This is a genomic window from Paraburkholderia sp. HP33-1 (assembly GCF_021390595.1).
Taxonomy (GTDB): Bacteria; Pseudomonadota; Gammaproteobacteria; order Burkholderiales; family Burkholderiaceae; genus Paraburkholderia.
Genome location: NZ_JAJEJR010000001.1, coordinates 857,276 through 914,946, shown reverse-complemented (window position 1 = coordinate 914,946; position 57,671 = coordinate 857,276). Strand labels below are relative to the sequence as shown.

The 57,671-nt window shown below is 63.7% G+C and carries 47 protein-coding genes and 1 tRNA gene (2 of these 48 running past the window's edge); 22 read left to right on the top strand and 26 right to left on the bottom strand.

Going from position 1 to position 57,671, the window contains the following annotated elements; genetic code table 11:
• Nucleotides 1-777: the 3' portion of a porin gene (locus L0U81_RS04150; RefSeq protein WP_233800312.1), read on the top strand. It extends 387 nt beyond the left edge of the window; only the last 777 of its 1,164 coding nucleotides appear in the window; its start codon lies off the left edge, out of view; the stop codon is at nt 775-777.
• Between the two features lie 186 nt (nt 778-963).
• Here L0U81_RS04150 and glnK read toward each other — a convergent pair whose 3' ends face one another.
• The gene (gene glnK / locus L0U81_RS04145) at nt 964-1,302 is read right to left on the bottom strand and encodes a P-II family nitrogen regulator (protein ID WP_013088783.1); all 339 of its coding nucleotides are present in this window, start codon (nt 1,300-1,302) and stop codon (nt 964-966) included.
• A gap of 102 nt (nt 1,303-1,404) precedes the next feature.
• Nucleotides 1,405-3,105, bottom strand: a complete 1,701-nt coding sequence (locus L0U81_RS04140) for an NAD+ synthase (protein WP_233800311.1) — start codon at nt 3,103-3,105, stop codon at nt 1,405-1,407.
• 151 nt (nt 3,106-3,256) lie between these two features.
• Between L0U81_RS04140 and L0U81_RS04135 the strand changes: the two genes are divergently transcribed.
• Together L0U81_RS04135 and L0U81_RS04130 are read left to right on the top strand one after the other, a co-directional pair.
• Entirely contained in the window at nt 3,257-4,426 is a 1,170-nt protein-coding gene (locus L0U81_RS04135) for a GNAT family N-acetyltransferase (protein WP_233800310.1), read from the top strand.
• A gap of 10 nt (nt 4,427-4,436) precedes the next feature.
• Complete coding sequence (locus L0U81_RS04130) at nt 4,437-4,751, top strand: GIY-YIG nuclease family protein (RefSeq protein WP_233800309.1); 315 nt, start codon at nt 4,437-4,439, stop codon at nt 4,749-4,751.
• Between the two features lie 6 nt (nt 4,752-4,757).
• On the opposite strand, the gene L0U81_RS04125 is transcribed toward L0U81_RS04130, so the two are convergent.
• The 3 genes from L0U81_RS04125 to ppa form a co-directional block, all read right to left on the bottom strand.
• The gene (locus L0U81_RS04125; RefSeq protein WP_233800308.1) at nt 4,758-6,854 is read right to left on the bottom strand and encodes an FUSC family protein; all 2,097 of its coding nucleotides are present in this window, start codon (nt 6,852-6,854) and stop codon (nt 4,758-4,760) included.
• A gap of 161 nt (nt 6,855-7,015) precedes the next feature.
• Complete coding sequence (locus L0U81_RS04120) at nt 7,016-7,384, bottom strand: hypothetical protein (RefSeq protein WP_442793384.1); 369 nt, start codon at nt 7,382-7,384, stop codon at nt 7,016-7,018.
• Nucleotides 7,385-7,613: 229 nt separating this feature from the next.
• Complete coding sequence (gene ppa, locus L0U81_RS04115) at nt 7,614-8,141, bottom strand: inorganic diphosphatase (RefSeq protein ID WP_233800307.1); 528 nt, start codon at nt 8,139-8,141, stop codon at nt 7,614-7,616.
• A 300-nt stretch (nt 8,142-8,441) separates the two neighbouring features.
• Between ppa and L0U81_RS04110 the strand changes: the two genes are divergently transcribed.
• The 5 genes from L0U81_RS04110 (at nt 8,442) to L0U81_RS04090 (ending at nt 13,719) form a co-directional block, all read left to right on the top strand.
• Entirely contained in the window at nt 8,442-9,881 is a 1,440-nt protein-coding gene (locus tag L0U81_RS04110; RefSeq protein ID WP_233800306.1) for an aldehyde dehydrogenase family protein, read from the top strand.
• Between the two features lie 58 nt (nt 9,882-9,939).
• Nucleotides 9,940-10,698, top strand: coding sequence for an SDR family oxidoreductase (locus L0U81_RS04105; protein ID WP_233800305.1), 759 nt, complete (start codon nt 9,940-9,942; stop codon nt 10,696-10,698).
• Nucleotides 10,699-10,775: 77 nt separating this feature from the next.
• Nucleotides 10,776-12,095, top strand: coding sequence for an MFS transporter (locus tag L0U81_RS04100; RefSeq protein ID WP_233800304.1), 1,320 nt, complete (start codon nt 10,776-10,778; stop codon nt 12,093-12,095).
• Between the two features lie 227 nt (nt 12,096-12,322).
• Entirely contained in the window at nt 12,323-12,925 is a 603-nt protein-coding gene (locus tag L0U81_RS04095; protein ID WP_233800303.1) for a DUF1326 domain-containing protein, read from the top strand.
• A gap of 2 nt (nt 12,926-12,927) precedes the next feature.
• Complete coding sequence (locus tag L0U81_RS04090; RefSeq protein ID WP_233804205.1) at nt 12,928-13,719, top strand: DUF2182 domain-containing protein; 792 nt, start codon at nt 12,928-12,930, stop codon at nt 13,717-13,719.
• Between the two features lie 68 nt (nt 13,720-13,787).
• On the opposite strand, the gene L0U81_RS04085 is transcribed toward L0U81_RS04090, so the two are convergent.
• The gene (locus tag L0U81_RS04085) at nt 13,788-15,758 is read right to left on the bottom strand and encodes a sigma-54-dependent Fis family transcriptional regulator (RefSeq protein ID WP_233800302.1); all 1,971 of its coding nucleotides are present in this window, start codon (nt 15,756-15,758) and stop codon (nt 13,788-13,790) included.
• 309 nt (nt 15,759-16,067) lie between these two features.
• Between L0U81_RS04085 and L0U81_RS04080 the strand changes: the two genes are divergently transcribed.
• The 3 genes from L0U81_RS04080 (at nt 16,068) to L0U81_RS04070 (ending at nt 22,389) form a co-directional block, all read left to right on the top strand.
• The gene (locus L0U81_RS04080) at nt 16,068-17,594 is read left to right on the top strand and encodes an aldehyde dehydrogenase family protein (protein WP_233800301.1); all 1,527 of its coding nucleotides are present in this window, start codon (nt 16,068-16,070) and stop codon (nt 17,592-17,594) included.
• Between the two features lie 345 nt (nt 17,595-17,939).
• Nucleotides 17,940-21,788 (top strand): type VI secretion system Vgr family protein, encoded by a 3,849-nt coding sequence (locus L0U81_RS04075; protein WP_233800300.1) that lies wholly within the window; start codon nt 17,940-17,942, stop codon nt 21,786-21,788.
• Nucleotide 21,789: 1 nt separating this feature from the next.
• The gene (locus tag L0U81_RS04070; RefSeq protein WP_233800299.1) at nt 21,790-22,389 is read left to right on the top strand and encodes a hypothetical protein; all 600 of its coding nucleotides are present in this window, start codon (nt 21,790-21,792) and stop codon (nt 22,387-22,389) included.
• Between the two features lie 22 nt (nt 22,390-22,411).
• Here L0U81_RS04070 and L0U81_RS04065 read toward each other — a convergent pair whose 3' ends face one another.
• The 4 genes from L0U81_RS04065 to hemC all read right to left on the bottom strand — a co-directional run bounded on the left by L0U81_RS04065 (nt 22,412) and on the right by hemC (nt 28,550).
• Entirely contained in the window at nt 22,412-24,148 is a 1,737-nt protein-coding gene (locus tag L0U81_RS04065) for a SulP family inorganic anion transporter (protein WP_233800298.1), read from the bottom strand.
• A 219-nt stretch (nt 24,149-24,367) separates the two neighbouring features.
• Nucleotides 24,368-25,558, bottom strand: coding sequence for a heme biosynthesis protein HemY (locus L0U81_RS04060; RefSeq protein ID WP_233800297.1), 1,191 nt, complete (start codon nt 25,556-25,558; stop codon nt 24,368-24,370).
• 2 nt (nt 25,559-25,560) lie between these two features.
• Nucleotides 25,561-27,552, bottom strand: coding sequence for a fused uroporphyrinogen-III synthase HemD/membrane protein HemX (gene hemDX / locus L0U81_RS04055; RefSeq protein ID WP_233800296.1), 1,992 nt, complete (start codon nt 27,550-27,552; stop codon nt 25,561-25,563).
• Nucleotides 27,552-28,550 carry a hydroxymethylbilane synthase gene (hemC, locus tag L0U81_RS04050; RefSeq protein WP_233800295.1) on the bottom strand — a complete coding sequence of 333 codons (999 nt, stop codon included), beginning with the start codon at nt 28,548-28,550 and terminating at the stop codon, nt 27,552-27,554. Before hemC ends, hemDX begins: the two co-directional genes overlap by 1 nt.
• A 245-nt stretch (nt 28,551-28,795) precedes the next feature.
• Here hemC and ppc point away from each other — a divergent pair, with 245 nt between their 5' ends.
• From ppc to L0U81_RS04020, 6 genes are all read left to right on the top strand, one after another.
• On the top strand, nt 28,796-31,843 hold the full coding sequence (gene ppc, locus L0U81_RS04045; RefSeq protein WP_233800294.1) for a phosphoenolpyruvate carboxylase: 3,048 nt from the start codon (nt 28,796-28,798) through the stop codon (nt 31,841-31,843).
• A 169-nt stretch (nt 31,844-32,012) separates the two neighbouring features.
• A complete protein-coding gene (locus L0U81_RS04040) occupies nt 32,013-32,825 on the top strand; it encodes a helix-turn-helix transcriptional regulator (protein WP_233800293.1) in 813 nt (270 codons plus the stop codon).
• A gap of 141 nt (nt 32,826-32,966) precedes the next feature.
• Complete coding sequence (gene argH, locus L0U81_RS04035) at nt 32,967-34,373, top strand: argininosuccinate lyase (RefSeq protein ID WP_233800292.1); 1,407 nt, start codon at nt 32,967-32,969, stop codon at nt 34,371-34,373.
• Nucleotides 34,374-34,816: 443 nt separating this feature from the next.
• Nucleotides 34,817-35,281: a TonB family protein gene (locus L0U81_RS04030; RefSeq protein ID WP_233800291.1), complete on the top strand. Its 465-nt coding sequence runs from the start codon at nt 34,817-34,819 to the stop codon at nt 35,279-35,281.
• A gap of 309 nt (nt 35,282-35,590) precedes the next feature.
• Nucleotides 35,591-36,898, top strand: coding sequence for an MFS transporter (locus L0U81_RS04025; RefSeq protein WP_233800290.1), 1,308 nt, complete (start codon nt 35,591-35,593; stop codon nt 36,896-36,898).
• A 159-nt stretch (nt 36,899-37,057) separates the two neighbouring features.
• A complete protein-coding gene (locus tag L0U81_RS04020) occupies nt 37,058-37,237 on the top strand; it encodes a hypothetical protein (RefSeq protein ID WP_233800289.1) in 180 nt (59 codons plus the stop codon).
• Nucleotides 37,238-37,271: 34 nt separating this feature from the next.
• Here L0U81_RS04020 and L0U81_RS33500 read toward each other — a convergent pair whose 3' ends face one another.
• Entirely contained in the window at nt 37,272-37,400 is a 129-nt protein-coding gene (locus L0U81_RS33500) for a hypothetical protein (protein ID WP_267956412.1), read from the bottom strand.
• Nucleotides 37,401-37,913: 513 nt separating this feature from the next.
• Nucleotides 37,914-38,918: a lipopolysaccharide heptosyltransferase I gene (gene waaC / locus L0U81_RS04015; RefSeq protein WP_233800288.1), complete on the bottom strand. Its 1,005-nt coding sequence runs from the start codon at nt 38,916-38,918 to the stop codon at nt 37,914-37,916.
• A gap of 217 nt (nt 38,919-39,135) precedes the next feature.
• Here waaC and L0U81_RS04010 point away from each other — a divergent pair, with 217 nt between their 5' ends.
• Nucleotides 39,136-40,578 (top strand): chloride channel protein, encoded by a 1,443-nt coding sequence (locus tag L0U81_RS04010; RefSeq protein ID WP_233800287.1) that lies wholly within the window; start codon nt 39,136-39,138, stop codon nt 40,576-40,578.
• A gap of 79 nt (nt 40,579-40,657) precedes the next feature.
• On the opposite strand, the gene L0U81_RS04005 is transcribed toward L0U81_RS04010, so the two are convergent.
• The 10 genes from L0U81_RS04005 to L0U81_RS03960 form a co-directional block, all read right to left on the bottom strand.
• The gene (locus tag L0U81_RS04005; RefSeq protein ID WP_176121181.1) at nt 40,658-40,969 is read right to left on the bottom strand and encodes a YXWGXW repeat-containing protein; all 312 of its coding nucleotides are present in this window, start codon (nt 40,967-40,969) and stop codon (nt 40,658-40,660) included.
• Nucleotides 40,970-41,252: 283 nt separating this feature from the next.
• The gene (gene minE / locus L0U81_RS04000; protein ID WP_008922443.1) at nt 41,253-41,507 is read right to left on the bottom strand and encodes a cell division topological specificity factor MinE; all 255 of its coding nucleotides are present in this window, start codon (nt 41,505-41,507) and stop codon (nt 41,253-41,255) included.
• A gap of 15 nt (nt 41,508-41,522) precedes the next feature.
• On the bottom strand, nt 41,523-42,338 hold the full coding sequence (gene minD, locus L0U81_RS03995; RefSeq protein ID WP_184065409.1) for a septum site-determining protein MinD: 816 nt from the start codon (nt 42,336-42,338) through the stop codon (nt 41,523-41,525).
• A 54-nt stretch (nt 42,339-42,392) separates the two neighbouring features.
• Nucleotides 42,393-43,238, bottom strand: a complete 846-nt coding sequence (gene minC / locus L0U81_RS03990; RefSeq protein ID WP_233800286.1) for a septum site-determining protein MinC — start codon at nt 43,236-43,238, stop codon at nt 42,393-42,395.
• Nucleotides 43,239-43,448: 210 nt separating this feature from the next.
• Nucleotides 43,449-43,982 (bottom strand): GNAT family N-acetyltransferase, encoded by a 534-nt coding sequence (locus tag L0U81_RS03985; RefSeq protein WP_233800285.1) that lies wholly within the window; start codon nt 43,980-43,982, stop codon nt 43,449-43,451.
• 91 nt (nt 43,983-44,073) lie between these two features.
• The gene (gene map, locus L0U81_RS03980; protein ID WP_233800284.1) at nt 44,074-44,859 is read right to left on the bottom strand and encodes a type I methionyl aminopeptidase; all 786 of its coding nucleotides are present in this window, start codon (nt 44,857-44,859) and stop codon (nt 44,074-44,076) included.
• Nucleotides 44,860-45,271: 412 nt separating this feature from the next.
• The gene (locus L0U81_RS03975) at nt 45,272-46,657 is read right to left on the bottom strand and encodes a hypothetical protein (RefSeq protein WP_233800283.1); all 1,386 of its coding nucleotides are present in this window, start codon (nt 46,655-46,657) and stop codon (nt 45,272-45,274) included.
• Nucleotides 46,658-47,384: 727 nt separating this feature from the next.
• Nucleotides 47,385-47,475 (bottom strand) — tRNA-Ser (locus L0U81_RS03970).
• A 151-nt stretch (nt 47,476-47,626) separates the two neighbouring features.
• Nucleotides 47,627-48,922 carry a serine--tRNA ligase gene (gene serS / locus L0U81_RS03965; protein WP_233800282.1) on the bottom strand — a complete coding sequence of 432 codons (1,296 nt, stop codon included), beginning with the start codon at nt 48,920-48,922 and terminating at the stop codon, nt 47,627-47,629.
• Between the two features lie 64 nt (nt 48,923-48,986).
• Nucleotides 48,987-50,300, bottom strand: coding sequence for a replication-associated recombination protein A (locus tag L0U81_RS03960; RefSeq protein ID WP_233800281.1), 1,314 nt, complete (start codon nt 50,298-50,300; stop codon nt 48,987-48,989).
• Between the two features lie 211 nt (nt 50,301-50,511).
• Between L0U81_RS03960 and cytX the strand changes: the two genes are divergently transcribed.
• Nucleotides 50,512-51,828, top strand: a complete 1,317-nt coding sequence (gene cytX / locus L0U81_RS03955) for a putative hydroxymethylpyrimidine transporter CytX (protein ID WP_233800280.1) — start codon at nt 50,512-50,514, stop codon at nt 51,826-51,828.
• 118 nt (nt 51,829-51,946) lie between these two features.
• Here cytX and L0U81_RS03950 read toward each other — a convergent pair whose 3' ends face one another.
• Nucleotides 51,947-52,135: a hypothetical protein gene (locus tag L0U81_RS03950; protein WP_233800279.1), complete on the bottom strand. Its 189-nt coding sequence runs from the start codon at nt 52,133-52,135 to the stop codon at nt 51,947-51,949.
• 210 nt (nt 52,136-52,345) lie between these two features.
• The gene (locus tag L0U81_RS03945) at nt 52,346-52,576 is read right to left on the bottom strand and encodes a hypothetical protein (RefSeq protein WP_233800278.1); all 231 of its coding nucleotides are present in this window, start codon (nt 52,574-52,576) and stop codon (nt 52,346-52,348) included.
• Between the two features lie 3 nt (nt 52,577-52,579).
• Between L0U81_RS03945 and L0U81_RS03940 the strand changes: the two genes are divergently transcribed.
• Nucleotides 52,580-52,786 carry a hypothetical protein gene (locus tag L0U81_RS03940; RefSeq protein WP_233800277.1) on the top strand — a complete coding sequence of 69 codons (207 nt, stop codon included), beginning with the start codon at nt 52,580-52,582 and terminating at the stop codon, nt 52,784-52,786.
• Nucleotides 52,787-52,797: 11 nt separating this feature from the next.
• Here L0U81_RS03940 and lolA read toward each other — a convergent pair whose 3' ends face one another.
• Together lolA and L0U81_RS03930 are read right to left on the bottom strand one after the other, a co-directional pair.
• Entirely contained in the window at nt 52,798-53,529 is a 732-nt protein-coding gene (lolA, locus tag L0U81_RS03935) for an outer membrane lipoprotein chaperone LolA (protein ID WP_233800276.1), read from the bottom strand.
• Between the two features lie 148 nt (nt 53,530-53,677).
• Nucleotides 53,678-55,987, bottom strand: a complete 2,310-nt coding sequence (locus L0U81_RS03930) for a DNA translocase FtsK (protein WP_233800275.1) — start codon at nt 55,985-55,987, stop codon at nt 53,678-53,680.
• A 392-nt stretch (nt 55,988-56,379) separates the two neighbouring features.
• On the opposite strand from L0U81_RS03930, the gene trxB reads away from it, so the two are divergent.
• Nucleotides 56,380-57,381: a thioredoxin-disulfide reductase gene (gene trxB / locus L0U81_RS03925; protein ID WP_233800274.1), complete on the top strand. Its 1,002-nt coding sequence runs from the start codon at nt 56,380-56,382 to the stop codon at nt 57,379-57,381.
• A 204-nt stretch (nt 57,382-57,585) separates the two neighbouring features.
• Nucleotides 57,586-57,671 carry the beginning of a Smr/MutS family protein gene (locus L0U81_RS03920; protein ID WP_233800273.1) on the top strand. 682 nt of this gene lie beyond the right edge of the window, so the window shows 86 of its 768 coding nt (coding positions 1-86); it begins with the start codon at nt 57,586-57,588; its stop codon lies off the right edge, out of view.

Genomic DNA, 57,671 nt, shown 5'->3' with positions numbered 1-57,671 from the left:
ATCTCGAACGGTGTGTGGGACTTCGACCCGTTCGGTCAATCGAACTGGTCGTCGGCATCGCTGGTGCGTGGCCGCAACTGGCCGCAATCGAGCAACAACTTCGCGTACCAGTCGCCGAAGTTCGCAGGCTTTGACTTCTACGGCCAATACGCGCTGTCGAATTCAACGAGCTGGAACGGCAACGGCACGACTCCGCAAGGCCGCGAGGCCGGTGCACAGGTCACCTACACGAGCTCGTTGTTCCAGGTCCGCGGTATCTATGACGAAATCCGCAACTCGAAGACCGGCGCACTTTGGGGCGGTGCAGTCGCCAACAATGGCATCAATACGGATAACACGAGCAACGGCGTGTTCGCGGCGTCGCGTGAATACTCGGCGCTCGTGAACGTGTTCCTCGGCCAGTTCAAGGTGCAGGCCGCTTACCAGGCAGTCCGTTCCGCAGGTGCTACCAGCGTCGTGTATGGTCAGCCGACCACGCTCGATCATGAGTGGGGCGGCGTGACGTGGCAAGCAACGCCGGCTGCAGCGCTGATTGCAGCGGTCTACCACGTGAACGGCAACAACGGCGCGGGCAATGCAACGATCTACACGGTCGGTGGTTCGTACAACCTGTCCAAGCGCACTCTGTTGGATATCCAGATTGCAGGGGTGTCGAACAGCCGTGCGGCTAACTTCGGTCTGAATGCAAATAACGCGGGCTATGCCCCAGAAACGGACAACCCGCTGCAAGGCCGCGCGCAAACCGGCGTGTACGCAGGTATCCAGCACTCGTTCTAATCGAACGGTGCGCCCCGAGGGCATGACCCTCGGGGTGTAACACAAGTTTCTCCAAGAGAATCTTTTTTCACGCTGCTGCGAGAGGCGCGTATCGGTGCAATATCCGCAAGGGTATTGCACCGTTTTTTATTGGCCGCGCAATTTTGAGTCATTGCACGCACCGGGCCGGTGCGAGAATGCGCCGACTTATACCGCTGCTTCGTTCTCTTCGCCGGTACGAATACGGATCACGCGTTCGACGTCAGCGACGAAGATCTTGCCGTCGCCGATCTTGCCGGTACGCGCCGCGCCGATGATCGCGTCGATCACCTGATCGCACTGGCTGTCCGCGACCACGACTTCGATCTTCACTTTCGGCAGAAAGTCGACCACATACTCTGCACCACGATAGAGCTCGGTATGCCCTTTCTGGCGGCCGAAGCCCTTGACCTCCGTCACGGTCAGGCCGGTGAGGCCGACTTCCGCGAGCGCCTCGCGCACTTCGTCGAGTTTGAACGGTTTGATGACTGCAGTGATGCGCTTCATGGCGAACCTCGTCTCTTGATGGGGAGTGTGGGAAAGAGAAGGATGATTTTTATTCTACGCCGCGCCGGATGCATTGCGGCATCCGCACGCGTATATCGTTTTTCACTCCACCGGCTCGGTGTAGCGCGACGTGATCGGATAACGCCAGTCGCGGCCGAACGCGCGATGCGTGACACGAATGCCGATCGGCGCCTGACGACGCTTGTACTCGTTGATCTTGATCAGCCGCGTGACGCGCTTTACGTCGTCGACCGCGTAGCCCGCCCCGATGATCTCCGCGAGCGAACGATCCTCCTCCATGTACATACGCATGATCGCGTCGAGTACCTCGTATTCGGGCAGGCTGTCCTGGTCGGTCTGGTTCTCGCGCAGCTCCGCCGACGGCGCGCGCGTCAGAATGCGCTCGGGAATCACGTCGCGGGTCGCGAATGTGGTGGCCGCGTTGCGATAGCGGCACAAGCGGTACACGAGCGTCTTCGCGATGTCCTTGATCACCGCGAAGCCGCCGGCCATGTCGCCATACAGCGTGCAGTAGCCGACCGCCATCTCGCTCTTGTTGCCGGTGGTCAGCACGATCGAACCGAACTTGTTCGACAGCGCCATCAGCAGCGTGCCGCGAATACGCGCCTGAATGTTCTCTTCGGTCGCATCTTCGGCGCGACCCGCGAACTCTTCGGCGAGCGAGCCGCGGAACGCGTCGAACATCGGCGCGATCGCGATCTCGTCGTAGCGCACGCCGACGCGGCGCGCCATGTCGGCGGCGTCGGTGGTGGAGATGTCGGCCGTGTAGCGCGACGGCATCATCACCGCGCGCACCTTGTCAGCGCCGAGCGCGTCGCATGCAACGGCCAGCACGAGCGCCGAATCGACGCCGCCCGACAGACCGATCAAAGCACCCGGAAAACCGTTCTTGCCGATGTAGTCGCGCACACCCATCACGAGCGCCGCGTACACCTGCGCTTCGATCGACTGTTCCGGCGCAATCGCGGCCGGCAGCGGCGTGCCGTTGTCGAACTCGACGATCGCGGTGGTTTCCTCGAACTGCGCGAGCTTCGCGACGAGTTCGCCCTGCGCGTCGAGCACGAACGAGCCGCCGTCGAACACGAGTTCGTCCTGGCCGCCGACCATGTTCACGTACACCATCGGGATGCCGGTCTCGCGAATCCGCGCGCGCAGGATATCGAAGCGCACCGCTTCCTTGTTCAGATGATATGGCGAGCCGTTCGGAATCAGCAGCACCTGTGCCCCGGCGGCCTTCGCCATCTGCGCGGCCGACGCATGCCATACGTCCTCGCAGATCACGACGCCATACCTGATGCCATCGAGTTCGAACACGAACGGCTGCGGGTCGGATGCGAAGTAGCGCTTCTCGTCGAACACCTCGGTGTTCGGCAGATCCTGCTTGCGATAGGTGCCCCTCACTTCGCCGTCGACGATCAGCGAGGCCGCGTTGAACGTATCGACCGGCGGCACGCCGCGCTCGATCGGCGCGTTTGCATTACCATGGCCGTTCGCCAGGTTGTCCGTCACGTCGCGCAGCGGATGACCGACGATCACATGCAATCCCGTGAACGGCTTCAGTTGCGCGGCGAGATCGGCCAACGCGGCCGCGCTCGCGGTGTAGAACGCGGGGCGCAGCAGCAGGTCTTCGGGCGGATAACCCGACAGCGCGAGTTCAGGCGCGACCAGCAGCTTCGCACCGTCGCTATGCGCGGCACGCGCCGCGGCGACGATCTTCGCGACGTTGCCGGCGAAATCGCCGACAGTGACATTGATTTGAGCAAGAGCGATTCGGGTCTTCATGGCAGGATCGACAGGCAAGCCTTCACGGCTCGCGGGTACCGTGGCACGATGGCTCGACGGAATTGGATACACCGGATAAACGAACTTAACCAACGACACGGCCGCTTCATCTTCACAGCGCCGCGCCGGTCATTGCAAACAGTCACGCAGATTGAACCATCAACGCATCGATTATCGCACGGGCATTCTGGCATCTCCTTCCGAGGTGGACGCCGCCGAGTGGAACGCCCTTCTCGCCGCGCAGCCGCAGCCCACGCCGTTTTTACGGCACGAGTTTCTGAGCGCGCTCAACGCGACGCAATGCGCGGTCCCCGACACGGGTTGGGCGCCGCAATTCGTCACGCTGGCCGACGCGCGCACGGGCAAGCTCGCGGCGGCGGCGCCCGTGTATCTGAAGGGGCACTCGTACGGCGAGTACGTGTTCGACTGGGCCTGGGCCGACGCGTACAAGCGCAACGGCCTGCCCTACTACCCGAAGCTGCTGTGCGCGGTGCCGTTCACACCGGTGCAGGGCACCCGCCTGCTGTCGGCGAATGACCACGCGCTGCGCCATCTCGCGGCGACGCTGATGGCGTTCGCCGAGCAGGCCGAGGTGTCGTCGCTGCATGTGCTGTTCCCGGCGCAAAGCGAAGCGGACGCGCTCACCGATATCGGCATGATGCAACGCGAAGGCGTGCAGTTTCACTGGCTCAACGACGGCTATCGCGACTTCGAAGATTTCCTGTCGACGCTCGAACAGAAGAAGCGCAAGAACATCCGCGCCGAACGTCGCAAGGTGCGCGAGGCGGGCATCACGATGCGCAGGATCCGCGGCGAGGACATCAAGGATGCCGACTGGCGCTTCTTCAGCAAGTGCTATCGGCAAACCTATCGCGAGCATTTTTCGAGTCCGTATCTGAACCTCGACTTCTTCCGCATGATCGGCGCGTCGATGCCCGAGAATCTGCTGCTCGTGATCGCCGAATACGAGGGCAAGCCGATCGCGAGTTCGCTCGTCGTCTATCAGCGCGACGAGAAAACAGGCGGCACGTTGTACGGCCGCTACTGGGGCGCGCTCGAACACGTGCCTTGTTTGCACTTCGAGACCGCGTACTATCAGCCGCTCGAATTCTGCATCGAAGAAAAGCTCGGTGCATTCGAAGGCGGCGCGCAGGGCGAGCACAAGATGGCGCGCGGCTTTCTGCCGACGGTTACGCGCTCGACGCATTGGCTCGCGCATCCGGCGTTTGCCGATGCGGTCGGCCATTTCCTCGATAACGAAAAGAACAGCATCCACGCGTACGTGGACGAGCTGCGTGATCACAATCCGTTCAAAGGCTAGAAGCGCGGTTATGGCGTGGTTTCTCTATCTGCTCGAATGCTCGGACGGCAGCGTCTATACCGGCATCGCCACCGATGTCGCCGCTCGCTTCGACAAACACGTAAGCGGCACGGGCGCGCGCTATACGCGCGCGCGCAAGCCTGTGCGGGTGCTGGCGTCGTTCGAGCTGGCGGATCGGTCGAGCGCGTCGCGCGCCGAGTATTGGGTCAAGCGGCTCACGCCCGCAGACAAGCGCGCATTGGCGGCGGGGATGTTTTCGCTGCAGTCGGTGTTGCCGGAGGTCGTGGTGAATGCCGAGGCGGAAGACGGGGATAACCCGGGCTGAGCCGCGCTAGCCCCTCGCCTCGCGCATCCTCTCGGTCAACAGCCGATGCACGCGCGCCAGCTCGCCGACCACATCTGCTTCCAGCGACGTCAACTGCTCGCGCGCGGGCAACTCGAGCCGCACCGGCCGTAACGTCCGGTTCAACGCGGCCACGATGGCCGCGCTCATCGCCGCGACCCATTCGTCGAGTTCGCTATGCATGTCGCGGCGGTTCGCTGTGAGGCGCAACTGCGTCGCGGTCCCGGCCATCCGCCGCAGCAGACTCAGCACCGTCAGCGTCACCGTATCGGCCATCGAGTCCTCGAGCTTTTCGAGGCGCACGCGGCCGATCGCTTCCTCCGCGTTGTTGCTGGTGAGGCCGGCCGCGCGGCGCAATTGCTCGATCTCCTTGCCGCTGTGCCGCGGCGCTTCCAGCGACGCACGCAGATACGCGAGATTCGCGCGCACCGCGTCGCCGAGATAGACGCGCACGTCGAGCTTCTCGCGCGTCGGCCATAGAAGGAAGGTCGCGATGAGCGCAAGCACGCAGCCGAGCACATTATTGCCGAGCCGCGTCAGCGCGAACGCCAGCTCGTTGGCGCCGGGCGTCGCAAAGTCGGCGACGAGCACGAAGGCCGGCGTCAGAAACAGCACGAACAGGCTGTAGCTGACCGGGCGCAGCGCCATCGTCGCCATGACGAGCGGGAACACCACGAGCGAGATGGCGAGCGGCGAATGAATTGCATAGCCGATCGCCGCCGCGAGCACGCCGCCGACGATGCTGCCCGCCGCGCGCTCGATGCTGCGCGGCCACGTCGCCGCGATCGACGGCTGCAAGATCAGCAGCGTCGCCATCGTCGCCCAGTAGCCAAACGGCAGACCGAGCGCGCGAATCACGATGAAGCCCGCCGTCGTCGTCACACCGACACGCGCCGCATGACGCAAGCCGACCGACTGCCACGACAGGTTCGCCTTCAGCGTCGACCACGCGCGCGCCGTATAACGCGCGACGCACGCGCTCCACGTCTCGACGTGCACCTCACGCGGCGCGAAATCGACAAGTTCGAAACCGGATTGCAGCTTCACCGGTTCGGGCAACGCGCTTTCGAGCCGATGCGCGAGACGCCGCAGACGCGCCTGCGGATCCGCGAGACGCTCCCAGCATGCATCGCCGGTCGCGCTGCCGATGTCGCTGAGCACTTCGCCAATCGCATTGAGCAGGCGCGCCGCGCGTTGCGTGCGGCGCGCATCGTCGGGCACTTTCTCGGCCGCGCCCGACACCGCAATCAGATACGCGAACAACGCTTCGCCATCGGTCAGGAGGCCAAGCAGCGTATCGTAGACCGCCGCGCCGCCCGCCTTCGATGCGGGGACACTCGCGAGCGCATCGCGCGAACGTTCGAGCGACGCGCGCGCGTCGGCGCGAAACCGCGCGGCATGCGTAGCCCAGTCGCGCGGCGCGGCACGCTCGCCGACGAGACGCGCACTATCGAACGCGACGTCGGCGAGGCGCAGATACACCGCGCGCAACGACGCGCGGCTCGCGCCGAACGGATGAATGCGCCACACCGTCAGACTCAGCACGATCGCGAACAGACAACCGGCCAGATAGACAGCCAGAAACGCAAACCCCGCGCGCGCGTCGTGCATCGGCCGGTCGACCATCACGACGCAGGCGGTCGCCGCGAGGATCGTCACCTGCGACGTGGCCGCGCCCCAGATGCGGCCGAATGCGCCGAGCGTCGTGAACGCGAGCACCGCGAGCGCGGCGAACGCGGTGCCTGCGGCGGACGCGAACTCGGTGATACCGCCGCACAGCGTCGACAGCAGCGCGAAACCCATCATCGACATGAAGCGCGCGCGGTTCGAGCCGGCCGCGTCGGCGAGGCAGGTCCAGAACGCGCCGATCGCGGCCCACGCGAACATGGGATCGTGCAGTACGTTGCCGAGCGCGAGCATCGCCGTCGACGCGCACGCCGCTCGCAAGCCCTCCGACAGATTCGCCTCGCTCGCCGCGAACGACACCATCCAGACCGGCCGCTTGCGGTAGATCGCGGTGACGACCGAATGCAGCCGGGTCGACCAGCGCGGCGATGTCGAGTGGGACTTGCTGCGGTTCATCATCCGGACAGTGCTTTTTGAAGTTATGGAGACGCGCGGGGATGCAGCGGTGAGATCGCGCGCGAGGTCGTGCGGCGAATGATAAGGGTTTACACCTAAATATAAAAATGCGTTCCGTACATCCTGGCGATGCATTCAGGTTATGCGGTGCGGTCGTCGCGATTTCACCCGTCCACGGGCCGATTCTGTTCCGCAAGAAAATCCGGCCGCAGACGCGAGTTCGCCTCAATGAGGCCAGACGCGTGCTTCCAGAACTCGAAGAGCCGCTCCGGATAGTGAACCGCGAGCGCGACCAGCGCATACATGAAGGTCTTCCACACGACGTTCCAGATCAGCGGCTTTTCGGGAAACCGGTTGATGAACGGCAGCAGGTCCGCGATCAGCACCGAAGCCGAAACGGGCAACGAGATCCCCGTGCCGCGCACCATCAACGCGCGGCACAGCGCGACGATATGCAGAATCACGAAGAAAAACAGCGTGGGCGGAATGGCCTTCGAGACTTCATGCCGGATCTTCGCCTTCAACGTGCTCATGAGCGTGTCCTCCGAGGCGTGGCGTGCGCCTCGCGGCCATCGGATCCGGTACGGCGTATCGGCCTGCGCCCATTCACCTTCACGTCATTACTGTAGAGCGGGACTGTCAGAATTCAACCCGCCGTTGCCGCCCGGGCACCGATCCGACGGCATAAAAAAAGCGCCCCACCAGGGGCGCTTCGTCAGCGAGCTTTCGTTTTCTGTCGGTCGCGTTTTGCGCCGACGCGGCTCACTTCTTGTAGTTCGCCACGCCTTCGCTGATTTCCTTGTGCGCGGCGTCGAGCCCCGCCCAACCGTCGACCTTCACCCACTTGCCCTTCTCGAGCGCCTTGTACTGCTCGAAGAAATGCTTGATCTGGTCCTTCAGATAAGCCGGCACATCGTCGACCGACTTCAGGTCCGCCGTCATCGGGCAAACCTTGTCATGCGGGACGGCGATCAGCTTTGCGTCGACGCCCGATTCGTCGGTCATCTGCAGCATGCCGAGCGCGCGGGCGCGCACCACCGAGCCAGCGAGCAGCGGGAACGGCGTGATCACCAGCACGTCGACCGGGTCGCCGTCGCCCGACAGCGTCTGCGGAATGAAGCCGTAGTTGGCCGGATAGCGCATGCCGGTGCCGATGAATCGGTCGACGACGAGCAGGCCCAGATCCTTGTCGGCTTCGTACTTCACCGGGTCGCTTTGCGCCGGGATTTCGATGATGACGTTGAAATCTTGCGGAAGGTCTTTGCCTGCGGGAACGTGATTGAAGCTCATGAGCGCTCTCTGAAGGGGATGGAAGTCGGAATGCGGCGAACGGTGCGCGGGCTGCGGATGCGATGCGAATGCTTTGTGAACCGCGAACGCCGAACCCTGAAACCCTCTGCCCCCGAACGACGGGGCCGCGCACCGGACCGTGCGGAATGCGCCATTATAGCCAATCGGCAGGTGGCATCCGCGGTTGGATCGGCGCGATAATCGTCTGGCGACTTACGCTTCGCGTCTCTACCGTTTTGTGTCTCCCCTTCGAACCGGCGCCGCCGCACAACGGCCGCGCGTCATCTTCAAGGAGCATGCATGGAAGAAGCCCGGCATTTCATCGGCGGCGAGTGGTGCGCCACTTCCGGCGGCGAATCGATCGCCGTACTCGATCCCTCGGACGGCCAGCCGTTCACGCGCATCGCGCGCGGCACCGAGGCCGATATCGACACCGCCGTGCACGCGGCGCGCCGCGCGTTCGAAGGTGCGTGGGGCGCGCTGAGCGCCGCCGAGCGCGGCCGCGTGCTGTACCGGCTATCGCTGCTGGTGGCCGCGCGCCAGGAGGACCTCGCGCAGCTCGAAGCGCGCGACACCGGCAAGCCGCTCAAGCAGGCGCGCGCCGACGCCGCCGCGCTCACCCGCTATTTCGAGTTCTACGCCGGCGCGGCCGACAAGCTGCACGGCGAAACCCTGCCCTACCAGTTCGGCTACACGGTGCTGACGATCCGTGAGCCGCACGGCGTGACCGCGCACATCGTGCCGTGGAACTATCCGATGCAGATTTTCGGGCGCAGCGTCGGCGCGGCGCTCGCGGCCGGCAACGCATGCGTCGTCAAGCCGGCCGAGGACGCGTGTCTCTCGGTGCTGCGCGTCGCCGAACTCGCCGCCGAAGCCGGCCTGCCGCCGGGCGCGCTAAACATCGTCACCGGCTATGGACACGAAGCGGGCGCAGCGCTCGCGCGTCATCCGGGTATCGATCACGTGTCGTTCACGGGGTCACCCGATACCGGCAAGCTCGTCACGCAGATGGCAGCTGAAAACCACGTGCCAGTCACGCTCGAACTCGGCGGCAAGTCGCCGCAAATCGTGTTCGCCGACGCCGATCTCGACGCGGCGCTGCCGGTGCTGATCTCCGCGATCGTGCAGAACGCCGGGCAAACCTGCTCGGCGGGCAGCCGCGTGCTGATCGACAAGGCGATTTACGAGCCGCTGCTCGACAGGCTCAGCAGCGCATTCCAGGCGCTGCGCGTCGGGCCGTCGAAGGCCGATCTCGACTGCGGACCGCTGATCAGCGCGAAACAGCAGCAGCGCGTATGGGACTTCCTGTCCGATGCGCAACACGACGGCATCGCGATGGCCGCGCACGGCGAAGTGATTCCCGAAGCACCCGAAAGCGGCTTCTATCAGGCTCCGACCTTGCTGCGCGACGTACCCGCAAGCCACCGGCTCGCGCGCGACGAAGTGTTCGGCCCGGTGCTCGCCGCGATGTCGTTCCGCGACGAAGACGAAGCGCTCGCGCTCGCGAACGGCACGCAATACGGGCTTGTCACCGGTATCTGGACACGCGACGGCGCGCGCCAGATGCGGCTCGCGCGACGCGTGCGCTCGGGCCAGGTGTTCATCAACAACTATGGCGCGGGCGGCGGCGTCGAGTTGCCGTTCGGCGGCGTCAAGCATTCGGGGCATGGTCGCGAGAAAGGCTTCGAGGCGCTGTATGGCTTTACGGTGCTGAAGACGATTGCGATCCGGCACGGTTAGACCATCTCGTAACGCACAACAACGCATCGCTCTATCCATCACAAACAACGGAGACATCATGCGGTTGACAGGTAAAACGGCCATCGTCACGGGCGGCGGTTCGGGTTTCGGCGAAGGCATCGCGAAGACGTTTGCGCGTGAAGGCGCGAACGTCGTGGTGAACGACCTCAACGGGCCGGCCGCCGAACGCGTCGCCAGTGAGATCGCGATCGCGGGCGGCAAGGCGATCGCGGTGCCCGGCAACGTCGCGCAACGCGACGACTGGCACGCGCTGCGCGAGGCCGCGCTCGGCGATTTCGGCAGCGTGCAGATCGTCGTGAACAACGCCGGCACCACGCATCGCAACAAGCCGGTGCTCGAAGTCACCGAGGCCGAGTTCGACCGCGTCTACGCGGTGAACGTGAAAAGCATCTACTGGAGCGTGCAGGAGTTCGTGCCGTATTTTCGCGAGCAAGGCGGTGGCAGCTTCATCAATATCGCGTCGACGGCGGGCGTGCGGCCGCGGCCGGGACTCGTCTGGTACAACGGCAGCAAGGGCGCGGTGATCATCGCGAGCAAGTCGCTCGCGGTCGAACTCGGGCCGGAGCGCATTCGCGTGAACTGCGTGAATCCGGTGATCGGCGAAACGGCGCTGCTGTCCGAGTTCATGGGTGTCGAGGATACGCCGCAGAATCGGCAGAAGTTTCTGGCGGGGATTCCGCTCGGACGGTTTTCAACGCCGCAGGATGTTGCCAATGCGGCGCTGTATCTGGCTTCCGATGAAGCGGAGTTCATTACCGGCGTGTGCCTCGAAGTAGATGGGGGGCGCTGCGTATAGCAGCGAGTGAAGCGCTGCCACGACTCGAATCGATCGGTGGCAGTACTTCAATTCCATAAAAACAAGGAGACACAGTCATGGCTAGTCCGGCAGATCCGCTCCACCATCCTGGCGCTGGCGCGCCACCTTCCACGTTCGAAGAGGCGACCTACCGCAAGGTCACGTGGCGGCTCGCGCCGCTATTGATGCTCTGCTACATCGTCGCGTATCTGGACCGCGTGAACGTCGGCTTCGCGAAACTGGGGATGAGCACCGACCTCGGCTTGAGCGATGCCGTATACGGCTTTGGCGCAGGAATCTTCTTTATCGGCTATTTCATTTTCGAAGTGCCGAGCAATGTAATCCTGCACAAGGTCGGCGCGCGTGTGTGGATCGCGCGGATCATGATTTCGTGGGGCGTGATCTCGATGCTGACGATGCTGGTCACCACGCCGACGATGTTTTATGTGATGCGCTTTCTGCTCGGGCTTGCCGAGGCAGGGTTCTTTCCTGGGATCATCTTGTATCTCACCTACTGGTATCCGGCGCATCGGCGTGGACGCATGACGACGTGGTTTATGACGGCGATTGCGTTGTCCGGTGTGATTGGTGGGCCGGTGTCGGGTTTTATCCTGAAGAACTTTAACGGCGTGAATGGGTGGCATGGGTGGCAGTGGCTGTTCCTGCTTGAAGGGGTGCCGTCGGTGCTGGTTGGGATCATCGTGTTTGTGACACTCGATGATCGGATTTCGAAGGCGAAATGGCTGACTCGTGAAGAGCAGCAATTGCTCGAGAGTCAGGTGTCGGCGGAAGAAGCGGCCAAGCACGACATGCCGATTCGTGAGGTGTTCACTAGCGCACGGGTGTTGATGTTGAGTCTTACCTACTTCTCGTTTGTGATGGGGCTTTATGGGGTGAGCTTCTGGTTGCCCACGATTATCAAATCGACCGGCGTCACCGATGCGTTTTTGATCGGGTTGCTGTCGGCGGTGCCGTTTGCGGCGGCGGTGGTCGCGATGGTGTTGGTGGCGCGCAGTGCGGATCGCACCAGAGAGCGGCGCTGGCATATTGCGTTGCCTGCGTTTTTGGGGGCGGTGGGGTTGGTGCTTTCCGTCGTTTGGACGCATAACACCTTGCTCGCTATGACCGGCCTGACGCTGGCCACGATGGGCATCCTCACTACTTTGCCGTTGTTCTGGAGTTTACCTACGGCGATTCTCGCGGGCACCGGCGCCGCTGCCGGGATTGCGATGATTAATTCGATTGGCAACCTTGCCGGTTTCCTGAGTCCTTATGCCGTGGGTTGGTTGAAACAGGTTACTGCGGCGAACGACTCCGGCATGTATATGCTCGCGGCCTTCATGGTGCTCGGCGGCCTGCTCGCTATTAGTGTGCCGGCGAGGATGGTCAATAAGTGAGGGGACTGACGTGAGGCCCTGGCGGTGCGCTACCGCCAAGGCTTTGCGTTGGGGCAAAGTGAATTCCGGACAATGCCCACCGCTCCCGGCGCCAAAGCACTAGCTGTATAAGCCGTTTCAATCATTCGCAGCCCCGCACGCTTTGATTCCTGCCTGCTTAACGCCTACAACAAAGGATGTCCGGCATTGTTCTTCCCGGCCGGATAAAAACGGCAGTGGAGGCGCAAATGAGCTATCAACTGATGGGCAGCATCCTCGAAGTGTGCGAGTGCAAAGTGCTATGTCCGTGCTGGATTGGAGAAGATCCCGATAACGGCATTTGCCGCAGCGCGCTTGCTTACCACTACGAGACAGGCACGATCGACGGCGTCGATGTGTCTGGCTTGACGGTCGCGTTCGCGGCATTCATTCCGGGCAATGTGCTCAAAGGCGGCTGGCGCGTCGCGATGTTCGTCGACGAGCGCGCGAGCGATGCGCAATTCGACGCCTTGGTTAGCGCGCACAGTGGCGAGCGCGGCGGACCGCTCGCGGATCTCGTGAAGTTGATTGGCGAAGTCGTGTCCGTAGAACGCGCATCGATTGAATACACGGTCGTCGACGGCAAGGGCAGGATGAAAGTCGGCGAAGTGATCGAGGCCGACGTGGAGCCCTATCGCGGCCCGACCGGCGAGCCGACCAAACTGGTCGAAAGCATCTTTTCGACGATACCGGGATCCCCTGCGTTCGTCGGCAAAGCGAACTCATTTCGCCTGCGCCACGAAAAGCTCAATCTCGATCTCGCATTGACGGGACATAACGCGATTCAGGGATCGTTCAGCTTCGCGTCGTGAAGATGCTCCAGCGCTCGCGGCTTTTCGCGCCGCTCTTCGTCGCATTGACGACCAGCGCGTGGATCGCGTTATGGATGTGGGACGCGGGACCCTATGCACGCTATCTGCGTCACACGAGCTGGGCCGAAATGCCGCTCGTCGGCGCGATATGCCGCGAGGTGCCCGGCGCGAGTCTCACGCTGGCGGCGTTGCTGCACAGCGTCGCATGGCTCCTGATGATCGCGGCGATGATGCTGCCGACCGCCTTCCCGCTCTTCGATACCTTCAGGCGAATGACGAGCGGGCGCGAAATCCAGGGCACGCTGATGGCGTTGCTAATCGCCGGTTACGCGACGGCCTGGGCGCTGTTCGGCCTCGCCGCGCACGGCTTCGACGCGGCGCTCCATCGCGTTGCAGACCAATCGCCGACGTTGCTCGGGGATGGCTGGCTGATCGGCGCTGCGATCATCGCGCTCGCAGGCGCCTGGCAGTTCAGCAGCCTGAAACATCGATGCCTCGACAAATGCCGCTCGCCGCTGATGTTCATCGCAGAGCATTGGCGCGGCAGGAGCGCGCGCCGCGAGAGCTTTCTGCTCGGCATCAGTCACGGCGCGTTCTGCATCGGCTGCTGCTGGGCGCTGATGCTGCTCATGTTCGCGGTTGGCACCGGGAGCGTCGGCTGGATGCTGGCGCTTGGCGCGATCATGGCGGTCGAGAAGAATTTCCGCTGGGGCCGCTCCATCGGCACGCCGCTCGGCGTTGCGTTGCTCGCGTGGTCCGCGTGGATCGTCCTGCGGCACGCCCTCATGGTCTGACAGACGCCCCAACGCGCACCAGCGCCGCGCGGTCACTGAAGAACGGCTTTCCGGCGAAAGCCCCGACGTCAGTCCTCGTCCGCTGCCCCGCCCCGCTCCGCCGCCGGCATCCTGCGATAGATGGTGTTGCGCGACACCCCAAGCGCACGCGCCGCCGCCGACACGTTGCCGCCATATCGCGCCAGCGTCATTGCGACCACCGAGGCGGCGACATCCTGCAGCCGCTCGCCGTCATGCGCCGAAGCCTCACCACTGCCACCGCCACCACCCGCGCCACGGACATCATCCAGAAAATCATCCGGCAAATGCTCCCACCGGATCTCTCCATCCTCCTCCACCATCGCCGCCGCAGTGCGCAGCAGGTTGGCGAGTTGCCGGCAGTTGCCCGGCCACGCATGTCGCCCGAACGCCGCCTTCACATCCGGCGCAACGCTAAGCGCCCGCCCTCTCCCGCTTTCAACTGATTCCCGCTGCAACATCTTCTCAACCACGACCGCGAGATCGCTCCGCTCGCTCAACGACGGCAACCGAACCGCAAGCCCATTGATCCGATAGTAAAGATCCTCACGAAACAGCTTCTGCGCAATCATCTCCCGGAGGTTTCGATGTGTCGCACAAATAACCGACACATCAACAGGAACTGCTCTCGCCGCCCCAAGCGGCGTCACCTCCCGCTCCTGCAAAACGCGCAGCAATCGCACCTGCAGCGAATACGGCATGTCACCGATCTCATCGAGAAACAGCGTGCCCCCATTCGCCTGCATGAGCTTGCCGATCGCCCCTTTGCGCCGCGCGCCGGTGAACGCACCCTCGTCATAACCGAACAGCTCAGATTCGATCAGCGACTCCGGAATCGACGCGCAGTTGACCGCGACGAAGGGACCGTCGCGGCGCGGCGAATCGTTGTGAATCGCCTGCGCGAGCAACTCCTTGCCGGTGCCGGTCTCGCCGGTGATCAGAATCGGAATGTCCTTGCCGAGCACCTTGCGAACCTTGGTGATCAGCGCGGCCACGCGCGCATCGCCGGTGTCGAGATCGCTGAGCCGCGACAGTCCCGCAGCCGGCCGACGCGCATTCGCACGCACCGGATGCGATGCGGCGGCACCCTGTACATCGACCACCCCACGCCCCTGCCCAAATGACGTCCGCCTGAACTGCGCACGCGCGCAAACCACCGCGCCGTTGTGCAGATTCAGCATCACGTGCGGCGCGACGCCGTGCGTCAAACGGTCGATCAGTTGCGCACATGTGATCTGAAACAACGACGAAAGCGTATGCGCGCGCAGCGCGGCAAGGGACAAGCCGAGCTGAAACTGCGCGCTTCGATTCGCAGACAGAAAGCGGCCATCGTCCGTGAACGCAATGATCCCTTCCATCAGCGTGCCGAGGAACTCGGGCCTTCCGTGGAAGGACACTTGCAGCACGTCGCGAAACGCGGTCGAGAACAGATGGTTTTCGATCATCTGCACCGACATCTTCGCCAGCGCCATCGTGTGCTGGTGATAGCTGCGGTGGTCGCCGGTCACGTCGAGCACGCCGATCAGATCGCCATACGGATCGAGAATCGGCACACTCGAACAGGTCAGGAAGCGGTTCGCCGCCAGATAGTGCTGGTCGCCATGAACGACCATCGCGCAGCCCTCGGCGAGCGAGGTGCCGATCGCGTTGGTGCCCTGGCGATCCTCGGCCCAGTTCGCGCCGGGCCGCAGCGCCACTTTTTCGGCGCGATGCAGGAAATCGTCATCGCCGATCGAATGCAGGATCAAGCCTTCGGCGTTGGTCAGCACGATCATGCTTTGCGTGTTGACGATCTGCTCGCGCAGCGTCTCCATGACCGGCATTGCATGCGCGCACAGCGTCTGGTTCTGTTCGCGCTTCAGCGCGAGGCCCGTGTCGGAGAGGATGTCGTAATCCGGCCGGAACGATGCGCGCAGGCCGAATGTCTCGGAGCGTTCGTGGGCTTTCTGGATGGCCGGCGCGGGCCAGCCATTGGAGCGGTTGGCAGCGGCATGGCTGAGCGGATGAACGTCGTCGCGCATTGTCTCCTCCTGAATGCGTCCGGATCGTGCCGGTCGCTTCGATGCGTGACGACAGGATACTCCCATTGACCGCCCGGCCGCCGTCTGCGGCGACCCGCGCAGGCCCGCGCCCTTGATCTGTGTCAGCGTCGGCCCGATTGCGGCGTTTCTGAACACCCGCTGCTCGCGCCACTGTTCCGAAGCGGAACACTTCTGCCTGTACAGCCCACCGCAAACCGTGGAATTTTGCACTTCGATGCATTGGTACGGTTCGTGCCTGAGGTCGTTGCGCGCAGTCACCCGATCACCATCACAAAACGGAGACAAGTGATGAATCCATTTGACCTGAAAGCCCTCGGCATCGACATCGAGTATCCCTATCGCCAGCGTTACGAAAACTACATCGGCGGCAAGTGGGTGCCGCCGGTCGCCGGCGACTATTTCGACAACGTGTCGCCGATCAACGGACAGCCGTTCTGTCGCGTGCCGCGTTCGAGCGCCGCCGACATCGACCTCGCCATTGACGCCGCGCACGCGGCGCGCCGCAAATGGGCGAAGACGTCGGTCACGGAACGCTCGAACCTGCTGCTCGCGGTGGCTGAGCGGATGGAGAAGAACCTGAAGCTGCTCGCTGTCGCCGAGTCGATCGACAACGGCAAGCCGCTGCGCGAAACGATGGCCGCGGACCTGCCGCTCGCCGTCGATCATTTCCGCTATTTCGCGGGCTGCATCCGCGCCCAGGAAGGCAGTATCTCGGAGATCGACGACAACACGGTCGCCTATCACTTTCACGAGCCGGTCGGCGTGGTCGGGCAGATCATTCCGTGGAATTTCCCGCTGCTGATGGCCGCATGGAAGCTCGCGCCCGCACTCGCGGCCGGCTGCTGCGTCGTGATGAAGCCCGCCGAACAGACGCCGGCTTCGATACTCGTGCTGATCGAACTGATCGGCGACCTGTTCCCGGCAGGGGTCGTCAACATCGTCAGCGGCTTCGGCAAGGAAGCGGGCGAAGCGCTTGCCACAAGTAAGCGCATCGCGAAGATCGCGTTCACCGGCTCGACGCCGGTCGGCAAGCGCATCCTGCACGCGGCGGCGGAGAACCTGATTCCGTCGACGGTCGAACTCGGCGGCAAGAGCCCGAACATCTTCTTCGCCGACGTGCTCGATCGCGACGACGCGTTCCTCGACAAGGCGCTCGAAGGTCTCGCGATGTTTGCGCTGAATCAGGGCGAAGTGTGCACGTGCCCGTCGCGCGTGCTGGTTCAGGAGTCGATTTACGAGCGCTTCATCGAGAAAGCGATTGCCCGCGTGGAGCGCATCAAGGCCGGTCACCCGCTGAATCTGGAAACGATGATCGGCGCGCAGGCGTCGCAACAGCAGCTCGACAAGATCCTGTCGTATATCGACATCGGCCGCAATGAAGGAGCGCAGTGCCTCGTCGGCGGCGAGCGCACCACGCCCGGCGCCGGACTCGGCGAGGGCTTCTACGTGAAGCCGACCATGCTGTTCGGCAACAACGATATGCGCGTGTTCCAGGAGGAGATTTTCGGGCCGGTCGCTTCGGTGATGACGTTCAAGAACGAACAGCAAGCGATCGAACTCGCGAACGACACGTACTATGGCCTCGGCGCCGGCGTGTGGACGCGCGACGGCACGCGCGCCTACAGAATGGGCCGCGAGATCGAGGCGGGACGCGTGTGGACCAACTGCTACCACCTGTATCCGGCACATGCGGCCTTCGGCGGCTACAAGCAGTCGGGGATCGGGCGCGAAACGCACAAGATGGCGTTGTCGAACTATCAGCAAACGAAGTGTCTGCTGGTGAGCTACCAGGCGGAGGCGCTGGGGTTCTTCTAAGCGCAGGCACGCGTCGTCTGCGGACGGCGCGTGCCGATGAATGTAGCCGGGCGGCGGCGTGGAGGTTCATCCGGGGCCTCGGCGCATGGGGGATGCTTCACTCTGGAGGCGGCGAGATCCCGTTCGCCCGATAGTTTAAAAAATTGCCTGCATAGGCTAAAAATTCGTCCAATTCCGATAGCTCCTGGTCGTCCCACTCCCGATACTGGCGTTCACACACGACAAGGGGGATGACCGATGAAGAACAGCAACGGCAAGCGGGTCAGCCATGCCGGCGACAGGACAGGCTGCGGCGCGATCCTGATCGCTTCCTGATTGCCACGGCACACCGAGCTCCGTGCACGCATGTTCAAACCCGCACAGGACCGCACGCTAGGTCTTTCCAGTCACGCACTACCCACATGGGGCAATGAGCCTTTGCTGGCTCCGCTACGCATGCGCGGCACCGAATCCCTGGGCAAGCTCTATCGATACACGCTCGACGTGGCGACGATCGAACGTCCGACGCTCGGATTGTGGCAAGCACAGGAACTGGTCGTACCCGATAACCTGATTGGCCAGGTCATCGACATTTCGATCGCTTTCGACGGGAACGGATTGTTCGGTCAGCAGGTGTTGGAACCCGGCGACATGGCACACGTGGGTGCGGGCCGCCGCACGATTTCGGGCCTCATCACGGGCATGAAAGAGACCGGCACCGACGACCGGCGCGCACATTACCGCTTCGTCGTACGCCCCTGGCTGTGGCTGGCCACGAAGAACTGCGAAAGCAGGATCTTTCAGAACGCGAGCGTGGTGGACATCACGGACCGGATACTCAAGGAGCGTTATCACTTTCCGGTCGTGATGGAATTGGGCGCGCCCGGTTTGCGCAAAGGCTACCCAAAGCGGGACTATGTCCGGCAGATGTGGGAATCTGATTTCGAATTCCTCACGCGGATCTGGAGAGAATGGGGAATCTACTATCTGTTCGACGGAATCACGCTGGTACTGTGCGATTCGCCCGGCTCGCACAAACAGCACGACAACGCGTACGACACTATCCGCTATCACGCGCCTGACAGCCGGCACGTCGACGAAGAGCACATTCACAGGCTCGAGGTCTCGCGTCAGATCACGACGGGCAAGGTCAGTCTGATCGACTACGACTACACGCGCCCCGGCGTGCACTTCGAGGGCGAGTACAAGAGCTTCAGCGAGCGGGCCTACGACAACATCGAGCAACACGGCTGGGGCGACTACTCGCAGCCGCTCGCCGGCGCGACGGGATTGTCAGGCGAGCGAAACGACTTCCGCAATGAAGCCGAACACCTCGCGAGCGTGCGCGTCGATGCAATGCGCTGCCACCGGCTGCGTCTGAAGGGCCAGGGGAATCTGCGCGGCCTGAGAACCGGGAAAACATTCTGGCTCGACAATCATCCGCAACACGAAATCAACGCCGAGTACCTGGTGGTATCGACCACGCTCGACATTCGCAACGCGGCGCAGAACACGCAGTCGCCCGGTAACGACACGAACGATGCGCTGCGCCAGTACGTGACCCGCTTCGTGCTTCAGCCTGCCAATACATTCTTCAGAAACCGCCCGAAGAAAAAGCCGCGCTGCGCGGCGGAAACGGCAATCGTGGTTGGGCCCGAGCGCCAGCCGATCTGGGTCGATGGATACGCGCGCGCCAAGGTGCGTTTCGTGTGGGACAGGCTTGGCCCGAAAAACGAAAATGCCAGTTGCTGGGTGCGCGTGTCGTCGCCGTGGCAAGGTGATGGTTTCGGCGCGATCTATCCGCCGCGCGTCGGTCAGGAGGTCATGGTCAGCTACCACGAAGAGGACCCGGACAAGCCGTACGTATCGGGCCGGATGATCAATCGCTGGAACCAGCCGCCCTGGAAGTTACCGGATAACCAGGCCCTTTCAGGCATCCTTAGCAGTGAGCTCAAAGATGGCCGCGACGGCCAGACCAATCACATCGTACTGGACGACACGCCGGGCCAACTCCAGTCACAGCTCGCCAGCGATCACGCGAGCTCGCGCCTCGTGCTGGGCTACAACACGCGTGTCGTGCGCGAGGCCGGCCGACAACAGGCACGCGGTGAAGGCTGGGAACTGGCCACCGACGCATGGGGTGTCGCGCGTGCCAACAGGGGCATGCTGATCACCACCGAGGCGCGTCGCGGCGCGAGCGCGCCGGCAAAGGATATCGGCGAGACCGTGGCGCGTCTCACGCAGGCGCGCGATATCCACGAGAACCTCGCGGGTCTCGCGCGGCAGTATGAGGCACAGGAACAGCAGACCAGTCAAAGCGACGTATCGCGGGCCATCAAGGCGCAGAACGAGGCGATACGCGGCGTCGCGGCGCGTGCGGACCTTCCATTCCCGCAACTGACCGAGCCCGACATGGTGCTGGCCAGCGCGGCGGGGGTCGGTCTCACGGCAGCGCAAAGCACGCACGTGGCGAGTGTCGAACACACCGCGCTCACAGCGGGCGGACACGTCAGCATGGCGGCGGCGAAATCGCTGCTGGCGTCGGCAGTCAACGGCGTGCGGGTGTTCGCGCGCAATCTCGGCATCAGGCTCAAGGCCGCGTCAGGCAAGGTGCGGATCGAAGCGCAAAGCGATGATGTCGAGGTCATCGCGCAGCGGGTCGTCAGCATCATCAGTAGAACCGATTCGATCAATCTGATGGCCAGCAAAGAGATCGTGCTCCATGCGGGAAGCACGCAAGTGGTCATCAATTCAGAAGGGTACAGGGTCTATACGGATGGGGAGCATCGGGTCCATGCGGGTAGTCATCAGAATGACGGGCCAGCGGCGCGGCCTGTCAGTGTGCCGGTAACGCCCGGAAAGCCGGGCAAGCTGGCCGCGCATCATGTTCTGATCGAACACCTTACGGGCTTTGCACTGCCGAACCAGCCGTACCGGATCACGCTCGACGATGGTCAAGTGATTCAGGGCGTGACCAATGCGCTTGGAGAAACGAGTCTCGTCACCAGCAATCTGCTTGCGTTCGCGACGGTCGAACTGTTCGCCGCGAGTGAGCCGGACAAGGTTATTGCCGTGAGCAAAGGCGCGGTGATCAGGGACGCGGACGAGCCGTTTACGGGCGCAGTGCCCAACCCCGAGAAGCGCAGCGCGAGGGTCGCACGCCAGACCGTGGCCTCACCCAATCAAGGCGCGACGACAGAAGACAAGCCGCCCGAATTCGTTTCGTGCGATCCGATGAACTTCGGTCTGCGCTTTCATCACTTCATCAACGGTGCGACCCAGGCTGATGCGCCGGCCGGTATGTCGATGCGCAAGGATGTTGAGTACCCGGTGACCAAGGCTTATACGGCTGCGATAAGAACTGCGTTGAAGGGCATCGACTGGACCGCAGTGACGTGGCCTTTGAATTCCAGTTGGAGAAACATGATTCAAAACGCGGTCAGGCGGCAATTGGAAGACGCGCTTGGCTCCGGCCCTTTTGGATTGCCACAAGGCTATGCCGCAACGCGGGGATATGGGGGTGCCTTGCCAAAGATTGTGATTGTCAATCCGGATCGGCCAACGCAGTACAATCTGCGACAGGATGTCAGCGCCGCGTTCGTCGGTGGGGACTGGGTTATCGCCGTCAACGAGAGCGAGATCGCGCGCATCGTCGAACTCAGAGACCAGCCGGTCTCCCTAGATAACCGCCTCAGGGCATTTGCCGACACTCTGTATCACGAGTCCCGCCATTGCCAGCAGTACTTCTGGATGTTTTCGCTGCTTCAGCACTTTCCTGACGACTACCGGGACCTGCCGAATATCCAGACGGTCTATTCGTCGACGATGCTCGAAAGCGTCTTCACAGCGGCAGGGAACACGCCCTTGCCGGACGATCATCGTGTTCACATCGGTCTGCACAGAATGCTCGTATTTCACTACTACTGGCTGATTTCTTACATGCAGGACAAACCAGGCGGTGAGTATGCCAGGCGAGACATCGCGATTGCCGAAAGGAAGGTACGTGAACTCCTGAATATCTCTGCGGAAGCCGCACAACAAATGGCGCAATTCGAAACCGGATACAGGAGCCAACTTCATGAAGAAGATGCCTACGCCTGCGCGGAAGTGGTTCAGGCCTACTGGCAGAATCCTGGTGATCCTCTCGTTCGCAATCCCGGCACATGCACATCTCAGTATGCCGACGCCGTCAGGACCGTCGGGGCAAGGAGTTGAGATGAGACCGACTGTGACCGACACACAGCGCGACATGGCGCTGAGGATACTGGCGACGGCAATGACGATCCTGCGCGACGACCAGCCCTTCGATCCCGCGCACCTGATATTCGGCCGCAATTTTGCCGCAGACCCTCTTCCCGGTACTGTGGGTACGGAGTACTCCTTCGAGAATCCGGTTTTCCCGCAGACGCAAATCACTCTATTCGTAGAAGCCGATCCGGCCGACCACTCGGCCGACCGTATGAAGGTCAAGCAAGTGGCGACCGTTTTCATAATCCGCTTCAGTCCACTATTAACAGAGATTAGCCGCTCGACGCTAGAAGACCTGTTCCCTCTCGACATCGGCTACTGGATCGACGGGAAAGGCAACCGGCGGCCCGGCAATGACATGGGAACAGTGCCGCCCCAGATCCGTCTGCATCACTATCGCTATCGTGCTTCAAATCAGTCAACGAGCCGGTTCCCGGTGGATGTCGAATTGGTATTCGGCGACCCCGACCCGAAGGCTGCGGCGCAGGACGGCCCCCAAACGCCGGTCCTGATGGACGTTAGACTGACCCGTGACTATTTCGGGCTGACAACGCAACATCGCGAATAGAGCCCCTCTTGACCAGCAGACACTAGCTCTTCCCCACCCCCTCGACATAGCTATCAACCGCACTACCCACAGTCGGATGAAAGCAGGCATCCCCAATCAGATCAGTCAACTCGAAACGCCTGAGCTTGTCGCGAACCGGATCCTTCATCTCCGCAAAATGCAGCGCAATCCCGCGCTCGCCGAGCGTGCGCGTCAGATCTCGCAGCATGTCGGCGGAGGTCACGTCCACGCTCGTCACCGGTTCGGCCGCCACCACCACGCGCCGTATCGGCGCGGGCGATGCGGCGACGGCTTCGAGCAGGCGCTCCTGAAACTGCTCGGCGTTCGCAAAGAAGAGCGGTGCATCCCAGCGAAACAGCACGAGCCCTGGGATTCGCTCGGCATGCGGGTAGCGCTCGATGTCGTGGTAGCCGCGCAAACCCTCGACGCGACCGAGCACCGCATAGTGCGGCCGCCAGCCGTCCCACAGAAATTCGATGACCGCGATCACTACCGCGAAGCCGATCCCGGGAATCGCACCGAACACCGCGACGCCGGCAAAGCAGGCCATCGACAGCCAGAACTCCCATTGCTGGATCCGGAATATCCGCTTGAGGTCCGTGATCTCGAAGAGACCAATCGCGGCCGCAATGACGACCGCGGCGAGCGCGCTGTTGGGCAGGTAGCGCATCAGATTGGGTGCGGCCATCAGCAGCGCCGCGACCGCCACCGCGCCCACGACTCCCGTCAGTTGCGTCTTCGCGCCCGCCGCCTCGGCGACCGGCGTGCGCGACGAACTGCTGCTGATTGGAAAGCCCTGGAACAGGCCGGCCGCCAGGTTGGCCGCCCCGAGCCCGACCATCTCCTGATTGGGGTCGACACGGCTACCAAAACGTGCCGCGAAAGTTCGCGACAGCACGCTGGTATCGGCGAACGAGATTAGCGCGACCGCACAGCCGCCGAGCAGGATCTTGACCAGATCGGCGTCGGCGGCCCAGGGTAGCGCGAATGTCGGCAGGCCTTGAGGAATCTTGCCGAGCACTTTCACGCCGACGCTATCGAGGTGCAAGACGGTCACGCACAGCGTCGCGACGATCACCGCGATCAGGATGCCCGGCAGCTTCTCGAAGCGCTTGAGAAACAGGATCAGTACGAGGCTTCCCGCGCCCACCGCAAAGCTGTACCAGTTGGATTGGCCATCGGCGATTGCCTGTATGAGGCTCCAGATGTCCCGCAATGGCCCGCGCTCTTCGATCGAGATGGCAAACAGTTTGGGTAACTGGCTGATCAGAACGGCGAATGCAATGCCGTTCATGTAGCCGTAGCGAATGGGCTTCGACAGTAGCTCGGTGATGAATCCCAGCCGTAGCAAGCCCATCACAATACAGAACAGCCCGGACACGATCGCCATCATGCTGGCTACCGCGATCGCGCGCGCCGGGTCGCCCGCCGCGACTTGCACGACGACCGCCAGAATCGGAGCCGCGAGCGCGGAGTCGGGGCCTAGCACGAGAATCCGGCTCGGGCCGAACAGTGCATACGCCAACAGCGGAACGATCGTGGCGTAGAGGCCATACACCCCTGGGACGCCGGAAGCCGCCGCGTAGGCGATCCCGACCGGCACCAGCATCGTGGTCAATACCAGGCCCGCAGTCAGATCGCTCGGCAACCAGCTCAGTTGGTAAGCCTTGAGCACCGTCAGTCCCGGCAGCCAGCGCATCCAATGGCGTGCGCTTTTCGCAGTCTGCTCCTGGTGGGGAACTGGCCTGTCCGCTTCCATCTGTGGAATGTTCTCAGTCGAGGACGCCGCAACACGAATTGTGGGCGGTACTGTCATTCCTAGGATAGTCCAGATGATCGCTGCGGGCCGGGGAGCATTTGCCCGTAGTCGACGCGCGCCGGGCGCCGGAAAAACAAATGGCCGCAGCACGAGGCTGCGGCCATCAAGTAGCGGTTTCAAAGGCCTGGTCGGTTCAACGCGTGGCCGATAACGCCAAACTCATGTCACGTTCATCGCCAATGCACTCTCGCGATAATGCTGGCTCGCCTTATCGGTATCTCCAAGCTGCTCGTGCAGACGCGCAAGCGCGCGGTGCGAGCGGATCTTCAGCGTCTCGTTGTCGGCGAGCTTCAGGGCGCGTTCGAGGAACGACTGCGCCTTGCCCCACAACTGCTGACGCAGACACAGGCGCCCCAGCGCGAACATCAGGTCGGCATCTTCCGGGCGATCCTTCTGCCATGCCTCGGCCTTCTGGATCAGCGGCAGCGCATCGTCACCGGCCGTGTCCGGATAGCGGCGCAGCAGACGCGCATCCCAGTTCTGCGCGAGCGCCTCCTCGACGATCTTGCGCGCCTCCTGCGGACGGTTCAGCGCGACCAGTAGTTCGGCGGCGGTATCGGCCAGACGCGGCGAATGACGCTCGGTCGCCGACAGCGAGTTCCACAATTCGAGCAGCGCGTCCGCATTGTGACGACGATCGCGCAGCAGATTCTCCGCCGCCAGCTGACGCAGCCGCACCGCGACCGCCGGATGGATCGCCTCGCGCTTCTCCAGCGTCTTCACGAGCTTCAGCACTTCGCCCCAGTTCTTCAGCTGTTGCTGCGCCCGGAGCATGATCTGCTGCGCGTGGATGCGCCGCGCGCCCTGCGATTGCATCTCGGTCAGCGCATTGAGCGCGCCGTCGGCGTCGCGGCCGTCGGCACGCATGTCGGCCGTGGCCATCAGGCGCGCGTCCTGCCAGTCGGCTTCGTCGATCTGCGCGAGCCATTCGTCGCGCCGCGCGTATTCATGCATGCGATGCGCGGCGGTCGCCGCGATCAGGCCGGCCGCGCCCTTGTTGTCGCCATTCGTGAGCGCATCCTTGGCAGCCTTTTCCGCGCGCGAGAAACGCCCCGCGTACAGGTTGCCAATCGCGTCGCGCAGCGCCGCGTGCGCCTTCGCGACACGCGAACGCGCGCGATACGCGGCGACGCGCTGCGGCATGCGCCAGATATTGCGGATGATGCGCATCAACGCGTAGAGCAGGATGAACAGCACCACCACCCCAACGACGAACAGGTTCAACGACATGTCGACCCGGTACGGCGGATAGATCAGCAGCACCTGTCCCGCGTCGAAGCGCCCGCCCACCGCGAGCACGACCGCGACGGCGAACAGCGCCGCGAGCCATAGAAGTCCCCGGATCGCCATGATTAACCCCGGTTCCGGTATTGATTGACGGCCTGCAGGCTCGTATCGAGGTTCGGCAGCTCGACCGCGGCCGAACCGGCGTCCACCTGCTTCACCAGATCGATGACCGTCTGCGTGTCTTTCGACGACGCGTCGAAGTAACGCGTCAACGCGGACTGCGCCGCCTGCAGGTCGGACTTCAGCGTGGTCTGGTTGCGCGACAGCAGCCCGAGGCGCGCCGACAGCAGACGTAGCTTCAGGTTCTCGCGCACGAAGTAGCCTTGATCCGGCGTGACCAGCATCGCGTCGGCGTTATCGATACGGCGCACCTGCACGAGGCTCGTCAGCTGCTCGCCAATGCCGTGCAAGACCTCGTCGATCCACACTTCCCAGCGCGGCTTGCCGGTGGCCGCGGCCACCTTCGCGGTGTCGGCTCTCGTGGCCGCATGCGGCGTGGCACGCGGAATCGGTGCTTCGCCCGACAGCGGCAGACTGTCGACGTGATCGATCGCGTCGTCGAGCTTGATCGCGAGGCCGGTGAGATCGGTGGACGGCGAGGCCTTCAGCTTGTCGATGTCCTGCGCGATCGCCTTGCGGACCGCGGCCGCCTGCGGGCTATCCGACGCGGCGAGGCGCGTGTCGGCGCTTTGCAGCGCGAACAGCGCTAGCTGCGTATTGCCGGTCAGCTGCAACTGCTGGCTCGCGGCCGACAGCATCTGTCCGACTTCGGCAAAGGTCCAGTCGTCGCGATTGCGCGCGAGATCCGCGTACTGTTGCTGCAGTGCCTGCTGCGCAGCCTGCGCATCTGCGAGCTTGCCCTCCAGCTGCGCGACCTGGGAGTCCGATTGATGCACGGTGGCGAGCGCCTGGTCGACCTTGATACGCAGTTCGTTGCTCTGCGTGTCGTTGGCCTGCTGACGCTGCGCGAGCTGCTGCTCGGTGCGCACGAGCTTGCGGTTCATCGCGAAGCCGCCCACACCCGCCGCGCATGCGATGACCACGACGACAATCCACAGCAGAGGTCCGCTCGTGCTGCGGCGCTTTTGCGCTTCGTACGGCGTGAAGGGTTGGTTCGGCGGCAAGGCGGTGCTTGCCGGCGGCTGGGGTGAGGCGTTCGTGGATGCGTTCGTTTCAGTCATGCGTGGTTGAGCCGGGTTGGACGATACCGGTTGGACGACGGGAGGCACGGCGGCCGCGGCAACGAGGGCGCGGACGATGCGTTCGTCGCCGGCGCCGGACACCGTAATCCTATCAAAACCCAATGCCCGCGCGGTCTGCGCGATTCGGGGATGCGGCGCGACGAGCGGCGCGTGTTTGAGCTGCGCGATCTCGCCGGCAGTCAGGTGTTCTTGCGCGAGTTCGCAAAGATTGCGCACGCCTTCGGAGCTGGTCAGAAGCCACGCGTGCGGCGCGCCCGCGAGCAGTTCGTGCACGCGTGCCCAGGCGCCGATCGACGGCTCCGGCACGATGCGCCGGTACGCGGCGACCGTGTCGACTTCGGCGCCCGCTTCGCGCAAGCGCTCGGCGAGCCACTCGCGGCCGCCGTCGCCGCGCACGATCAGCACTCGCTTGCCTTCGAGGCTCGCGACACCTGGTTGTGCCTCGATCGCGGCAAAGAGGCTTTCGGAGTCGAAGCTCGTCGATTCGTCGTCGGCCCCCGCTGCGGGGCTGATGACACGGTGCTCGGGCGCGCTGACGCCGTGGCGTGCGAGCGCATGCACGCTACCGGGGCCGACCACGCCGATCGGCAGCGCGTGCGGCCAGATGTCGTCGTGGCGCGCAAAAGCGTGATCGACCGCGTTCGGCGACACAAACACGACGAGCGCATAGCGTTCGAGCGACGCGAGCGCTTCGCACAACGGCGCGTCGTCGACGACGGGCGCGATGTCGATCAGCGGAAAATCGAGCGACGCCAGGCCGGCTGTTTCGAGCTGTTCGACGAGTTCGGTCGACTGGCCGGCCGGTCGTGTGATCACGACTGTGAACGGCGCCTTCTCCGGCGTGACGGCGGCCATCACTCGCTGGCCGCCGCGCCGGGCGCGGCCGCGGGACCGCTCGCCGTACTGAGCGCGCGGACGATGTCGAGCGCGCCCTGTTGCGCGAGCGAGTGCGCCACTTCCTCGCCGAGCGCGAGCGCACGTTCCAACGTGGGCGCGGGCGCCGACGCGTGCGCGCTGAGCACGCGCTGGCCGTCCGGCGTGGCGACGATGCCGCGCAGATGCAGCGCGCCATCGCCCCAGGTCGCGTAGGCGGCAAGCGGCACCTCGCAGCTGCCGCCAAGCGCGCGCGACACCATGCGCTCCGCTTCGACGGCCGCCGCCGTGTGCTGATGGTGCAGCGGCGCGAGCCAGGCGGCGAGGTCCGCGCGATCGGCGCGAATCTCGATGCCGAGCGCGCCTTGGCCCGCCGCGGGCAAACTGTCCTCGGGATCGAGCAGCGCGCGGATCCGATTGGCGAGACCCAGTCGCTTCAGACCGGCCGCGGCCAGAATGATCGCCGCGTAGTCGCCGCGATCGAGCTTGGCGAGCCGTGTATCGAGATTGCCGCGCAACGGCCGCACGTCGAGATGCGGATAGCGCATGCGCAGCATCGCTTCACGACGCAGGCTCGAGGTGCCGACCACGGCACCGGCCGGCAGCGCGGCGAGCGAGTCGTACTGGTTGGATACGAGTGCATCGCGCGGGTCCTCGCGTTCCATGATCACGGACAGCGCGAAACCCGCGGGCAGTTCCATCGGCACGTCTTTCAGTGAATGCACCGCGAGGTCGGCACGGCCATCGGCGAGCGCGGCTTCGAGCTCCTTCACGAACAGCCCTTTACCGCCGACCTTCGACAGCGTGCGATCGAGAATCTGATCACCACGTGTCGTCATCCCGAGGATTTTTACGTCACAAGATGGATATAATTTGTGCAACGCACATCGCACATGCTCTGCCTGCCACATGGCAAGTCGGCTTTCTCGCGACGCAATCACAAGCGTGTGGGGTGGCGTGGAAAACGTCTCGGTGTTCATTAGCTTGCTGCTTGATCTCGGGATGGAATAACAATCAATGTTAGCACGCGCTCTCGCGCACGCCCTTGGGTTCCAAGCCTCAGCGGGTCGCCTTGCAGTTCGCTTGTGCAGTCGCTCCAGCAGTCCGCATTGCATTCCCTGTTGCACGCAGTTCACGTTGTAGTTGCTGGTTGTAGTTGCTGGTTGCAGTTCCGCAGTCGCAGTTCATCAATCAACAAATCCTGGCTTCCCTGAGGAAACCCATCGTGACGTCTTCCGGATCGGCGCGCCCTGCTCGCCGCAACACTGCCTCGCCCACCACTCGCCCGGCCGACGCCGCGGCGCAAGCCGCCAAAACCCCGAAGGCTGCGCAAGCCTCGGTGCCCGTCAAGCAGGACAAGGCGGTGAAAACCGCCAAGGCCGAACAGGTCACGACCTCGGCCACCGCGCGCAAACCGGCCAAAACTGCGTCCGCCGCCGCGCCCACCGTGAAGAGCGGCGCCCGTACGCGCGAAGACAAGGACCACCCGCTGTTCCAGGACATCCGCTATCTCGGACGCCTGCTCGGCGACGTGCTGCGCGAGCAGGAAGGCGACGCGGTCTTCGACGTCGTCGAGACGATCCGGCAGACCGCCGTGCGTTTCCGTCGCGAAGACGACAGCGCCGCCGCGCAGACGCTCGACAAGAAGCTGCGCACGCTGACGCCTGAGCAAACCGTCAGCGTCGTGCGCGCCTTCAGCTACTTTTCCCACCTCGCGAACATCGCCGAGGACCGTCACCGCAACCGCCGTCACCGGATTCACGCGCTCGCGGGCTCGACGTCGCAACCGGGCACGATCGCCTATGCGCTCGAGCGCCTCGTCGCGGCCGGTGCCGCCGCGACGCCGGTGCTGCAGCAGTTTTTCGACGACGCGCTGATCATGCCGGTGCTGACCGCGCACCCGACCGAAGTGCAGCGCAAGAGCATTCTCGACGCGCAGCACGACATCGCGCGCCTGCTCGCCGAGCGCGACCTGCCGCTGACGAACCGCGAGCGCGCGCACAACGAAGCGATGCTGCGCGCACGCGTCACGTCGCTGTGGCAAACGCGGATGCTGCGCGACTCGCGTCTGACGGTCGCCGACGAAATCGAAAACGCGCTGTCCTACTACCGCAGCACATTCCTCGAAGAACTGCCGGCGCTGTACGCGGACATCGAGGAAGCGCTGAAGGAACACGGCCTCGAAGCGCGTCTGCCGCCGTTCTTCCAGATGGGCAGCTGGATCGGCGGCGATCGCGACGGCAATCCGAACGTCACCGCCGAAACGCTCGACAATGCGATCACGCGTCAGGCCGCGGTGATCTTCGAGCACTACCTGGAGCAGGTGCACAAGCTCGGCGCGGAGCTGTCGATGTCGAACCTGCTCGTTGGAGCTAGCGATGCACTGAAGGAACTCGCGGACACCTCGCCCGACCACTCGCCGCATCGCACCGACGAACCGTACCGTCGCGCGCTGATCGGCATGTACACGCGGCTCGCGGCAAGCGCGCGCGTGCGCCTCGGCGAAGGCACCGTGCCGCTGCGCAGCGCCGGCCGTGGCGTGGCGCCGATCCGCGCGATTCCCTACGACGACTCCGCCGACTTCGTGCGCGACCTGCACGTGCTGATCGATTCGCTCGCCGAGCATCATGGCGCGCCGCTGGCCGCGCCGCGGCTCGCGCCGCTCGCACGCGCGGCCGAAGTGTTCGGCTTCCACCTCGCGAGCATCGATCTACGGCAAAGCTCCGACATCCACGAAGCGGTGATCGCCGAGCTGCTGAAGCGCGCGGGTGTCGAAGACGATTACGCGGCACTGCCGGAGGCGGACAAGCTGAACGTGCTGCTCGCCGAGCTCGCGCAGCCGCGCGCGCTGCGCGTGCCCTACGCCGAGTACTCCGAGCTCGTGAAGAGCGAGCTTGCCGTGCTCGAACAGGCACGCATCACGCGCGAGAAATTCGGCGCGCGCGCAGTGCGCAACTACATCATTTCCCACACGGAGAGCGTCAGCGATCTGGTCGAGGTGATGCTGCTGCAGAAGGAAACCGGTCTGTTGCGCGGACGTCTCGGCGACGAGCACGACCCCGCGCGCGCTGGTCTGATGGTGATCCCGCTGTTCGAGACGATCCCCGATCTGCGCAACGCGCCGCACATCATGCGCGATCTGATCGCGCTGCCGGGTATCAGCACACTGATCGAACATCAGGGCAACGAGCAGGAAGTGATGCTCGGCTACTCGGACAGCAACAAGGACGGCGGTTTCCTCACCTCGAACTGGGAGCTGTATCGCGCCGAGCTCGCGCTCGTGGCGCTGTTCAACGAACGCGGCGTGACGCTGCGTCTGTTCCACGGACGTGGCGGCACCGTCGGCCGCGGCGGCGGCCCGACCTATCAGGCCATCCTGTCACAGCCCCCCGGCACCGTCGACGGTCAGATCCGGCTGACCGAGCAGGGTGAAGTGATCGCGAGCAAGTTCGCGAATCCGGAAATCGGCCGGCGCAATCTGGAGACCGTCGTGGCCGCGACGCTCGAAGCGTCGCTGCTGCCGCACGACCACACGTTGGCCGAGCTGCCCGTGTACGAGCAAACCATGCAGCAGCTCTCAGATACGGCGATGGCCGCGTATCGTGCGCTCGTCTACGAAACCCCGGGCTTCAAGGAGTATTTCTTCGAGTCGACGCCGATCGCCGAGATCGCCGAGCTGAACATCGGCAGCCGGCCAGCGTCGCGCAAGCTGCAGGATCCGAAGCAGCGCAAGATCGAGGATCTGCGCGCGATTCCGTGGGGCTTCTCGTGGGGTCAATGCCGGCTGCTGCTGACGGGCTGGTACGGCTTCGGCAGCGCGGTCACCGAGCATCTGGACAGCGCGCCGTCCGACGCGGAGCGCGCGCGCCGGCTCGCGCTGCTGAAGAAAATGCACAAGAGCTGGCCGTTCTTTGCGAACCTGATGTCGAACATGGACATGGTCATTGCGAAGACCGACCTCGCGGTCGCCTCGCGTTATGCCGCGCTCGTCACCGACAAGAAACTGCGCAAGCACGTGTTCGAGCGGATCGTCGCGGAATGGGAGCGTACCTCGAAGGTGCTGTCGGAGATCACGGGCAAAAGCGAGCGGCTCGCCGAGAATCCGCTGCTCGCGCGTTCGATCAAGAACCGCTTCCCGTATCTCGATCCCCTCAATCACCTGCAGGTCGAACTGCTCAAACGCTATCGCGCGGGCGACACGAATGAGCGCGTACGGCGCGGCATTCATTTGAGCATCAACGGGATCGCGGCGGGGTTGCGCAATACGGGTTGAAGTTGAGGTTGCCGCTGAAGCGGACCAAAGCCGGGTGTGGCCGACGCAGGTCACACCCGGCTTTTCTCATTGCGCGGTTCCAGCCGCTACGATAGAGTCCGCATGTACCAGTACAAGTTGAGCAATTATTCTGGTATCTCCATTACCCCCTCCACGCGCAGCCGATAGCATGACCACGCCGTCCTCCGCCGATCACCCGCCGCCGCTCGAGGCCACACCGGCCCGCGCGCTCGGCGAATTCATCCGCGCCCATCGCGAGCGGCTGTCGCCGCAGGCGGTCGGTCTGCCGCCGGGGCCGCGCCGCCGCACGCCCGGTCTGCGGCGCGAGGAAGTCGCGCAGCTGTGCGGCGTGAGCCCCACCTGGTACACGTGGATCGAGCAGGGCCGGCCAGTGTCCGCTTCCGCCGAGGCGCTCGCGCGCATCGCCGTCGCATTGCAGCTGTCGCGCGCCGAGCGCGCGTACCTGTTCGAACTGGCCGCGCAGCGCGACCCGGCCGAGCCCGACCCCGCCGCCGCCGATGCGCCCGCCACGCTGCTGCAGACCGTGCAGCTCGTCGACACGCCGGCCTACGTGCTCGACCGGCAGTGGAATGCGCTCGCATGGAACGAGCGCGCGGCCGACCTGTTCGTCGGCTGGCTCGATGGCGCGCACGACCGCAACCTGCTGCGCTACACGTTCACCGAGCCGGCCGCGCGCGCGTTGATCGTCGATTGGGAAACGCGCGCTCGGCGGCTTGCCGCCGAATTCCGCGCCGACTCGATCCGCCATCTGAACGATGCGCCGACGCGCGGGCTGATCGATTCGCTGTCGGCCGCGAGTGACGAGTTCGCGCGCTACTGGGCCTCGCAGGACGTCGGCGGGCGCGAGGGCGGCAGGCGCGAGTTCAATCATCCGCGCGACGGGCGCATCGTCTATGACCAGATCACGTTCAAGCCCGCGCATCGCGAAGATCTGAAGCTGGTGGTGCTGGTGCGCGAATAGTCTCGCGATGGGCGCTCGCGCCTTGAGCGCCCTCGCCCAGTGTTAAAATCGCAGTCTTTCTTCGCTGCGGCGGCGTTTTTGCACGCCATGTGCACTCGCGTTGTCAGCCTCTTCACCGCTCGCTTTTAACCGCCCAACACCATGACGTCCCAACTGCACAAAAAAGGCGAAGCCTGGTCGGCTCGCTTCTCGGAGCCGATGTCGGAGCTCGTCAAACGCTACACGTCGTCGGTTTTCTTCGACAAGCGTCTGGCGTTCGTCGACATCGAAGGGTCGCTCGCGCACGCGTCGATGCTCGCCGCGCAGAAGATCATTTCCGCCGACGACCTCGCCGCGATCCAGCGCGGCATGGCGCAGATCAAGGGTGAAATCGAGCGCGGCGAGTTCGAATGGCAGCTCGATCTCGAAGACGTCCACCTGAACATCGAAGCGCGCCTGACCGCGCTGATCGGCGACGCCGGCAAGCGCCTGCACACCGGCCGCTCGCGCAACGACCAGGTCGCGACCGACATCCGCCTGTGGCTGCGCGGCGAGATCGACCGCATCGGCGGGCTGCTCACCGAGCTGCGCGTGGCGCTCGTCGACATCGCGGAGAAGAACGCCGCGACCATCATGCCGGGCTTCACGCACCTGCAGGTCGCGCAGCCGGTCACGTTCGGCCACCATCTGCTCGCCTACGTCGAGATGTTCTCGCGCGACGCCGAGCGCATGATCGACTGCCGCAAGCGCGTGAACCGTCTGCCTCTCGGCGCGGCGGCGCTCGCCGGCACCAGCTATCCGATCGACCGTCACGCCGTGGCGAAGACGCTCGGCTTCGACGGCATCTGCGCGAACTCGCTCGATGCAGTCTCCGACCGCGACTTCGCGATCGAATTCACGGCTGCTTCCGCGCTCGTGATGACGCACGTGTCGCGCTTCTCCGAAGAGCTGGTGCTGTGGATGAGTCCGCGCGTCGGCTTCATCGATCTGGCCGACCGTTTCTGCACCGGCTCGTCGATCATGCCGCAGAAGAAAAACCCGGACGTGCCCGAACTCGCGCGCGGCAAGACCGGCCGCGTGAACGGCCATCTGATGGCGCTGCTCACGCTGATGAAGGGCCAACCGCTCGCGTACAACAAGGATAATCAGGAAGACAAGGAGCCGCTGTTCGACACCGTCGATACGGTCGCCGACACGCTGCGCATCTTCGCTGAAATGGTCGCCGGCATCACGGTCAAGCCGCAGGCGATGCGCGACGCCGCGTTGCAAGGCTTCTCGACCGCAACGGACCTCGCCGACTATCTCGTCAAGCGCGGCCTGCCGTTCCGCGACGCGCACGAAGCAGTCGCGCTCGCGGTGCGCGTGTGCGCGGATCGCGGCTGCGATCTCGCGGACCTGACGCTCGACGAAATGCGCAGCGAGCTGCCGAACGTCGCGCCTCTGATCGGCGACGACGTGTTCTCGTATCTGACGCTCGAAGGCTCGGTGGCGAGCCGCAATCATCCGGGCGGCACCGCGCCCGAGCAGGTGCTGGCCGCGGTGAAGGCGGCGCGCGCGGCGTTGAAGTGATCGACGGTTGAGCAGCGCTGCAAGCCTATGCTTGCGGCGTTGCTCGTTGAACCGATATCGAAAGGGCGGACCTGTTTGGCGGGTTCGCCTTTTTTATTGTCGCTTGCGATCGGTGAATCGAAGGTAAAAGAAAGCCCGCCAGAAGCGGGCTGAAAAGACTTCCACCGATGCCTCAGAAAGAGGCAATCTGAGTGTAGACGCGTTTCGCTCGCCGACCAATTCGCGCACCTTTCCGGCGCTTACATCGACGCTCATCGATCAATCAACGAGCATGGCTCCCGACATCAACCGGGCGAATGCCAGTTGAATCCTGCCGGTTTTTGACTACCATCAAATCAGGCACTCTTCGCGGTCCGTCGACGATGCTCTCTCGCACACCTCCCCCTCGCCTTCGCCGTACGGTCCCAACCTTCTTCGTGGCAGCGCACGCGAGTTCATCGCGCATGCATCGGCTGTTGCTCGCCGTGCTGGGCGTTGCCGCCGTGGCCGGTTGCACGATCACGCCGCTGCCCCCGCACGAAATCGTCAGCACACCGGTGGCCGCGATCAACAGCCTGACGCTCGATCAATACCGCGAGGCGGTCGCACGACGGATCGTCGAGCGCAATCCGTCGTATGTACTCCAAGGCAAACCGCAGCCGATGCTGCGCTCGCTCGTGGTGGTGTCGTTCACGGTCGATCGTGATGGACACATCGTCGAGTCGAAGGTGTATCGCACGAACGGCGACGACGAAACCGAAAGCACCGCGCTCGCGACACTGCGCCGCTCAGCGCCGCTGCCGCAACCGCCCGGCAAACTGCTGAACGGCCGCGGCCAGCTCGAGCTGTTCGAAGACTGGCTGTTCAACGACAACGGCAAATTCCAGTTGCGCGAACTCGCAGCGCCGCAAGCCGAATCGTACAACTGAGCGCGCGTGAGCGCGCCTGGCCATCGCGCATAGCGCACCCTTCGTTGCCGCAGCCGCTTACGCCGCCGTTGCTGCGCATCGAGCGCGCTCGCTATAATTTTCCGACTCCCCGCGCCGGAGCCTTCCGGCATGGCTCACGCCGTCCGCCTACCCGCCGGCGCGGCGCATGAGCCGACTGCAATGCCGCGACGGCACCCGCGCGCGGCGCCCAAACCTATACCACAACGAGGATGCCGCTCTCGCGTGCGCCGCCTGTCTGCGAAGCACGGCACAGCGTTCGGCGGCATCACGAAAAATGGAGACCCCTGCATGTCCACTTCGCCGATTTCCGCGGCCCAGCCCGCAAGCGGGCAAAACAGCCGCGCGCGGATCATCTTCGCGAGCTTCATCGGCACCGCGATCGAGTTCTACGATTTCTATGTCTACGCCACCGCCGCGGCGCTCGTGATCGGACCGGTATTCTTCCCGCATGGCTCGGCCACCGCGCAGGCGCTGTCGGCGTTCGTCACGTTCGGCATCGCATTCGTCGCCCGGCCAATCGGCTCGTTCCTGTTCGGCCACTTCGGCGACCGCATCGGCCGCAAATCGACGTTGGTTGCCTCACTGCTCGTGATGGGTCTGTCGACCACGCTGATCGGCTTCGTGCCGGGCTATGACGCGATCGGCAGCCTCGCGCCGATCCTGCTGTGCGTGCTGCGTTTCGGCCAGGGTATCGGTCTCGGCGGCGAATGGGGCGGCGCCGCGCTGCTCGCCACCGAAAACGCGCCGGCCGGCAAACGCGGCTGGTTCGGCATGTTCCCGCAGCTTGGCCCGTCGATCGGCTTCCTCGCCTCGAATGGCCTGTTCTTCGCGCTCTCACTGTCACTCTCGGACGAGCAGTTCCGCGGCTGGGGCTGGCGTGTGCCGTTCATCGTCAGCTCGGTGCTGGTCGTGCTCGGCCTGTACGTGCGGCTGAAAATTGCCGAGACGCCCGCGTTCAAGGCAGCGATCGAGCGCAAGGAACGTGTGCGCGTGCCGATCGCGACGCTGTTCTCGCAGCACTGGATGCCGACCGTGCTCGGCGCGCTCGCGATGGTGGTCTGCTACACGCTGTTCTATAACGCGACGACGTTCTCGCTATCGTACGGCGTCGGCACGCTGCATATTCCGCGGCAGACGTTCCTTGGCCTGCTGTGCATCGCGGTCGTGTTCATGGCGCTCGCGACGCCACTGTCGGCCCGCGCGAGCGACCGCTTCGGGCGCAAGCCGGTGCTGATCGTCGGCATCATCGCGGCGATCCTGTCGGGCTTCACGATGGCGCCGCTGCTCGGCAGCGGCGAGCCGATGCTCGTGCTGCTGTTCCTCGTGATCCAGCTGTTCCTGATGGGCGTGACGTTCGCGCCGATGGGCGCGCTGTTGCCGGAGCTGTTTCCGACCAACGTGCGCTACACGGGCGCCGGTGTCGCCTACAACCTTGGCGGGATTCTCGGTGCGTCGGTCGCGCCGTACATCGCCCAGGTGCTCGCTGCGCACGGCGGGCTGCCGTGGGTTGGCGCGTACGTGTCAGTCGCGGCGGCCGTGAGCCTGTTCGGTGTGCTGTGCATGCGCGAAACGCGCGATGAGAGTCTGATGAAGTGATGCAACGTGCATCGGCGGAATAACGCTTCCGCCGATGCGCAGCGGGCGTTATTTCCCCGCCATTTCCGCAAGCCGACCTCGGTGAATCCCCCGCCTTGCGCGTCTTTTTGACTTGCCTATACTCCCCGGCATAACCCTATAACAATCAGGGAGACTCGCGTGAACATCCATCTTCATAATGCCGATATCGTGGTGATCCTCGCGCTGGCTTTGCTCTGCTCGCTGCTGCTCGCGCTGCGCTTCCGTCCGGCGACATGGAAAGGCATCGTCGTCGAGGCGCTGGCCGCGAACGCCGCGGCGATTGCCGCGGTGGTCGCGTTCGAAATGCTCCTCGCCTGAGGCCCAACGGCCCGGACCACGCGCGGCGCGCGGCTTATCGGTAGTAGCCGTGATAGTAGCCGCCGCCACCGTAGTAGTAGCCCGGCGCCGGCACGACGACGCAGCCGCCGAGTGCCGATGCGAGCAGCATGCCGGCCACGAGAGTCAGGATCAAGCGTTTCATGTTGTTCTCCATCGAGTCAGATTGATTCGAGCGCAAACCCCGAATGACCCGATTGAACACGATGCGCCGTGCGTCGAACGTTGCCATTTGTAAGTGAAGATCACTGGGCTGTTACAGGATCGACGTGCCGGATCGACGCGTTTGGTTGGCACGCAGCGCTCTCGCCGGATCGCGCCAACATGGCGGGAATCACCGCCTATACTTCGTTGAGCGTCCTGTCGCGATAGAAGCCTTGCTGGCCGCGCTGGCGTCGGCGCAAAGGAGCGGCTTCAGGCGCGCCGGGCGGGCATCGACGCCCGGCGACACGCCAACGCGACGCCCTTGCTACCCGCGCATCGGACGCTTCAGCGCTCAACGAAAAGCGACAGTTTTAACAGGCGTGTAATCGATTCCTCTTCGCCCGCTGTTCCCCGACACGGGCGATCTTTGAGGCGCGGCGACGCAGTCTCCGCCCGCGAGGGCGAACTACGCGTCGCGCTTTTTTCTTTGACCCAAACGATCGCGCGGACGTGCTCAGGCGGCGGCCGACCTGTGGTGCATCGCGAGCTCCGGCTCTGACGCTTGCACGTAGTCGATCGCTTCGAGCGCCGCGCTGACGGACGGTACCGAGTGGCCGTCGCCGATCGAGGTCGAACGATACGGCGCCTCGACGCCGCAATGCGACGGCGACGTCGCGACGAAGATCATCACGGTGCGCTTCTGCAGCGCATGCGCGAGGTGCACGAAGCCGGTGTCGGCACCAACCACGAGTGCACAGTTGTCGATCATCTGTGCGACTTCGGTCACGTTCATTTGCGGCAGCACGGTCGCGCCGGGCACCTGCGCGGCGATCTGCTCGGCCGCAGCACGCTCATCGGCCGAACCCCACGGCAGCACCACCCGAAAGCCGCGCTCGCGCAGCTCGCGCCCCACCGCCACCCAGTGCGCGAGCGGCCATTTCTTCTCGTCTTTCGAAGTCGCGTGAAAGAATGCCGCCACCGGCGCTTCCTGCGCCACGAGCGGTCGCATGATGGGCTCGGGCAACTGCAGGTCGTAGACGGGCGGCCCTTCTACTTCGTAGCCGAGCGCCTCGCCAGCGCTGAGGCGCATGCCGTGCCACGCGCTACCTTGCGGACGTGGGCCGAAACGCCCGGTGTACGCGAACGCGGCGCCGCGCTCGCCAAGATCCTGGGATTGATAGCCGATGCGCCGTGAAGAGCGCGCGAGGAAGGCGATGATTGCGCTCTTGTAGACGCCGTGAATGTCGATGATGTAGTCGTAGCGATACGCGCGAAGCTCGCAGATCGATGCAAAGATCGCCTTCAGATCACTCCAGCGGCGCGCCTTCTTGAAGCGGCGCAGTGGCGCGCACAGCACGCGATCGACACCCTTGCTCCAGCGCAGGAGCTCCGCAAATGCTTCGTCCGCCGCCCAATCCACCTGAACGCCAGGAAACGCGCGTTTGATATCGGCGACCACTGGCAACGCCTGCACGATATCGCCTAGTGAAGTGACCTTGACGATAAGGATTCGCTTCATTGAGGGTCTGTTCGTTGTTCGAAATTGAACTTATTTTAGCTGACGATTTTACCGATCCAAGTCAAATGGGCGTCGCGTGCGGTCCGGTGCTCAATACGGCACGTTACAGAGAAGAACTGAGCCTATCTGAAATTCGCCCTCATTATTTCAAAATCCTTTCACGCATTCTGGCCGGCCCCGCACGTTTTATACTTGGCGCTTTGCACCCACCTGACTCATGTCCCAGCCATCCCTTTCCCGTTCTCCCGCCGTTATGCGTCGCGCGAAACGCCTGTGGCGGCAATACGGCGTGTTCTGGCTCGGCGCGATCGCCGTCGGTCTCGTCGCGGTGCTCTATGCGCGTCTGATCGATTGGGGTTACGCCGAGTTTCTCGGCGTGCTGCGACAACACGTGTGGGCGCCGCTCGTGATCACGCCCGCGGTCGGCGCACTTGCGGTATGGCTCACGCGCACGTTCTTTCGCGGCGCCGAGGGCAGCGGCATTCCGCAGGTGATCGCGACGCTGCACAGCAAGCCGCGCGCGTACGGCACGCGGCTGCTGTCGCTCCGGATCCTGGTCGGCAAGATCGGCGTGTCATTTCTCGCGATTCTCGGTGGCTTCACGATCGGCCGCGAAGGACCGACCGTGCAGGTCGGCGCCGCGCTGATGTTCAATCTGCGCCGGCTCTATCCGCGCTCGAATGCGCACATTGAACGGCAGCTCGCGCTGGCGGGCGCGGCCGCGGGTTTATCAGCCGCGTTCAATACGCCGCTGGCGGGCGTCGTGTTCGCGATCGAGGAATTGACGCGCAGCTTCGAGGCGCGCACGAGCGGCGTGCTGATCACGGCGATCATCATCGCGGGCGTCGTCGCGCTGGGCCTGAACGGCAACTACACCTATTTCGGCACGATCCAGATCGGCGCGCATTTCCCCGACCTGCTCGCCGTCGCGGTGCTGCTTACCGCGATCCTCACGGGGATCGCGGGCGGCATATTCGGCTGGCTGCTGCTCAACACCGCGCGCTGGATTCCGGCGCCGCTGCGCCAGCTTCATGGCGAGCGGCCGGTCGTGTTTGCCGCGCTGTGCGGGTTCGCGATCGCGGTGGTCGGCGTGGTCTCGGGCGGCACGACGTTCGGCAGCGGCTATACGGAGGCGCGCGGCCTGCTCGAAGGACACGAGCAGCTGTCGGTGTTCTATCCGTTTCTGAAGATGATCGCGATGATCGGCTCGTACCTGCCCGGTATTCCGGGCGGTATCTTCGCGCCGTCGCTGTCGATCGGCGCGGGCTTCGGCAATCTGCTGCACATGGTGTTCGATTCGATGCAATTGCCGATGCTGATCGCGCTCGCGATGGTCGGCTATCTGGCCGCCGTCACGCAGTCGCCGATCACGTCCTTCGTGATCGTGATGGAGATGATCGACGGCCACGCACTCGTGATTTCGCTGATGGCCACTGCGTTGATTGCGAGTCGGGTGTCGCGCCTGTTCACCCCGCCACTCTATGAGTCGCTCGCCCAACGCTACATGGCGCCGCTGCCGCAGCCGGCGCCCGCGCCGGTGCCGGAAGTGCCCGAGGTCGAGGTGCCGCAGGCTGAGGCCGGGAGCATCGACGGCGAGCCATCCGTCGACAACACCGCAGAGGATGACGCGGCGGATACGTCCGACTCACCGCGTCAGTAGATGACCACGCGGGGCGCGCGCGATATCGACCGCTGCGCGCCGCGCGTTACCCGACGTCATCACGTCGTTGATCACGATATCAAGCCCAGTGTCCCGGCACCCAGCGATAGTTCGGGCCATGCTCGATCCAGTGACCCGGCATCCAGTGATAGCCGACACGCTCGGCCTGCCAGTGTCCAGCGACCCATACGTAGCGGCCATGATCCCAACGCCAGTGACCGTGATCCCACACGTAGCCGACGCGCGGCGCGGGCACCGCTTCGAAGCGCTCCACGGGCGGCGCGGACGGCGCGACGATGACGACTTCCGCGGCCGAAGCCGAAGCCATCGCGGCGGCGCCGGCGGCGATCAGAACGGTGTTGGCCAGCAGCAGGCGAAAGGATCTGTTCATGATTTCCCTCTTAGGTTGAACGCCGGATGCGGCGTTACCGGTTTAATGCGCGAGGGCGACGCGACGCTGACGATCCGCGTGTAACGGCACATGCTGATGTGCAACGGTTTATTTCGACGGGGAAATGTCGAGCGCGGGAGAGGTGGCTTCGGGCAGAAGCTGGAGAAAGAGCCGACCGTCGCACGACATCGCGTTGACCCAACACGACGCGATGCGACGTCCTGCATGTGATGCGATAGGGAACGCACAGGCGGGACCGCGCAGCCGGCGGTCCATCCGAAGCTCAGGCCTGCGGTATTTCGATCTTGACTTCGAGCACCTCGAGATCGTCCTGACGCTCGAGACTCACGCGAATATCGTCATCGGAAATCTTCACGTACTTCGAGATCACGGCCACCAGTTCGCGTTGCAACGCAGGCAGATAATCGGCGGGCGCATGGCCGCCGGCGCGCTCGTGCGCGATGATCAACTGCAGGCGTTCCTTCGCTACCGACGCGGACTTCTTTTTCTCGCCCAGCAAAAACGAAAGAATCGACATTACGTGCGCCCCCCCTTACTTGGTGCCGAAGAGGCGCTGCAGCAGCCCGGGCTTCTGGTAATCGACAAAGCGAAGCGATTTCTGCTCGCCGAGGAAACGCGACACGACGTCCTTATAGGCTTCGGCCACGTCGGTGCCGTCCAGATGCACGGCCGGCAGACCCTGGTTCGACGCGTGCAGCACCGCTTCCGATTCAGGAATCACGCCGATCAGGTCGATGCGCAGAATTTCCTGGATGTCGGTGAGCGACAGCATTTCGCCTTCGCTGACGCGCTTCGGGTTGTAGCGAGTGATCAGCAGGTGTTCCTTGATCGGCTCCTTGCTTTCGATCGCGCGCTTGGTCTTCGACGACAGGATGCCGAGAATGCGGTCGGAATCGCGCACCGACGACACTTCCGGGTTCGTCACGATCAGCGCCTCGTCGGCGAAGTGCATGGCAAGCAACGCGCCCGACTCGATACCGGCCGGCGAATCGCAGACGATGTATTCGAAGTCCATCGCGATCAGATCGTTGATGACCTTCTCGACGCCTTCCATCGTCAGAGCGTCCTTATCACGCGTTTGCGACGCGGGCAGGATGAACAGGTTCTCGCATTTCTTGTCTTTGATCAGCGCCTGGTTCAGATTCGCTTCGCCCTGGATCACGTTGATCAGGTCGTACACGACACGGCGCTCGCAGCCCATGATGAGGTCGAGGTTACGCAGACCGACGTCGAAGTCGATCACGGCGGTCTTGCTGCCGCGCAGCGCGAGGGCCGACGCAAAGCTCGCGCTCGTGGTCGTCTTGCCCACGCCACCCTTGCCCGAAGTCACCACAATGATTTTTGCCATTACCCTTACCTTGTGTTCGTCAAATGCGTCAATTGGTGCGCGGCTCGCGGCGCTTTACGTGAGCCGCAGCGGTTCGATCATCAGTTTTTCTTCTTCGAGCCAGATCTGCACCGGCTTGCCGAGCACGTCGGCCGGCAGCGGATTCTCTGTCGTTCGATAGATGCCCGCGATTGAGATCAGTTCCGGTTCGAGACACGTGCAGAAGATGCGCGCGTCGTGATTGCCCTGCACGCCGGCCAACGCCCGGCCGCGCAGCGGCGCGTAAATATGGATGTTGCCTTCCGCGATCACCTCGGCGCCATAGCTGACGAGACCGAGCACGACCAGATCGCCTTTTGCGTAAATGCGCTGGCCCGAGCGCAGTGGCTTGTCGACCACCATCGTTTGCGGCGAGGTGGCGAGGCGTACCGGTTCGGCGGCGGGGGTGGGTTCCACGGAGGTGGGGGCGGCCGTGTTCTCGGCCGTACTGGTTGCCGTGGATGCGGCGGCCGTCGATGCGGTGGCCGTTGCTGCCGGGGCTGCCGAGTTCGTTGCCGTGTCTGCCGGGGTGCCGCCCTCATCGGCCTGCTTCGCCGTCGCAGCGCGGCGGTCGCGCGCTTCGAGCATTGGCAATCCCGACTCCGCCGCCCACGCCTGCTCCGCGTTTGCGACCACGCCGACCGGACGCATGCGCACGCTGTCGAGCAGTTGCGCGATGTCGGCAAGCGGCACGCGTTCGTCGCCGGCGAGTCGTCGCACGTCGATCGCGACGACGTCGTTAGCGAAGAATTCGGGGGTCGCCTCGAAGCGCCGCGTCAGTTCGGCACGCATCGCATCGAGGTCGGTCGTTTTGACCACGAACATCAGCGTGTCGACAGAGCCGCTGCGCAGTTCGAAAAAGGGCGATTTCTTGGGCGACATAGCGTTCGGCAAAAAATTTTGCGTATTTTACAGGCGTACACGCGCGCGGCCACTTTTTTTACCGGGAGAATCGGTGCTCGCGCGTGCGGGCGCAACGCGTCTCGTCGGTGCGATCGACGCGCGACGGTACGAAAGAACTGCTGGCGGGAAAAAGACCGTGATGAAGGGACGGCGAAGACGAGCGGCGCGAGCGGTGCGCCGCTGGCGGGATCACTGTTGAAACACCTGCGAGGTGGTCGGCACGTGCCGCACCAGCAGACTTTCGATCTGCTCGGGCGCGCGCTCGACGCGCCGGTGCTCGCCGGTCGAGCCAAAGCCGAGCGCCTCGTAAAAGCGCATCGCGTTGCGGTTCGCGTCGGCGACCCACGCGTAGATTTCGGTAGCGCCCGCATTCGCGAGCCAGTTGCTCGCGGTGTCGACGAGCAGCTCGCCGCCGCGCAGATGACGCACGGCCGGCGCCACCCACAATTCGCAGACGAACGCGCGGCGCGCCGCGGTGTCGTCGAAATGCGCCTCGATCAGGCCGGCCGGATGGCCCTCGGTGTACAGGATGAAAGTACCGACGGACTGCGAAACCGCATGATCCGCCGCGGTCGCGTCGAAACTGGCGGCATCGGCCGACAACGCCTCTTCGAGTGTCGCGCCGAAGGCATACGGCGCCTCCCGCAACGATGCAGTGCGGAGTTCGCGAAAAACGGCGCCCTGATCAGCAGTGATGCGGTGAACGGTCAATGACGGACTCATGCAGACGAAAACCCCTTGAAACCCTAACGCGTAGCTTTAACCGAACCGGCCGGCGAGTCAATTCATTATTGACCAGATTGGGCGGGCGCGGTCAAGGCGCCTCGTAATGGCCGGTGCCGTCAGGCCACGGCGTCAGCAGTTCATAGCCGTCGTCAGTCACGGCAACCATGTGCTCCCATTGCGCCGAAAGCGAGCGGTCCTTCGTGATCACGGTCCAGCCATCGCGCTGCACCGACGTGCCGGCGCGGCCCGCGTTGATCATCGGCTCGATCGTGAAGACCATGCCCGGCTTCAGACGCACGCCCTGCCCCGGCTGACCGTAGTGCAGCACCTGCGGATCCTCGTGATAGACCTTGCCGATGCCGTGCCCGCAGTAGTCGCGCACGATCGAGAAGCCCTCGCGCTGCGCGATCTTCTGGATTGCATGGCCGACGTCGCCGAGCGTCGCGCCCGGCTTCACCTCGCGGATGCCGGCCACCATCGCCTCGTAGGTCGTGTCGATCAGCGCACGCGCGACCGTGCTCGGCTGGCCGACGCAGTACATGCGGCTCGTGTCGCCGAAATAGCCGTCCTTGATGATGGCGACGTCGATATTGACGATGTCGCCGTCTTTCAGAATCTCGTTGCGATTCGGGATGCCGTGACACACGACATGGTTGACCGACGTGCAGACGGTCTTCGGAAAGCCCAGATAGCCGACGTTGGCCGGAATCGCTTTCTGCGTGTGGACGATGTAGTCGTTGCACAGCGCGTCGAGGTCGTCGGTGGAGACGCCTGCCTTGACGTGCTCGCCGATCATTGCCAGCACATCGGCTGCGAGGCGGCCGGCGATGCGCAGCCTCGCGATATCGTCGGGGGTCTTGTAGGTAATGGCCATGAATTCAGTCGATGTAAGTCGCGGGTCAAGTGCGAGATGACCCGCCGCGCCCGAAAGCCCGGCGGCCCGCAACCGCCGCTTGATCGGGCGATTTCGGGCAATTGTACAGAGGATCGTCGATGGACCCCGCGCAAACCGGCTGAAGCGGTGCGCGGGAAGCGGCGGTGGCGCTATTGAAGCTGGTGGCGCAGCGCACCCGAATCACGGCGAAAAGGTCCGACGGTGCGTCGAGCCGGACACCTGAATCGCTCAGTTTTCCGAACTAAAGGTGATGGAGGAGTTTCGGATGAGATCAGGCGCCCTCCCCTCACCTCGATACTCTGAAGGAAGGGTCGGGCGCCGCTGTACTGCCCGTCACACCGGGCGGCATCGACTACGAACGGGCGGAACCGCTTACGTCGATATCCGCGGGTCAGTTGTCCGGATGGGCAGCCGTAAAGCTCGTGAACGCGCTATACGACGGATTGAGCGGCGTACCGTTCATCATGATGCCGTAGGTGTCGTTGCCGCTATCCAGTACGTAATACATGACGGCCTGGATATTATGCGTCTTGCGGTTCTGATAGAACTCGCCGAGCTTCGACGTGATGTAGCTCCCACGGTAGGTCTCCGTTTGCTCCGGTCCGGTATTCCACTCGGTGATGATGAACGGCACGCCATACCGGGCCTTGCAATAAGTCGGCAGATCGAAGCCTGGCATCGCGCCGTCCGCACCAAGGGAGAACACATCGCCATACACCTCGTAGTTGTGCCACGTGGTGATGTCCCAGCGCACCTTCGGGTAACCGCCGCTGCCATCCGGCTGCATACCGTCCCACAACGCGTCCGCCGCGCCGACATCGTTCACGCAGAAATTGATGCCGCACTTCGCGTTCGTCTGCACCGATTTCACGCCGTCGATCATCCCGCGCATCAGGCCGCGCATCACCGGCCAGTTTGCGTTGTTGAAGTCCGCCGCCTTGGTGCCCGCCGTGGTGAAGTCGAGCACGGTGGCGTTCTGCCGCGTCAACTCGTTGCCGCACTCGTAAATGGTCACGCCATACGGCTTCAGTGCGTTGGCGACCGCCTGGGCTACCACGTACCCCTGGGTATAAGCGGCCGACTCGCCCTTCCACAGGTTGCCGTATGAGTCGGTAACGCCCTGGTCGATCAGCACGAGCAAGGTCATGCCCGCCGCCTGAAAAGCCTGCGCGAGTCCAATCACCGCGTTCAACTGCGTCGCATTGTTGGTGACGCCGACACGATAGCTTTTGCAGCCCATTGCCTTCAGGATCGAAACGATCTGTTGGGGCGTGTACGTGTAGTCGTTGTGGCCGTTCATGCCGAAGAACATGCCGGCAGGCGGTGCGATCGCGGTGCGCGGATCGTTGCACGGCAGCCACTGGGTGGCGACGTCCGCAATGACGTAGAACTGGCCGCCCGTGCCGCGGTGCCAGACCCTCCCGCCGTACCACAGCACGAGCGACACGTTGTACGTGTTGCCGACCGTCGCGCCGTTGCGGTAGATAACGCCATTGGAGAGCGTCCACTTCGCGCCGGTCTTGTCGATGATGTACGGCGAAGCGGGCAGTGTGGTGCCATCGGCCGAGGTGCCGCTCGCGTCCTTCGCGACCGGCGTTGTATTGCCGTTGGTGCTGGAAGCAGCCGAAGCAGCATTGGCGCCGGAAGCGCCGGAAGCGGCGGAAGCTGCGGAAGCCTTGTCGCTCGCGTTTCCGGATCCGCCACCACCACATGCGGTCAAAAGATAACTTGCGCTGAGGGCCGTCAGGCCGCCGAGAAATTGACGTCGTTTTATCATGCGGAGTAATTCCAAATGTCGGGAAAATTCCCGATAAAAAGACCGAAGAATGAATTTGCTGAGATTCGGACGGACAATACGCAAGGGACCGCTGCAAACAATTTGCAGTGCTTATGAAGCAGTTGTCCTGAAGTGCTTAAAACGCGCGTTCTGATGTCCGATTGAACCGATGCGCGAAAACGCGTCTCGCGGTGGTCCAGATTGACAAGGCGGGTGCGCAAGGGCGCGCGGTTACTTGCTCCGCACACTTTCTTACCGATTGCAGCGATAGATATTGCCTTACAGGAAAATTATTCCCGTAAAAGCTGCAGTCGGCGGAAATCTTACCCTGAAGTAATGACTGCGCCCATTAAAAAACAGTAATAATTTGCGAAAAAGGGCGAATATTTCTGATAACTCAGCGTAACGCGAAGATTCCTACGATAAGGGAACAGTACATGCGCGAACTTTCGGACTTCGACCCTGTTTAGCTCACAACAGCCACAAGAGTCGAGATTTTCAGGTGAATCGAGGGCAGGTGCAGCAAGCAGCCGTTACGGGCAATTACATGGCAAACCGGCAAGCAAAGCACGACAACCAGTGAATAGCCGTATTAAGAAAATATGAATGAAAGGAATGTCACGAATTGAAAAGACGCGCGGGGTAATTCGAATTGCATCGCAAAACAATTCGATAGCCCAAAGCAAAAACCCCTTGATCTCGGTGAGATCAAGGGGTTTTCAGAATTTGGCGGAAAGGGTGGGATTCGAACCCACGGTACGGGGAAACCGTACGCCTGATTTCGAGTCAGGTACATTCGACCACTCTGCCACCTTTCCGGGTATTCCAACTCGCTGCTGCTTCGTCGGATCCAAGCTGGTCGTTGCTTGGGAGACCGAGATTATAGAACAGCTCGAATCAGTTTTCCAAGCCCCTCGGCGAAAAAACTTCTAAAAAACTTTCGAGGGACCCGGACACTGTCAGCGACGCTCAGGCCGCCGGCACTTCCAGCCGCTCCACACCGCCAAGGTAAGGCCGCAGTGCAGCGGGCACCGTCACCGAGCCATCGGCGTTCTGGAAGTTCTCGAGCACTGCGACGAGCGTGCGGCCCACCGCGAGACCCGAGCCGTTCAGCGTATGCACGAGCTCCGGCTTGCCCTGCGCGTTGCGGAACCGCGCCTGCATGCGTCGCGCCTGGAACGACTCAGTATTCGAGCAGCTCGAAATCTCGCGATACGTGTTCTGCGCGGGCAGCCACACTTCGAGGTCGTAGGTCTTCGCGGCCGAGAAGCCCATGTCGCCGGTGCACAGCGTGATCACGCGATACGGCAGCTCGAGCTTCTGCAGGATCGCCTCGGCGTGCCCGACCATCTGCTCGAGCGCGTCGTACGATGCGTCCGGCGCGACGACCTGCACCATCTCGACCTTGTCGAACTGATGCTGGCGGATCATCCCGCGCGTGTCGCGGCCGTACGAGCCCGCTTCCGAGCGGAAGCACGGCGAGTGCGCGGTCAGCTTGATCGGCAGCGCGTCCGCTTCGACGATGCTCTCACGCACCGTGTTCGTCAGCGAAATTTCGGAAGTCGAGATCAGGTACTGCGTGACCGTGTTTTCGCCGCCGCCCTTCTCGACGCGGAACATGTCGTCCGCGAACTTCGGCAATTGGCCGGTGCCGTACAGAATCTCAGGATTCACGATGTACGGCGTATAGATCTCGGTATAGCCGTGCTGCTGCGTGTGCGTGTCGATCATGAACTGCGCGAGCGCGCGATGCAGCCGCGCAATCTGCCCGCGCAGCATCGTGAAGCGCGCGCCCGACAGCTTCGCGCCGGTCTCGAAGTCGAGGCCGAGCGGCGTGCCGACGTCGACATGATCCTTCACCTCGAAGTCGAACTGACGCGGCGTGCCCCAGCGGCGCACTTCGACGTTCGCGGCTTCGTCGTTGCCGAGCGGCACGCTTTCGTGCGCGAGGTTCGGCACGCCGAGCAACAGATCCGACAGACGTTTCTGGATGTCTTCGAGCTTGACCGCCGACGCCTTCATCTCGTCGCCGATGCCGCCGACTTCGGCCATCACCGCCGACGTGTCTTCGCCGCGCCCTTTCATCGCGCCGATCTGCTTCGACAGGCTGTTGCGGCGCGCCTGCAGTTCTTCGGTACGGGTCTGGGTATCGCGGCGTTCCGCTTCGAGCGCGGTGAAGACCGCGACGTCGAGGGTAAAGCCGCGGTCGGCGAGGCGTTTGGCGACGCCGTCGAGGTCTTTGCGCAGCAACTGGATGTCGAGCATGGGATGGGACGGATGTTCGTTGGATGAAAACGCGATTTTAACGCACCGGCCAGGGCGAAACGCGTCAAGCCTTCTTCGGCTTGTTCTCCGCGCGCCACCGCGCATCGAGCTCGGCGAGCCGCGCGAGCTTTTCGCCGATCTTGCCTTCGAGACCGCGCGGGGTCGGCTCATACCAATGCGGCTCGCGCATGCCGTCCGGCAGATAGGTCTCGCCGGCCGCGTACGCATCGGGCTCGTCGTGCGCGTAGCGGTAGTCGTGGCCGTAGCCGAGCTCCTGCATCAGCTTCGTCGGGGCGTTGCGCAGATGCACCGGCACCGCGCGCGACTGGTCCTTGCTGACGAAGCGCCGCGCCTCGTTGTACGCGTTGTACCCGGCGTTCGATTTCGGCGCGACCGCAAGGTAGATGATCGCCTGCGCGAGCGCGAGCTCGCCCTCGGGCGAGCCGAGACGCTCGTAGGTTTCGGCAGCGTCGAGCGTGATGCGCGCGGCACGCGGGTCCGCGAGACCGATGTCTTCCCACGCCATGCGCACGATACGCCGCGCGAGGTAGCGCGGGTCCGCGCCGCCGTCGAGCATGCGGCAGAACCAGTACAACGCGCCGTCCGGGTTGCTGCCGCGCACCGATTTATGCAGCGCGCTGATCTGGTCGTAAAATGCGTCGCCGCCCTTGTCGAAGCGGCGCAGGTTTTCCGCGAGCGCGCTGCCGAGCAAGGTGCCATCGATCTCGGTGGTCTTCTGCCGCGCCGCCGCGCGCGCGACGATCTCGAGGTTGTTCAGCAGCTTGCGGCCGTCACCGTCGGCCGAACCGATCAGCGCGGCGCGCGCTTCGTCGGTGAACGTGAGGCCGCCGAGTTCCTTCTGTGCGCGTTCGAGCAGCTCAAGCTGTTCGTCGTCGGTCAGGCTCTTCAGCACGTAGACGGCGGCGCGCGACAGCAACGCGCTATTGACCTCGAACGATGGATTCTCGGTCGTCGCGCCGACGAACACGAACAGGCCCGACTCGACGTGCGGCAAGAACGCATCTTGCTGGCTCTTGTTGAAGCGATGCACTTCGTCGACGAACACCAGCGTCTGATGGCCGTTCGCGCGATGAATCTGCGCGGTCTCGACCGCCTCGCGGATATCCTTCACGCCCGAGAGCACCGCCGACAGCGCGATGAACTGCGCGTCGAACGCATCGGCCATCAGCCGCGCGAGCGTGGTCTTGCCGACGCCGGGCGGCCCCCACAGGATCATCGAATGGGCTTCGCCGGATTCGAACGCGACCCTGAGCGGCTTGTTCGGACCGAGCAGATGCGCCTGACCGATCACTTCGTCGATATTGCGTGGCCGCAGGCGTTCGGCGAGCGGAACATTGGCACGGGTTTCTTCAAACATGACGTTTTGGGGATAATCTCGGCTTTCCGGGCTCGCACCGCATCGGAGCGACACCCCGCGGGACAAGCGCAAAGCCCGCGCACGGCCGGAAGCACAGGCACGAGCGCGGGCAACGTCCTGCATTATGACAGTGACGGCGGCCACGCGATGGGCGACCCGGCCCACCGGCAACGCAAAGATTCACAGCACCACCAACAGGAACAAACTTCAGATGGCTCAAGACTCCAACGCCGGCGGCGCCGGCTCCACCTACGCGCCGCTCACGCCGGTTCCCGACGCGCGCCGCGCGTTCCGCACCGGCGACGCGTTCGCGCTGTGGTTTTCACTCGGCATCGGCCTGCTGGTCGCACAGGCAGGCGCACTGCTGGTGCCGGGGCTGTCGCTGCCTCACGCGCTCGTCGCGATCGTGCTCGGCAGCTTGATCGGCGTCGTGCTGCTCGCGCTCGTGGGCGTGATCGGCACCGACACCGGGCTCGCGGCGATGTCGTCGCTGCGTCCGACGCTCGGCGTGCGCGGCGCGTCGGTGCCGGCCGTGCTGAACATGGTGCAGCTGGTCGGCTGGGGCTCGTTCGAAGTGATCGTGATGCGCGATTCCGCCGACGCACTCGCGAAACAGGCATTCGGCCTGTCGATGCCGCTCGTGTGGACCATCATCTTCGGCCTGCTCGCGACGTTGCTCGCGATCAGCGGCCCGCTGTCGTTCGTGCGGCGCTTTCTGCGCAAGTGGGGGATCTGGCTGCTGCTCGCGGGCGCCGCGTGGCTTACGTGGAACCTGCTCGCGCACCACGACCTCGCGGACCTGATGCATCGTCCGGGCACCGGCGAGATGTCGTTCGGCGGCGCGGTCGACCTCGTCGTCGCGATGCCGCTGTCGTGGCTGCCGCTGATCGCCGACTACACGCGTTTCAGCCGCCGCGCCGGCGAAACGTTTCGCGGCACGCTGTGCGGCTATGGCATCGCGAACATCTGGTTCTATGCGCTCGGCGCGATCTATGGCCTCGCGGCCGGCGGCGGCGATGCGCTTCTGACCGGCGCGCTCGCGCAAGCGGGCGGCGGCTTCGCGCTGCTGCTGATCCTGATCGACGAAATCGACAACGCGTTCGCCGATATCCACTCTGCCGCGGTGTCGACCGGCACGTTCTGGAAGGGTGCGAGCGTGCCGCTGCTGTCGGCGGCGTTCGGCGCGCTGTGCACGCTGATCGCGCTACTCGTGCCGATGGCGAAATACCAGAACTTCCTGCTGCTGATCGGCTCGGTGTTCGCGCCGCTGTTCGGTGTCGTGCTGATGGATCACTTCATCGTGCGCAAGCGTCGCATCGACGCCGCGGTGCTCGCCGATGTGCGCGGCCGCTACGGCTTCTCGGGGGGCTGGCATGTGAGCGCGTTCGTCGCGTGGGCGATCGGCATCGCCTCGTACCAGGTGATCAATCAATGGCTGCCGAATCTCGGCGCGACACTGCCGTCGCTCGCGATCGGCGCGGTGTGCTACTACGTGTTCGTGTCGGCGCGCAAAACCGCGTATGCGTGAGCGCGTAAGCCTGAGCGCGTCGCGTTGAACGCGGCTGCCAGAAATGAAAAAAGACCTGCGATGCAAATGCAGGTCTTTTTTTATGTGCGTGAACGCCGATCGCCGCTCGCGACATGGCCTATTTCTTCGCCGCTTTGCGCCGACGCGATTCGACTTTGCGGCACAGATCCGTCAGCAACCAACGGGCGACGGTCTCCGGCCGATTCGGCGCGTACGACGCAAATCTGCTCTCGTTCTCGAAATGGACGATGACGTTGCCCGTCATCACGCGATAGGTTCCGGCATAGTTCACGCCGTCCAGTTCCACGCTCAGTGCGTGATTGGTTTCATATTCCGCAAAAGTCAAAGTGAAAGCGATATCTCAAAAACGAGACATTATCGCTGTGATTTTTCTGAAGTCAAAAAGAATATGCAATTCGTTGCATATTGAAATAATACGGACCGGTAATCATTGCGCTTTTAGCGTTGAAACCCAAATAGCGGGCTTTTTTACTTGCGTCAAAGAAATTTAACAGCGTTATTGCCGTTCACGCGACACCGTCGGCATATCGGCAAAATGTGCAAGTGCGCGATTACCTTCCCGCTGAGCTTCCGCCTCATCGCTAAAGGTTTTTTCGCTATATGCAATGACCTTGAAACCACTGCCGGCCGACCGTGGAACCGTAATCCCCCAATGCCACCCGCCCTCCTGTTCGAACACATGGAGGGACGGAGACAAGCGCAAATCGTGTAACGAAGACAAATTCATGACATGCCTCACCTTTCCAGACATCCGAAGCAACAACCCGCTTCGATCAGTTTAGGCGTTATTTTGTTGCATTGCAGCAAGAAATTGTTAAATTACCGCGGCGCACATTCCCTGGCAATCCACCCGCCAGGCACCGCGCGAAACAAAAAAGCCGCGCTCGGCAAGCGCGGCTTTGCGGTCATTCCATTTGGCGCCAACCATCGGCGCTGACCATGCAGGCTTTATCCGTTGATCACATCAGCGCCCTTCGGCACCGTGAATTTGAATGCATCGGGCGGTAGTTGCGGATTTTTCTGGATGTTCGAGAAAGTCAGCAGTGTCACGTTGCCGAACACGTCGTGCAATTCCATTGCTTCGAGATTGCCGTCCTTGAAGCCGATACCGACGCGCTCGAACTGTGTGTCCTTCGCCTTCGGTGTCAGTTCGAGCCAGTCGATGCCGGCCTTCACGCCCGCGTCGCGCAGCGTGAAATTCTTCTCGAGATCGTTGCTGCCGAACAGGATCGCTGCCGGACTCGCGCCGAGCGCATTGCCGAGCGTGCGCACCGTGACCTGGTTCAGATCCTTGTCGTAGACGTAGAGCTTGTCGCCGTCCGCCTGCAGCAATTGCGCGTAGGGCTTCTCGTATTGCCAGATGAACTTGCCGGGCCGCGCGAACATGAACGTGCCGCTCGACGTGGTCGGCTTGCCCGGGTTCGCGGTGGACAGCGCATCGCTCGCGCCCTGCGCCTTGCTCGGCGCGCGCACTTCCTGCTGCACGAAGGTGCCGCGCGCCGAATGGACCTGCGCGACGAATGCCTTCAGTTGCTCGGTGCCGCTCGCGAACGCGTGCGAGGCGACCAGCAGCGACGCACCGATCGCGACACTGCCCGCAGTGCGCGCGATCTTGCGCGCGAGCCCGCCGAGGCGGCCCGCTTGACGCTCTCGGGCGTCCTGCTGCGCAATTGCTTGCATAGGTTTTTCTCCGTTGATTGAATTCGGTGATGGGCTGCGTCGGGGCGACGCACTCGCTGAACACCAAGCGAGTGGCCCGGCGTCGAGCCATAGCGGTGCACACCACGGTACGCGCGGCGGCGCGTGAAATGGCCGCAAACGGCTGCGGCTATTCCGTTTCGCGCGCCGGCGCCAGAATCTCGCGATTGCCGTTCGACGACATCGCCGACACCACGCCCGAATTCTCCATCTGTTCGAGCAGACGCGCCGCCCGGTTGTAGCCGATGCGCAGGTGCCGCTGTACGAGCGAGATCGACGCGCGGCGGTTCTTCAGCACGACGTCGACTGCCTGATCGTATAACGGGTCCGACTCGCCTTCGGTGGACGCGGCTCCCGCTGAACCTTCATCGCCCTCGCCGCTCACGCCGCCCTCGAGGATGCCCTCGATATAGTTCGGCTCGCCCTGCTCCTTGAGCTTGTCGACGACACGATGCACTTCGTCATCCGACACGAACGCGCCATGCACGCGCACCGGCAAACCGGAGCCTGGCGGCAGGTACAGCATGTCGCCCATGCCAAGCAGCGACTCGGCGCCCTGCTGGTCGAGAATCGTGCGCGAGTCGATCTTCGACGACACCTGGAACGCCATGCGCGTCGGCACGTTGGCCTTGATCAGGCCGGTGATCACGTCGACCGACGGACGCTGCGTCGCGAGAATCAGGTGAATACCAGCCGCGCGCGCCTTCTGCGCGATCCGCGCGATCAGCTCTTCGACCTTCTTGCCGACGACCATCATCAGGTCGGCCAGTTCGTCGATGACGATCACGATGTTCGGCAAACGCGTGAGCGGTTCCGGATCGTCCGGCGTGAGGCTGAACGGATTCGGCAGCTTCTCTTCGCGCTTGGCCGCTTCGTCGATCTTGTGGTTGTAGCCGGCGAGGTTACGCACACCGACCTTGCTCATCAGCTTGTAGCGGCGCTCCATTTCGGCGACCGCCCAGTTCAGCGCGTGGCCCGCCTGACGCATGTCGGTGACGACCGGACACAGCAGATGCGGAATGCCTTCGTAGACGCTCATTTCGAGCATCTTCGGATCGATCAGGATCATGCGCACCTGCTCGGCGCTCGCCTTGTACAGCAGCGACAGGATCATCGCGTTGATACCGACCGACTTGCCCGAACCGGTCGTGCCGGCGACGAGCAGGTGCGGCATCTTCGCCAGGTCGGCGCACACCGGCTTGCCCCCGATGTCCTTCCCGAGACCCATCGTGAGCGGCGACGCGGCATCCGCATAGACAGCCGAGCCGAGAATTTCGGACAGGCTCACGGTCTGACGGCGCTGGTTCGGCAGCTCCAACGCCATGTAGTTTTTGCCCGGAATCGTTTCGACGACGCGGATCGACACGAGCGACAGCGACCGCGCGAGATCCTTGGCGAGATTGACGATCTGGCTGCCCTTCACGCCCGTGGCCGGCTCGATTTCGTAGCGCGTGACGACGGGCCCCGGATACGCGGCGACCACGCTCACTTCGACACCAAAGTCCTTGAGCTTCTTCTCGATCAGACGCGAGGTGAATTCGAGCGTGTCGGCGGAGATAGTTTCCTGCGCGGCGGGCGCGGGATCGAGCAGCGAGATGGGCGGCAGCGTGGAGTCGCCTGGCAGATCGGTGAAGAGCGGCACCTGGCGTTCCTTCTCGACGCGCTCCGACTTCGCCGGTGTGACGATGGGCGGCACGATCATCACGGGCTCGTGCTCCTCGATGCGCACACGGCCCTTCTCGACCTTACCCTCGCGCTTTACCGCGGCCGCTTCGCCGAGCTTGCGATCCCGCCCGGCCTCGCGGCGCAGCTTCGCGAACGTCACCGCGGAAATGATCGAATCGCCAACCTTCTCGGCGACCGACAGCCAAGAAAAGCGGAAGTACAGCGACAGCCCGATCGCGAGACCGAGCAGCAGCGCGAGCGTGCCGCCGGTGAAACCGAGCGCGTGCGATATGCCACGCGCGACCGCCTCGCCGATCACGCCGCCCGGCGCGCGCGGCAACTGCACTTTCAACGACCACATGCGCAGCGCCTCGAGGCCGTTGCACGACAGCAGCACGAGCATGAACGCGAACGCGTCCGCAAGCCAGCTCACGCCGCGCGGCGCTTCGTCGTCGTAGGAATCTTCGTTGCGGGTGATGCGCCTGTAGTTCGCGGAGATGTGGCGGCCGAGCAGCACGATCCACCAGTAGGCGGACAGGCCGAACAGCATCAACAGGATGTCCGAGGTCCACGCGCCGACGCGGCCCGCCCAGTTCGCGATACGGTCAACGTGGGCGGCGTAGGTCCAGCTCGGGTCGTGCCTGCTGTAGCTGACGAGCGACATCAGCAGGAACACGCCGAGCGCCACCTGCAGAATCCAGCGGATTTCGGTGAAGAGGCGCGACATGCGGTGCGGCAATGCCTGCGCGCTCGCGGAATAAGGAGCTTTTGCCATTGATCCTGTTTGCCTGGGGTAGCCCGTTCAGGCTGATACTGTCGCCGGGAACGCGGCCCGAGCCTCGCCGCGCGCGGCTGCGAGCCCGATCCCGGCTATCGGAAACTTCGATCCGGCCTATTGTAAGCGCTGCGCCCCGCGCGAGGCTGTAAATGACGGTAACTTGGCGGTTTGGCCACAGATGCATTGGCGAGGCGCGCGAAATTCGTCGCATTGCGCCGCGCGCTCGCGCTGTCCGGGCGCGCGGCCACGCTATCGCGGCGATCGGAAAGCTTGATGGCGCGGCCGCGCGCCCCGCCCTTTATAATGCCGGACTGATACCCATCTATAGTTTCAGCTCTAATACGCACGGCTACGCAACAGCGAGCCGCGCGCCGTACAAGGATTCAATCATGCCCGCACTTGCAACGAAACACGCCAAGGTTCTGATTCTCGGCTCCGGTCCCGCCGGCTATACGGCGGCGGTTTACGCGGCGCGCGCCAACCTCGCGCCGGTGCTCGTCACCGGCCTCGCGCAAGGCGGCCAGCTGATGACCACGACCGACGTCGAAAACTGGCCGGCCGACGCCAACGGCGTGCAAGGCCCGGAACTGATGGCGCGCTTCCTCGAACACGCCGAGCGCTTCAACACCGAAATCATCTTCGACCACATCCACACGGCGAAGCTCGATGAGAAGCCGATTCGCCTGATCGGCGATTCGGGCGAATACACGTGCGACTCGCTGATCATCTCGACCGGTGCGTCGGCACAGTATCTCGGCCTGCCGTCGGAAGAGGCGTTCATGGGCAAGGGCGTGTCGGCCTGCGCGACCTGCGACGGCTTCTTCTATCGTCAGCAGCATGTCGCCGTGATCGGCGGCGGCAATACGGCCGTTGAAGAGGCGCTGTACCTCGCCGGCATCGCGAAGAAGGTGACCGTGATCCATCGCCGCGACAAGTTCCGCGCCGAGCCGATCCTGATCGACCGTTTGCTCGCCAAGGAGAAGGAAGGCGTCGTCGAGATCAAGTGGAACCACGTGCTCGACGAAGTGACCGGCGACGCATCCGGCGTGACCGGCCTGCGCATCAAGCACACGCAGACGGGTGAAACCACCGACATCGCGCTGCAGGGCGTGTTCGTCGCGATCGGCCACAAACCGAACACCGATATCTTCGCAGGCCAGCTCGAGATGAAGAACGGCTACATCATCACGAAGGGCGGCCTCAACGGGTTCGCAACCGCGACCAGCGTGCCGGGCGTGTTCGCCGCCGGCGACGTGCAGGACCACATCTATCGCCAGGCGATCACGAGCGCGGGCACCGGCTGTATGGCCGCGCTCGACGCGCAGCGCTATCTCGAGACCATCAACGAGATGGACGGCGAGCATGTGATGAGCGCGGAAGCGGAGCGCTGATCTGCGGCGCGTTGCCGTATGGCGACGCGAAGTCGCGACAACGGGCGCGACAGTAAAATGACGGTGGCGCGCAGCGCGGCCGTCGTTTGCTCACGAAGGCCGCGGCTGAAATGCCGGCGGCCTTTGTCGTTTTTGCCGCTTTGGCAATGTGCGTTGGGCGCGTTGCCAGCACGACCCATTGATCTTTCCGCCTGTATTACCGATATGCCGAAGAATCAGCCCCATCCGAACGAACCAAAACGCCCGCAAGCCGCCGCGCGTCCCGCGCCCGTAGCGGCTGCGCCGGCCGT

Bases quoted from the DNA above. Each gene is read 5' to 3' on its own strand.
- L0U81_RS04010 (WP_233800287.1), top strand. From the start codon at position 39,136: ATGTCCCAGCCATCCCTTTCCCGTTCTCCCGCCGTTATGCGTCGCGCG.
- L0U81_RS04005 (WP_176121181.1), bottom strand. From the start codon at position 40,969: ATGAACAGATCCTTTCGCCTGCTGCTGGCCAACACCGTTCTGATCGCC.
- L0U81_RS03940 (WP_233800277.1), top strand. From the start codon at position 52,580: ATGCCTCACCTTTCCAGACATCCGAAGCAACAACCCGCTTCGATCAGT.
- L0U81_RS04140 (WP_233800311.1), bottom strand. From the start codon at position 3,105: ATGAAGACCCGAATCGCTCTTGCTCAAATCAATGTCACTGTCGGCGAT.
- hemC (WP_233800295.1), bottom strand. From the start codon at position 28,550: ATGAACACCGAGACGTTTTCCACGCCACCCCACACGCTTGTGATTGCG.
- L0U81_RS04130 (WP_233800309.1), top strand. From the start codon at position 4,437: ATGGCGTGGTTTCTCTATCTGCTCGAATGCTCGGACGGCAGCGTCTAT.
- L0U81_RS04125 (WP_233800308.1), bottom strand. From the start codon at position 6,854: ATGATGAACCGCAGCAAGTCCCACTCGACATCGCCGCGCTGGTCGACC.
- waaC (WP_233800288.1), bottom strand. From the start codon at position 38,918: ATGAAGCGAATCCTTATCGTCAAGGTCACTTCACTAGGCGATATCGTG.
- glnK (WP_013088783.1), bottom strand. From the start codon at position 1,302: ATGAAGCGCATCACTGCAGTCATCAAACCGTTCAAACTCGACGAAGTG.
- L0U81_RS04085 (WP_233800302.1), bottom strand. From the start codon at position 15,758: ATGCGCGACGACGTTCATCCGCTCAGCCATGCCGCTGCCAACCGCTCC.
- L0U81_RS04095 (WP_233800303.1), top strand. From the start codon at position 12,323: ATGAGCTATCAACTGATGGGCAGCATCCTCGAAGTGTGCGAGTGCAAA.
- L0U81_RS04100 (WP_233800304.1), top strand. From the start codon at position 10,776: ATGGCTAGTCCGGCAGATCCGCTCCACCATCCTGGCGCTGGCGCGCCA.
- L0U81_RS03985 (WP_233800285.1), bottom strand. From the start codon at position 43,982: ATGAGTCCGTCATTGACCGTTCACCGCATCACTGCTGATCAGGGCGCC.
- L0U81_RS04065 (WP_233800298.1), bottom strand. From the start codon at position 24,148: ATGGAAGCGGACAGGCCAGTTCCCCACCAGGAGCAGACTGCGAAAAGC.
- L0U81_RS03930 (WP_233800275.1), bottom strand. From the start codon at position 55,987: ATGGCAAAAGCTCCTTATTCCGCGAGCGCGCAGGCATTGCCGCACCGC.
- serS (WP_233800282.1), bottom strand. From the start codon at position 48,922: ATGCTCGACATCCAGTTGCTGCGCAAAGACCTCGACGGCGTCGCCAAA.
- L0U81_RS04105 (WP_233800305.1), top strand. From the start codon at position 9,940: ATGCGGTTGACAGGTAAAACGGCCATCGTCACGGGCGGCGGTTCGGGT.
- L0U81_RS33500 (WP_267956412.1), bottom strand. From the start codon at position 37,400: ATGAAACGCTTGATCCTGACTCTCGTGGCCGGCATGCTGCTCGCATCG.
- minE (WP_008922443.1), bottom strand. From the start codon at position 41,507: ATGTCGATTCTTTCGTTTTTGCTGGGCGAGAAAAAGAAGTCCGCGTCG.
- minC (WP_233800286.1), bottom strand. From the start codon at position 43,238: ATGTCGCCCAAGAAATCGCCCTTTTTCGAACTGCGCAGCGGCTCTGTC.
- argH (WP_233800292.1), top strand. From the start codon at position 32,967: ATGACGTCCCAACTGCACAAAAAAGGCGAAGCCTGGTCGGCTCGCTTC.
- map (WP_233800284.1), bottom strand. From the start codon at position 44,859: ATGGCCATTACCTACAAGACCCCCGACGATATCGCGAGGCTGCGCATC.
- trxB (WP_233800274.1), top strand. From the start codon at position 56,380: ATGCCCGCACTTGCAACGAAACACGCCAAGGTTCTGATTCTCGGCTCC.
- ppa (WP_233800307.1), bottom strand. From the start codon at position 8,141: ATGAGCTTCAATCACGTTCCCGCAGGCAAAGACCTTCCGCAAGATTTC.
- L0U81_RS04060 (WP_233800297.1), bottom strand. From the start codon at position 25,558: ATGGCGATCCGGGGACTTCTATGGCTCGCGGCGCTGTTCGCCGTCGCG.
- L0U81_RS04040 (WP_233800293.1), top strand. From the start codon at position 32,013: ATGACCACGCCGTCCTCCGCCGATCACCCGCCGCCGCTCGAGGCCACA.
- L0U81_RS04090 (WP_233804205.1), top strand. From the start codon at position 12,928: ATGCTCCAGCGCTCGCGGCTTTTCGCGCCGCTCTTCGTCGCATTGACG.
- L0U81_RS03975 (WP_233800283.1), bottom strand. From the start codon at position 46,657: ATGATAAAACGACGTCAATTTCTCGGCGGCCTGACGGCCCTCAGCGCA.
- L0U81_RS04080 (WP_233800301.1), top strand. From the start codon at position 16,068: ATGAATCCATTTGACCTGAAAGCCCTCGGCATCGACATCGAGTATCCC.
- L0U81_RS04025 (WP_233800290.1), top strand. From the start codon at position 35,591: ATGTCCACTTCGCCGATTTCCGCGGCCCAGCCCGCAAGCGGGCAAAAC.
- L0U81_RS04120 (WP_442793384.1), bottom strand. From the start codon at position 7,384: ATGAGCACGTTGAAGGCGAAGATCCGGCATGAAGTCTCGAAGGCCATT.
- L0U81_RS03960 (WP_233800281.1), bottom strand. From the start codon at position 50,300: ATGTTTGAAGAAACCCGTGCCAATGTTCCGCTCGCCGAACGCCTGCGG.
- cytX (WP_233800280.1), top strand. From the start codon at position 50,512: ATGGCTCAAGACTCCAACGCCGGCGGCGCCGGCTCCACCTACGCGCCG.
- L0U81_RS03945 (WP_233800278.1), bottom strand. From the start codon at position 52,576: ATGAATTTGTCTTCGTTACACGATTTGCGCTTGTCTCCGTCCCTCCAT.
- L0U81_RS04110 (WP_233800306.1), top strand. From the start codon at position 8,442: ATGGAAGAAGCCCGGCATTTCATCGGCGGCGAGTGGTGCGCCACTTCC.
- L0U81_RS04075 (WP_233800300.1), top strand. From the start codon at position 17,940: ATGTTCAAACCCGCACAGGACCGCACGCTAGGTCTTTCCAGTCACGCA.
- lolA (WP_233800276.1), bottom strand. From the start codon at position 53,529: ATGCAAGCAATTGCGCAGCAGGACGCCCGAGAGCGTCAAGCGGGCCGC.
- minD (WP_184065409.1), bottom strand. From the start codon at position 42,338: ATGGCAAAAATCATTGTGGTGACTTCGGGCAAGGGTGGCGTGGGCAAG.
- hemDX (WP_233800296.1), bottom strand. From the start codon at position 27,552: ATGGCCGCCGTCACGCCGGAGAAGGCGCCGTTCACAGTCGTGATCACA.
- L0U81_RS04030 (WP_233800291.1), top strand. From the start codon at position 34,817: ATGCATCGGCTGTTGCTCGCCGTGCTGGGCGTTGCCGCCGTGGCCGGT.
- L0U81_RS04070 (WP_233800299.1), top strand. From the start codon at position 21,790: ATGAGACCGACTGTGACCGACACACAGCGCGACATGGCGCTGAGGATA.